The sequence below is a fragment of the Bdellovibrio bacteriovorus genome (genome assembly GCF_001592755.1).
GTDB classification, from domain to species: Bacteria; Bdellovibrionota; Bdellovibrionia; order Bdellovibrionales; family Bdellovibrionaceae; genus Bdellovibrio; species Bdellovibrio bacteriovorus_E.
On sequence record NZ_LUKF01000017.1, the window covers coordinates 114789 to 169564 of the forward strand.

Below are 54776 nucleotides of genomic sequence, written 5' to 3' on the forward strand. Positions count from 1 at the left end.
GAACTTCTTAAAGATGTGCCTCGTAGTTACGAAGATTCCGGATCTATCTGTGAAGAAGTCGCGCGCATTGAAGTACAACGTGAATACCAGAAGCCTCAATATGATGTCATTGTCGGCATCGCTTACGGAAATGAATCCCGTGTGATCGGTGAGTTGGATATCGTTGTCTTTGATAACAACCTCAATAAGGTTATCAAAATTGGCGAAGTGAAGTGCTGGAAGGACATGCGTGGTGGTTTGGAAAAAGCCAAAGAACAGCGTGCTCGTTTCTTGAAAACAGTTCGTTCTACAGCGAATAATTTAAGATTCTTTTCCACTTCGACGAAAGAAGCTTATTCTCCCGAGCAATTTAAATTCGTGAACGAGTTTTTCTCGATGGGACAAAAGGGCACGGTGAGTGCGGGTTATGACAAAGAACTCGAATACACTTTAAAAGAGATGCACAACTACCGCTACGAGATGATTCGTTGTCAAAATCGCAAAGAGTGCGCTCGTCCTTAATCTGATCTAGAGCAGGGCCTTTGGATGTGGGGGCCCTTTGCAGTCCCTGCGAAAGGGCCCCTCTCGTCGTTCAATAGGTTTCCCTAAACCGAACGCAAAATAAAATTAAATGAACGCATCATCGAGCTGAACGCCTGACGCTTATTAATGAATCCCATGTACGTGAAGTTGCGCACCAAGGGGAGCTCTAGCTCCTCTTCGCTATGGCCCGTATAAATGACGACAGGGATGGGTTTGCGAAGCTTGTGAACCTTTCTTTCTGTTAAAAGACGGTCCATTAATAGAAGCGTGTCACGGCCTCCCATTTGTGGCATTTGCCAGTCTAAAACAACCAAATCAAAATGTCGGTTCACAAGAAGAGGAATAGCATCTTGACCGTCGAATGCCATCGTCACGTCGCATTTGTAGTGATCTAGGATGTGTGACATGAGCTTTACAGAATCTAAGCTATCATCAATGACCAACACGCGTTGTGCGTGCTGCTTTTCTAAAGATGTCTCGATCACCATGAGTTCTCCTTCGTTACCACCTTATTTGAACCTAAAGTGGGTCGGAGAATCTTCTAAAACAGCAAAGATGATGGGGTTTTAATAAAAGGTCTGTTGTTATGCAGAAAGAACTCGCATTTTAAGCGAGTTCTTTCCTTGTTTGTTCTGTAACAACAGTTTCACGAACTACAACCACCTTGATTTGCCCAGGGTAGTTGCATTCTTCTTCGATGCGCGAAGCTATTTTTTTCGAAAGATCTAAAGCTTGAGAGTCGTCAACTTTCTTCCCGTTAACAAGGACACGGCATTCGCGTCCGCCGCTAAGAACGAAACAGTCCGTAACTCCAGGGAAGGAGCGGGCGATGTCTTGAAGTTCAGAAACTTTCTGGTTGTAAGATTCAATCGTTGAGCGGCGAGCGCCCGGGCGGGCTCCCGAAACAGCATCGGCAGCGATGACTAAGAAAGCGTGATCTGTCGAAGGTTGCTCATCAAAGTGATGGGCCTTGACCGCATGAACAACATCCGGAGCTTCTCCGCGAGCCGCGATAAAGTCAGCACCAATTACGGCATGGCCGCCTTCCATCACGTGATCCATGGATTTACCGATATCGTGAAGCATACCTGCACGGCGTGCTTTTTTAATATCTAAACCCAATTCGGCCGCCATCAAGCCCGCAAGCCATCCAACTTCACCGCAGTGGAAGTATTGATTTTGAGTGAAAGAATAACGATAGCGCAAAGAACCCATCATCTGACGGACTTCGACGTTCAAGCCTTCCAGTTTCAACTCTTTAGCTAAAGCATCGCCATCGTGTTTGATGTTTTTGAAAAGCTCTTTCTTCTGATTTTCAGCGATTTTTTTGATGAAATCAGGATTGATGTTTTTCTTTTCCTTGAAGATGCGCTCTAAAGTTCTGCGTGTCAGTTCGCGGCGAACCGGATCAAAACCCGCAACACCGACCATGTCCATGCCTTCCTCGACGATGATGTCGCAACCGCAAGCATCTTGAACAGCTTTGATGTTGTTTCCATTAGGGTCGCAGAAAAGTTTGCGGATATGGTTATCAGGGAAGTTCACAGCACCAATACCGCGTTCCGCGCAGTAAGGGCGGGCGAAACGATCGATCACCAGGCTAAGAATTTTCTTCGCACGTTGTTCGGCATGTTCTTTCAAGTCTTCTTCAGACTCTTGAATATAGCGAGCCGCACGACGACGAGACTCTTCTTCCATTTGTGCTTTGAGCTGATTTTTGAATTCTTCAGCAGAAGTGCCCAGTCTTTCAGTCAATTTTAGGACTAAGTCTTTATTGAGGTTTTTCTGAGCGTCTTTAAGTTTATTCAGTTCCGACTCTTGCGCGCGCAAAGCTTGTTCCTGAGTTTTCACTTCAGATTCACGCTCTTGCAGCTTCTTTTTTTCTTCTTGAACTATTGAATCGGCTTTCGCTTTCTTTTCATTCGCTAGCTCTTGCAGTTCTTCAATGCGACCTTCCACCTTCAACATTTCAGGTTCCACTTTGGTCCACATTTCCATTTCAATTTCTTGAACGCGTTCTTTTTCTTCCAGTGCTTTCAGTTCAGCCACTTCTTTAGCTTCACCGACGATATCAGAGGCTTCTTCACGAGCATGACGCAAAGTGCGCGCGTTTAAGATCTTGTGCAAGGCCCAGCCTGCGCCACCACCGGCGATCAGAGCGAATAGAGCTGTAGCAATCATTGCAATCATAAGGGTACTCCTAACCCTCTTAGTCTACCGTCCCTTGTGTTCCAACGCAAATGATCCGGCCATAGGGGCAGCGCTTTACTTCTGGCGTTATGAATTGTAGCCTTCTTAAAAACGTCCTCGGAGGAACTGATGGGTCATATGGAGTGTCAAACTAAATGGGTGGGTAAATTGGGCTTTGAAGCTCACGTACGCCATCACAAATTTCTTATCGACGGAAAACCCGAAGACGGAGGTATGGATCAGGCAGCGACGCCTAAAGAAATCATGCTGACGGCGATTTGCACTTGCTCAGGAATGGATGTGGTTTCGATCCTGCAAAAAATGCGATTAAATCTTCAGTCTTGCGATGTTCTGGCTCAGACCGATACGACGGACACTCATCCCAAAATTTTTAAAGAAGTGAAATTGCAGTACAAGATTGTGGGTCCTGACGTTAAGCCCGAGCAGGCTTTGAAAGCCGTTCGTTTGTCTATGACAAAATACTGTGGCGTGAGCGCCATGGTTGTGAAGGCGTCTCCGATTCACTATGAAGTTTTTGTGAATGACGTGAAAGTCGGTGAGGCCTACGCGGATTTCGCCCAGGAATCTGTCACCACATGATTTCTATTCAGATTCCCTTTCATGAAATGGACTTTACTTACGCGCGGTCACGAGGTCCTGGAGGACAGAATGTGAACCGCACAAATTCAGCAGCCATTTTGCGATGGAATTTGTGGGCCTCGACCTCTTTGACAGACGAGTTGAAAGAGCGCTTGGGGCAAAAATTAAAGGGAAAATTGACAGAAGAAGGGGATCTTATCATTCGCAGCGACGTGCACCGGGATCAAGATCAAAACCGGTCCGAATGCATTCGTCGCTTGCATGAGACGTTGAAGAGAGCTCTTTTTGTTCCGAAAAAACGCATTGCTACCAAACCGACAAAAAGCTCTCAACGCAAAAGACTTGAAAGCAAGAAGCAGCATTCAGAGGTCAAGTCTTTGCGTCAGAAAGTAAAAGTTTAGATAACAGGTTCTGCTAAGTGAGCATCGGCAGATTTCGTCGGCGATGTTTCCACCGCTTGAATTTTCTTTGAAAGATAAATCGCTACGAAAGTAAACGCCACGGCCACATAACCAACGATGTTGTAGTTTTCCAAGCGTCCTGCCGCATTTGTCGTCACAATCCAACCGGCGATGTAACTAGAAACTGCTGATGACAGCTGCTGCACGCAGCTCACAATACTCATAAAGCTTCCTCGAGTCTGTGGCAGGGCCGTTCCAGATACCAATGCGGTCGCCGGAATCATACGTCCTCCCGACGAAACAAAGAAGAAGGCGCAAATAGCTAGAATAATCCAAAGAGGTGTCGGACCTAAATGCGTGATCACCCAGTAGGGAAGCAAAGTGATTAAAGCGCCCCACAAAAATACTTTGTGCTTACCATAACGATCCGCCAAACGACCGATCCAAGGCGATGTGAAGATCGTAAAGATTCCGCCGGTCATATACATGAACGGAAGTTGCGCCTCGGTCATTCCGGCGTTGGCGACCAACGAAGGTGAAAGAAAAGGGATGATCGCAAAGTGACCAAACATCACTGAGGACATGAACAATAAAGCGCGGCGCTGATTCTTATTGTGAAGAATGCGAGTCAGAACCCGATGAGGTGGTTCTTTGGCGCGGGCTTCCATCAGATGCAAACGCATCGGAGGCACATGGAACCAAATGACTAAGCAGAGTGCTAAAGAGATAACGCCCAAAAATACAAAGGGAGCATGCCAAGAATATTGATTTGCTAAGAACAAACTGAACGGCACGCCTAAAACGGAAGCCATGGAAAAAGAGGTCATGATAACACCCATGGCGCTTCCACGGCGTTCGTAAGAAATCGCATCACTGACGATAGAAAGAACAAGGGAGCTTAAAACTCCACCAAAGATTCCCGTCAATCCACGAGCCAAAAGCAAGGTTTCGTAAGAGGGAGAGACCCCGCAGGCCACCGTGCCTAAAGAGAATCCGATAAAGAAAAATAACAGACTGAGTTTGCGATCAAACTTATCCATAAAGAAGGAAGCCATGAATCCGCTAATGCCGGCACAGAATGTATACGATGACACGAGGAGTCCGAACTGATGGGGATTGATTGCAAACATGCGCATCAATTGCGGCCCCAGCGGCATCATGATCATGAAGTCGACGATAGAGCTGAACTGAATTGCTGCGAGAATGCCTAAGAGAATCTTTTCTTGCTTTGAAAACACGGCGGGGGTCCTTTTTGTTGACGCCACTTAAAGTAACCGATAATTCATTTCTATGGCAACAATTTGGAAGTTTACAAAATTCGTATTGGGACTTGTTCTCGTCATCGCGCTTGTGTGGGTTGTTATGGCGAATTACAGTGTTATTTTTTCTAAAACCATTATCGGAGAAATCACAGCTGTTGAGCGCGTAGAGCTTCCAGTTGCTTTGGTAACCAGAGCAGAAGGTGATATTACCTCGAAAGTCTTTTCATTTGCGATCGGTATCAAAGATAGTAAGACCGGCGAAATCTACACCGCCTCTTCAGAAGATCGTCAATGGGCGGTGGCGCAAAAGGGGCAATGTGCAGAAGCGGTGTTCCTGCCATACCCACCTTGGCAGTTTACAAAAAAAGATACTTTCTTCGGGGCTCGCTTAGTTCGTCTTTACGAATGCGCGAAGTAGGCCTTAGAAAATGTTAGAGCTCTTGCTATTCGCCACGGCCATCGGTGCTGGATTTTTAGGGGCCCTTTTAGGGCTCGGCGGTGGTTTGATTATCGTTCCTGTTTTGACTCTCGTGTATCACGTCAATATTCGATATGCGATTGCAGCAAGTTTGATTTCGATTGTGGCGACAAGTTCTGGAGCGGCGGCCAGTTACCTGAAAGACTCTCTGACTAATTTACGACTTGCGGTGTTTCTTGAAATCGGCACCGTGACTGGCGCCATCGTCGGATTTTTTATTGCTTCCTATATTCAGGCTCAATTTTTATTTCTTCTTTTCGGACTCCTTTTATTGTTTTCCGCTTTGATGATGTTTAGAAAAAGATCCGAGCATCTGACAGCCGAAAATCACCCGTGGGCGGAATCTTTGAAGCTTGACGGCTCCTATCCAGAAGCTGATGGCAAATGGATGTCTTACAAAGTTCAGAATGTTCCTTTCGGTCTTTTTGCCATGTTTGGTGCGGGGATTCTTTCGGCTCTGTTGGGTATTGGCAGCGGCATCTTTAAAGTTTTGGCGATGGACGGCGCGATGAAGCTGCCGATTAAAGTCTCTTCCGCGACGTCAAATTTCATGATCGGGGTCACAGCTTCGGCAAGTGCCGGGGCTTACCTTTTACGCGGAGATATTCATCCGCAGATCGCAGCTCCGGTTGCTGTGGGGATTATCGTCGGCTCATTTATCGGAGCCAAGGCCATGACGAAAATGCCTGCCAAAAGAATTCGCCAGATCTTTGTGGTCGTTCTTGTAGTTGTTTCCGTGCAAATGATTATTAAGGGGCTTTCATGACGGTGCAATCGGTGAACTCGGAAGAGAAAACATTGAACCGCTTGGAATATCGTATCAGCCAGCTTTTGCGCAGTGGTGTCTTGTTTGCGGGAATCTTTCTTTTGGTAGGTTGGTTGTGGATGTGGTGGAAAGGGGAGCAAAGTCTTTCCTCTTTAACTGAATATCAACCAACATCCTTGTTTGAGAATCTGCAATGGGCTCTGCTCATGCAAGATCGCGCGATGCTTATTTCCTATACGGGACTGATTATTCTGGTGTCGCTGCCGGTTGTGCGTGTGTTCTTGACGGGAATTCTTTTTATTAAGCAAAAAGAAAACAAGCTGGCCCTCATGGCGTTTGCAGTGTTCGTTGTTTTGATTGGCAGTTTCTTTTTAGGTATCGATCTCTGAAAATTAGAACAATTTATTAGCCAGGTATAACGGCAACAGAATATACAACGTCACATCGCGAATCAGATAGTAGGCAAAAAAGACCGCGAAGAACTTCCACCCATATCGTTTTATCACGCCCTTCAGACCGCTTTCACGAAAGACCTGCTTGGCCTCACGAACAACTTTTGGCGTCAGGCGGTCGAGCAATTTGGGTTTTGCGGAGTTTGCCATAAAAAAAGGCCCCTTAACTGAAGTCTTCTTTCCTTTATAAGAGCTTAGTTTAAGGGGTCAAGTAAAAGGGCAGGACCGCAAAGAGGGGTTTTCGCGGGAGCCTGCTTCTATATCCTTATTTCATTCTTGATGGTGCATTTTGTCAATGCTGGTAGGTCTTCAGGCGTGGGCCTAGAATTTCAAATATGAACATGAAAAATTTCAAACTGACAGCCTTTGTGAATCTTTACGGTCTTTTAAAAATTCCGTTGGTCTTATTCGTCAATCCACGCGTGATTGAATCAACAGCGCAACGTTTCGTTTTAAAAATTCCTTTAAACTATCGTACTAAGAATCATCTTAATTCCATGTACTTCGGGGCTTTAGGAATAGGTGCTGAACTTTCAATTGCGGCAGCAGCTGTGGTGGCGATTTCAGAAAGTAAGCAGAAAATTGATTTTATTTTTAAAGATTTCTCAGGTCAGTACATCAAACGCGCCGATGGCGATGTGCATTTTATCTGTGATGAGATCGAAGCTGTTCGGGGTTTGATTGAAGAATCAAAAACCAACCCGGCTCGTCTTGAAAGAAAGATGAAAGGGTATGCGGTTGTACCTAAATCAAATCCGACCGAGCCCGTAATGACTTACGAGCTCACTCTGTCGGTGCGTAACAGATCAATCAAGTCCTAAGCTTGAAAGATTTTTTACGCTTTGATCATACTCTGTGATGAGTTTTTCATAGATCTCTTTCACGCTTAAAATCTCTTCCACTAAGCCCACCGACTGGCCCGCGGTCCAAACAGTCTTCCAGGTGGGTTTGCTGGCTGCTTCCTCTAAAGACTTCATTCCCATAAGATGAATCAGTGGCACCATGTATTTCTTCGTCATCTTGTGGTCTTTTAAAACCTTCATGGCCCACGGAAGGTCTGTTCCGATTTTTTGCACGTAGGGCGTGTTAATAACTGCCGCAGGTGTTCCCGACACTCGCGTGGTCATCACGATATCTTCCGGAGACGATTTAATAATCGCTTCTTTATAAGCTTCGTCGACTTGCGCTTCACGACTGGCAATGAATCTTGTTCCTACGCTAACACCAGAGGCACCTAGAGCTAAAACCGCTGACATCATCGAACCATGAGAAATTCCTCCCGCGGCCACGATAGGAATTTGCAAGCGAGTTTTAAGCCAAGGAATTAATACCAAAGGAGAAATGGGACCCGCATGTCCACCAGCGCCGCTAGACACTGCAATCACACCATCGGCGCCCATGTCTTGAACCTTCAAAGCGTGTTCTAGATTTGTGACATCGCAAAGAACTTTCGCGCCGTTTTTGTGGGCTTCTTTGATCACTTCCTTGGGGCTTCCTAAAGAGGTGATAAAAAGTTCCACACCGTTGTCTAGAGCGTGCTTCAGATCTTCTGACTGGCGAGCGTTGCTTTTGTTGACGATGATGTTAACGCCAATGGGTTTTTTCGTGCGGCTTTTGATTTCTTTTAAAGCTTCTACGTATTTTTCAATAGGTCGGTAATTTAAAGCCGGGAAGGTTCCAATGCCGCCGCTCTCACTGGCTTGTACGACGATGTCAGTATTGCTGACCAAAAACATCGGCGCGGCGATGATGGGATAATCAATCTTCATCATCTCGGTGAATGGCGTTTTGATTTTCTTTAACATAAAAAAACCCTCCTAGAGTCCCATTTAAGGATACGAGGAGGGGTTTAAGAGGCAAGGGAATTCTTGGATTTAATCCTAAGGATTCAAATAGCGACGGATCAGCAAGAAGACTTCTTTCTTTATAGCGTCTTCACGCTCTTGCGACTGAGGTCCTAGCAACGCCAGATGCAAAATATTGTTAAAGCAACTGACGATGAAAAGCGCCATCATATCACGATCGCGACCTGGAATGGGTGGCATGTGGGCTAAGACCGCTTTTTGATAGTGTTCAAAGAACACACGGCGAGTATCCCAGTAATCCAGCATTCCTTGAACGCCTTGCAATGCCGTTCTTAGGGGACGGTTGTCGTGAAAGCGTGTGAACCCGATATCAATGAAAGCATGAACTTTAGAGTCCAAATCTGTCGCTTGAAGTTTTGCTAAGTTTTCCTCGATGTAGGCGAGGTCTTTTTGCAAAAGATCATCAATAACTGCGGCAACAATGGCTTCTTTGTTTGCGAAGAATTGATAAAGAGAACCGATACTCACTCCGGCCATCTCTGCAATTTTATCTGTTGTAATTGCGTGATACGGCTCTTGAACGAGAAGTCGGGCACAAGATTCCACTATGCTCGCAACGGTCTCTTTGGAACGTTTTTGAACCGGAATTTTGAGCATATATTTCTTTTCAGGATTTGTGTGGCTGATAGGAGCAGCACCCATAACTTCCTCCTTTCGAGGCTTATAAACTTTGCTCGTATTCATATTCGGTCTTTGAGGGGCAATATTCAATACTAGGAACCAAAGTATCGATTAGCAGTACTGGAGTGCCGGCGGAGAGTACGTCTTGACTGAAACTTAACATAAATCACGAACGTTAGTCTCATTTTAGTCCAGAGATCTTTAAGTCGAGCAATATTACTTAAATGCAATCAAAGATCGATTGAAATACGAAATTTCTAATATCTTTTTCCCCGCCGAAAGCAAAAACCATCTCTCAGATTTCAAGTTTCTAATGAAGATCCGTGTGTCTTTCATCATTTTTTTGCCGTAGATACCCGGGAGAACGCCTAAAAACAGAGGTTTTCGGTGTCACCACCGCCATTCATGAAACCTCGTCTGGCGCGCTGCGCGTGCCATTTTTTTCTGTCGTCCTCACATTTTCATCTCGTACAATTGTGAGGGGAAAATAAATTCCAATCATGATCTGCATCATCGACATACGAGGTTGTATTCACGAAACTGAAAGGCAGGAGGCTTCACGTGAATCTAAATGAAATGCTGAATGCTGAAATGAGTTTAGGTAAAAAAATGGGTGTTTGTGTGAAGGATTTGGAGCAGCGAGTGCTTTTTCAAAACGACAACTCCATTCATACCTGCGGCCCGATGGTGGGGCAGATTTGCAATAAGACATGCAATGCTCTTTGCAAAAAGATCGACGAGTGTAAAGCTGTGTCTCCCGGTATGCATCTTTTTAAAGATCACGAAATTGATGGTCAAAAAGTGGATATCACGATTGTGAACGATGGCGAGCGTATCATGACGTTCATGTATCTTCTGGAAAACCAAGAGCAAGCCAAGCTTAAACAAGAAGCTTTCTTCCGCGAAAAAGGTCTGACGAAGAGCGAATTGCGAATCATGAGCTTGGTGTTAGAAGGTCATACGAATGCCGCTATCGCCGAAAAGCTTTTTATCTCTAAGGCGACTTTGAAAACGCATTTGAATAATATCTATAAGAAACTTCCAGACTCTATGCGTCCCTCACAGGGGCGGGGCGCTTAAGGTGCAGGCGTATCAATAAAGCGGTCTTCCTGTTTGTCGTAGAAGTGACGAGTCAGAACATACACGGGGCAGGTCGCTTTACGAACCACATTGCGTGTGTAACTTCCTAAGAGGGCCGCACTCATAGGGCCGCTCTGTGCTTCCATCACGATTAAGTCAGACTGATGAGTGTCTACGGCATCGATAATCAATTCATCAATCGGTTTAAAAGTATTATCAATATGGAAATGCGCGATCACGCCTTCCTTCGCGGCCCAATCCACCCATTGCTGGGCGCGATGAGATTGCGCCTCGATCTGACTTTCAACGATTTGTTCTAGCGTCATCATCTTCCCGTCGTAGTTGTAAACGCGAGGACGTGTATCCAGATCAAAAAGACTTTCAATAGGACGGGCGATAGCGTGCAGAAGCAAAACTTCGGCATTGAATTTACGGGCCAGATCTAAAACATGGCGGAAGTTGTCTTTTGAATGCTCTCCAAACTCCGTCGGGAACAAAATGCTACGACTGCTGCGTGTTTTTAAAGCGTGACTGCCAACCACACACACGGGCACTTCCGATTGCAGCAGTAAACTTTCCGCAAAGCTTCCTAAGATAAATCTTTGAAAGCCCTGGCGTCCGTGGCTTCCCACGATGATCAGATCCGCGTGGCTTTTTAAAGCGTAATTCGAAAGTGTCTCGGCGGCACCTGCGTGTGATTGCGAGGCGTGCGGAATGACTTTGGGTTCTTTTAAAAATGGAAGATTGTAGTCAGAAAGAACTTCGCGAAATAAAGATTCTGCTGTTTTTGAATGGTCCGTCACCCAGGCCGGTACTTCGTAGGTGGGAAGAACGATTTCATTTTCCCTGAGCAGATAAAGTGGTTCAATCTCTGCCTGAGTGGTTTCATGAAGATGGGTGATGTAGTCCGCCATCTTCTGGTTTAGCTCTTTGTTATCCTCAAACGCGTCCATAGCCCAGATGATTCTCATAAGAACCTCCCACACATTCATTTTGCGCTGAAGGCTCTTAGTTATAAAAGGACGGCGAGGCTTGTCTGTCAGGAATCAAGAATTCACGACAGACTCTTGTTATTTGAAAAGAAGCTCTTGGGATTCCTTAAGATAGCTCAGACCTCTTGTATACATCTGTTCGCCATCAGCAGGGCAGGGAAGCGGATAATGAAAAAGCATGTCGTTTTGCCAGCGATAGCACTTATAGTTGCCGTAATCGCGGATATTAAAGACCACAGCCCATTCTCCTTCAAACCAAACTGAAGTTCCTAAGTGGAAAAGACTCGCGCCCGTTGAAAAGTCCTGAGGACGCAGCAAAGATCTGCCTAAGAATTCAGGGGCGGAATTTCCGGTAAGGTCCGCGATCGTTGCGCCGACGTCATTTTGTGAAAATGCACCGTGAATCAACTTAGGTTCGAAAGGAGCTTTTTTATTCCCGTCGACAGAATGATACTTCATAAGGAAAGGAATCGAGTAATGTTCAAAAATTCCATTCGCGGCAAAGCTCGTATGATCCGACACCAAAACAAAGAGCCAATCCTTTTTCCACGATCTTTTCTTTAAGGCCTCGTAAAATCCACGCAGTTCTTTATCCGCATGATGTGTGACACTTAAATGCAAAGATTGATTATTTTCTTCGCCAAAGGCCGGACGAACCCCTTTAGGTAAAGCAAGGTCGTGCGTTGTATTGGTGTTTATCCCAATCAGCATCGGCTCCGTCATGGTGTCCATTTTCTGAGCCGCGAATTTATAAAGATCTTGATCGAACACGCCCCAGGCGTTTTGTTCAATCATCGTCCAATCAGGAATCTCGCGCTTGCCATAAGAGTTTTGAAAACCTGTTTTTAAAACTAGAAGACCAACACCGCTCGTGTACTGATCAGAACCTTGAAAGAAGGCCGAGCTGTAGCCTTTTTTCTCTAGGAATTGCGGGAAACACTTGAAATCTTTGTTTTCGATTTCAGTGAACATAATACTTTTTCCGGGAGGATTTGGAAGGCTGCAAAGAGTGGCAAATAAACCTTCCGTCGTACGGTGGCCACCGGCCAGCATCAAGTCCACACGCAAAGACTCGGCACGAAGAGAGTTAAAGAAAGGAAGCACTTCTTCTTCGCCGACTTTTTTGTCGACGTAAACTCCGGGCCAGCCTTCCATAAAGACGATAACGATATTGCCATCAAAGTGGCCGACCGCTTTTTCAATTCCGCGACGAACGCGCCATTCATTGAAAATATCAAGACTCTTTACATGAAGAGGAACTTCGATATTTTCTTTGCTGGATTTTTTGCCGGCGAAGGCGGCCCATACGATGCCATAAGCGCCATTTAAGGCTAGAGTCGCACCTTTGCTGCCGCCTCCGGCACGATAAGCCCAAGAGGGATCTTGAGGAATGCCTTCAAAACCGCGAGCAAATACCACGCTGATCACTAAAACAAAAAGCAGAGCCAAAGATCTTTTCAGGACACCGTGCACCGGCTTATAGCGGGGAGTGAAAAAACGACCGACGAAGGACGCACCCAAAAAAGCGAAAAGCAGCTGCAACCAGTAAAGCTTTAAAAGATTTCCCAAAGAGCCTTGAATCGTAAAGAGGTTGTAGACCTCATAGGAAATATGACGGCCCGATTCTTTCGCGTAGATCGCATCCGTAGTAATCAGAATCGTATAACAAAGAAGCAAAAGACTGTTGATGCGCGAAAACGTTTTTTCTGAAAACGAAAACAGCAAAGAGCTTCCATAAAGCAAAAGATAAAGAAAGCTGGCAATCGCTAGATCGAAGTGCCATCCGTATAGAAAAGGGCCAAGGGTGTTGTCGAAAGTTGCTGGAGCTGAAAAATCCCAAAGGTTCAGGTAAAGAGCTACGACAGCACGCAGAACCATCCCGAAGATCACAAGACGAAGAATGTAACGACCGGAAGAAATTAAAAACGACATGGGCCCACATTAATCGAGAAAAATAAAAAAGCCCACTCGGAAGTGGGCTTTTTTTAAGATTTCGTCAAGGTGCCAAGCTTAGTTGGGGACGCCTGCGGGATCTGTGGAGGCACGCGCTTGCTGTTGTTGCAGCTTTTCTTCTTTTTTCTCTACTTCCAAGATGTACTTTTTAGTAGCTGCGGGAAGTTCATTCCACATTCTAAGAGCTAAGAAAAGACCCATCACTGCAAACGGGATCAAGAATAAAGGCCAGTAGATCCAGTTCTTGTGTGAAAGATAACCAATCGCCAAAGATTGAATACCACTTCCTAAATAAACGCAGCCGTCGACGATACCAGAGGCTGTCGCTGTCATTTTTTTACCACCGAAGTCCGCCGCCGCGGTACCCGACATCAACGAGTGAACGCCGATAACTGTCAACGTGATCATAACCGCTGCAAGACCTAGCATTGTTGGATGATTCATCAAAGAGAACACCATGATGATCAAAAGAATAATCATGATACCGTTGTTGATCGCCGCTGGAGGTCCACGACGGGATTGGAATAAACGGTCTGAAACAATACCTGCTGCAAATCCACCGAAGATACCCGTTAAGCAAAGAAGCAGACCCCAGTTTTTAATGAAGAATTGGGAACCTTCAAAGAAGACCGGATTTGTATCTTTTGTTTCGTGGGCATAAACCAAGTACCACTGCATGATACCGTTACGAAGAACGCCGGAAGTAAAGTCTACTAAGGCGATTGTGATCATCACCGGATTAGTGAAGATCTTTTTAAGCATGAAACCGATAGAGATTTTCAAGTTAGAGTCATCTTCACCTGGAGATGAAGACGCATCCGCCGTATCGAAGTCATCAAAGTTGGCTTCTTTTGGAGAGTCTTTAAGAAGAACGAAGTCGATCAAAGCCCAAACAATCAAAAGGAATGCGGGGATTGTGAACACCAACCAAGTGGCATTTGTCGTTCCTGTGTCGATAGCGAAGATGTGTTGGATAAAACCTTGGAACGCCGTTTTTTGACCTTCAATATGAAGCTTAGAGGCTTCAACGATGGCTTGACCCCAGTCGAAGGCAAAGTAAACACCGAAAGAAATCAAAGTCCCGAAGATCGCGCCGAAGACACCGCGTTCACGTACGTGGAACCAATAAGCTTTTACTTTGATAATCGAAACCGCACCGTAAGATTGGAAGAACATATTCAATGCGAATAAGACAGAGAATGCGACAACCATGTTCGTTTTCAAACGACCCATCAAATAAAGATAAGTCACACCACCCATTAGGATGTTCATCAATGCGGAACCTAAAGCGGCAATGATGATTCCTTTTTTACCACCGATTCTATCGACAATAGGGCCATTCAGGAGGAAAGAAAGACCGTAAGTGATTGTACCGGCAGCGAAGATCAGACCGAACTGCTCTTTCGTCATCATATCGCCCAAAGCGTTCTTAGAAACGTTCAGGTTGTAGCGGCCCATATAAAGGAAGGCGTAAGTCATGCCTAGAGGAAACCAGTTTACAAAGCGTCGGATCATGAATTTGCGCGAGTGTCCCAACGGATTGTTTTTAAAGTAGAGCGTGATCACCGCTGCAAGACATAAGCTTACGAGCAAAAGAGCCATGGTTCCTCCAGTAAAAATTTCCGAGAAGCTAATTGATAAATGATGAATTGGCAATCTAAAGAGCCTCTAAATCCACCTCGCAAATTTTAGGATTTTGTTAAGACGGCGCAGAGCCGCACTCAGAGTGAATTTCCCTCTGAATCATTCGCTGATACGATGCAAAAACTTCATTCATTGGAGCCCAAAACGTGTTTATTCGCGGGCGCAAGTATCCATAAGCAAAACTTATGGAAAGTCTAAAAATTATGAGTTTGTGCTTATAGGTCCAGGGCGATAAGTTTGTTTCAGAAGGAGACATAAGAAATCTTCTTCGACCCTCGGTAAGGTCCTTGACCACCTCTCACATACGCAAAGAGAGGACCCGGTCCCCAAAATTTTGCCGTACTCACGGCTCCTTAAATCCCACCATCAAAGCCCACCTAAAAGCCGCACCGAGGCTTGCGCGCGCTTAAGACGCAATGCTACATTCAATGGCATGTCATTTAAATATTTCCCTCTCTACGAAAAACAAAAAGATACAACTCAATATAAAAAAATCTCTTCGGATCACGTGCGAGTCGAAAAGCTAGGAGATAAAGAAGTCCTGGTCGTAGCACCGGAAGGCTTAGAGCTTATCGCGCAAGAAGCCCTAAGTGATGTTTCTCATCTTTTGCGTGCCAGCCACTTAGAAAAACTCGAAAGAATTTTGCAAGATCCTGAAGCTTCTCCAAACGATCGCTTCGTGGCTGTGGATTTGTTGAAAAACGCGATTATTGCGGCACAAATGGAATTTCCATCTTGTCAGGATACGGGAACGGCGATTGTTGTCGGTAAAAAAGGTGAGCGTGTTTTTACGGGCACCGACGATAAGGAGCATCTTTCAAAAGGCATTTTTAATACCTATCAAAAAAGAAACCTGCGCTTTTCTCAGATGGCGCCGATTTCTTTCTTTGAAGAAAAAAATACGGGTTCAAATCTTCCGGCCCAAATTGATATCTACTCTGAGCAAGGGGATGAGTATCATTTCTTATTCATGGCTAAAGGTGGGGGGAGTGCCAACAAATCTTACCTTTATCAAAAAACTAAAGCCGTTTTAAATCCGGATGGTTTTGAAAAATTTGTTCGCGAGACTTTGAATTCTTTAGGAACAGCGGCGTGTCCTCCCTATCACCTGGCTTTTTGCGTAGGTGGCACTTCTGCGGAAGAGACTTTAAAAATTGTGAAGTATGCTTCTGCGGGTTATTTGGATGGACTTCCTACTTCAGGCAGTGAAGGCGGCCGAGCTTATCGCGACTTGGAAATGGAAAAGCAAGTGGAGCAATGGGCGCGTGATACAGGTATCGGTGCTCAATTTGGTGGAAAGTATTTCGTGCATGATGTGCGCGTGATTCGTCTGCCTCGTCACGGAGCCAGCTGTCCGATCGGTGTTGGCGTGAGCTGCTCGGCTGACCGCAATATCAAGGGCAAGATCACCCGCGACGGTATTTTCTTAGAACAGTTAGAGCTTCACCCTGAACAGTATCTTCCGAATCATTTGAAGGATGCGAGTGCAGAGGCTATTCAAATTGATTTGAATAAACCGATTCAAGAAACTCTTAAAATTTTATCAGCGCAAAAAGTGGCCACACGATTGATGCTCAATGGCCCGATGATCGTAGCTCGCGATATCGCGCACGCAAAACTTAAAGAAAAAGTAGATCGTGGCGAAGGCGTCCCAGAGTATTTTAAAAACTATGCGGTTTATTACGCGGGCCCTGCGAAAACTCCGAAGGGTTATGCATCGGGTTCTTTTGGTCCAACAACGAGCGAGCGTATGGATCCTTATGTCGGCACCTTCCAAAATTTAGGTGGCTCGATGATTATGTTGGGTAAGGGAAACCGCAGCCCTCAGGTCACAGAGGCGTGTAAGACTTATGGGGGCTTTTATTTGGGATCTATCGGGGGACCTGCCGCGCGTTTAGGAAAAGAATGCATCACGAAAGTGGAAGTTCTAGATTTCCCTGAACTGGGTATGGAGTCTGTGTGGAAGATCGAAGTGAAAGACTTCCCGGCCTTTATCATTGTGGATGATAAAGGAAATGATTTCTTCAAGTCAGTGATTCGCAAATTATAGTTTAGAAAATAAAAAAGGCGTCTTAAAGACGCCTTTTTTTATATCATCTCAGGTTCTTCGCGCTTAAGAAGCAGCGGACTTAATCCCGCAAAAAGATTCATAATCACAGGGCCAATCAAGAGTCCCGGTAGGCCAATCATAATGATGGCACCGACGACACAGGTAAATCCAATCACGGCCGAGATCTTATTTTCTTTACCCACCATGAAAGGCTTTAAAATATTGTCGATACTTCCGGCAATAGTCGCAACAACAACTAAACCGATCCCGTTCCCAGTTCTTCCTCCGATAAAGGCCAGTATCGCCAAGAGATAACCGACCGGAGCAGCCCCGATAACCGGGATAAAAGAGACGAAGAAGGTGAGTGTCAGTACCAAGAAGAAATCACCTTCGCCGAAAATCAAGCTGCCAATCCCGATAACTCCGGCTTGGATAAGTCCGATCACTAAAGTTGAAAACAATGTCACTGAACAACTTTTCTTTGAAACATCAATCAAGCGGTCTGTCAGATCGGGCTTCAAAAGACTGTATTTAAATACAAACTCTTTGATGGCCTGAGCCTTTGATAGAAGAAGCGCCAAGGTAATAACAAAAACAAAACTTGCTAAGAAAATAGCGGGCAGCTGTCCTAGGATATCCGTGGAATACTGAAAAACAATTTCTCCGGACTTGCGAAGAATGCTGTTGGCCATATCGGCCGCGGGAGTCGCAATATCAGTTCCAGTCCATCCCGAAATCTTTTTTAGATATCCCAAAATTAGGTCTTTAAGTTCGTGAATCTGCCCGACCAGTTTATCGGTTTTAATAACTTCGGGCTGACTGATATAAGAAATCAGTCGGTAAATCGCGAGCGAAATCGGAATCCAGAAAATCGCAAAGCCTCCCAGAAGTGTCAGAGCAATAGCGGGTTTTCTTTTTACCTTTAGTTTTTTACCCAGACGCTCGACAAAATCATGAAGGCCCAAGGCAAAGACACCGGCGATCATAAAGGGCATTAAGAACGGCAAATTAATAAATAGAAACGCGACGAGCAGAATTAGGAAAACGCCCCAGCGAACCGCCACGTCTTTGTTTTTTAGAAAATCAATCATTGGACTTCACAATCCATGCGACAGTCTGAACGACAGTTCACCCAAGTGCCATCGTGGCGAGGTGGAAGATAGTTGGGATTGCAATAAGTACTACAAAAAGCCGTGTAAGAAAGAGCACGACCGCGGTGACTCATTTCGCAAGTCCATCGTGCATCACGTTCGGCATCTTGTTCTGCTCGGTTTTTAGCATTGGACAAACAGAAAGAACCGCTGTTGGCATTGCAAAAAGAATTTTCGCTTCCACGTCCGGTCACGGTGATTCGGCGAGTGGCTTCAGCGGTGAAGGCGAAAAGTTGAAGCAGTAATACCCCAATGAAGAGTGATGTTTTCATAATGTCTCCCACTCTTTCAATGAACGCACAGTTTAGAGTGGGAGGCAATATGTAGCTTTGTCAAAGCAGGGCGTCGAGCGATTAAGCTTGTGTCAGAAATTGCACGCCCAATTCCTGGCTCTGGCTTTTTTCATCCCACTTAGCCCAACGGACTTGGCCCTCGACATTGACGTACTCGCCCTCTTTGGTTTGATAGGAAAGAGTGATGAAGTCCTTTTTCTGATAAAAAGGAGCTTTGATTTTCACACAAGACCCATTGAGCGAGATGTTTTCAAAAGCGCCACCTAAAATGGGTTGGAAGCTTCTGTTCCCGGTGCCGAGGGGGAGCATCGAGGGGCTGAGCATGGCGCGCCTCTCATGCACCTCTCGCTTGTCCTGGCGTAATTCCAAATTCTTGCCATTAAGATAAGCTTGAATATCTTTGGCGAGGTGAGCCTCTTCGGTTTTCCACAGGACAATAAAGTCTTTGAATGTCTTCAACTTCATTTTCATCGGTGAGGAAAGCTCGCTGACGACGAAGAAGGTTTTCACGTTTTCAATCGTCTTTTGTAAAAACGCGTAAATGTCAAAATGACGGACCTCTAAGAATGGCAAAAAGACGACGACAATTTTTTCCCCCTTTGTCGTTTGTAGTGCGGATCTTAATGTGTATGGATTTTCAATGATGTGGCAATCAAAGGTGTTTTCTTTTTTTAACACATTTGGAACTGTCGGTGTTCCTGTGATGAAGATCTGTGTATTCATGGATTTCCTCCCGTGATTCCTCCTAAAGCAAATGCAAAGCCAACTAGAAATTGGGTGTGTGTCGTTTAAGGAAGAAATTCCTGAACAGCTGTCTAACTTTCACTAACACTGTTAGATGAAATAAGTCTCAGCTTGAGAATTGGGCAGGTGACGGCTCTCTTGCGCTGAGCCGCCACCTGGAGGGAAGGGATCTATTTTAATGGAGACCGCATAAACGCTGTCTCCGATATGAATGGCTGTGCCATCACAGAACTTTTCTTTCACGAATTGCAGCCTCTCTTTAGAGAAGTGTTGGTGGTCAAAGTAGTGAAAGCGCAAGGTCATTTCTGTCATGTAATAGAGACATTGCAACTGACAAGCCGGGCTTCAGATCAAACATATTGCTTATAAGCAATAAAATGGCTAATTCCGGGGTGAAATGCCTCAAACCCTGGGCGATTTTCCTTCTTGCGGTGGGGATGTTCTTCACCTAAAAATACGGTCATATGACAGAGCGACGTCAACAACAGTAAGGATGCTTTGTGAAACGACTTAAAAGAGTTTTTGTCTTATCTCATGAGTGGAATGTGTTCCTCGTTCTGCTCATTATTATTTCTGTCAGCTTGCTCAGCTGGTGGACCGTCAAAGTGCATCTGGAAAAAGAATGGAATGCACGTCTTGAATCTGAAATCGGTAAAGTGAGTTCGACCATTCATCGCGAATTTTCCGCTTATGGTCAGGCTTTATTGGATACCCGCGCCTTTATTCAGCTAAGTGGGATTCCGACGGCGAAACAATATCAAGACTATATAGAGTCGACGGAACTTTTAAAGCGATCACCGGGTCTTCAGGGAATTGGTTTTGCACAAAAACTAGAAAGATCTGAAATCCCTGAGCTTGAACGTAGAATGCGTGAACAGGGTTTTAAAGATTTTAAATTTTGGCCGGATTCGGAGCGCTCTCTTTACACCTCTGCCGTGATGATTGAACCTGATGACTGGAGAAATAAAAAAGCTCTGGGCTTTGACCCGTATTCTGATCTCACACGTCGGTCCGCGATGGATAAGGCTTTATTATCTAACACACTGGCGATGTCGGATCCTGTTGTTTTGGTGTCAGATGAAAGTGAAGGGCAAAAGATTCTTCAAGGTGTTTTGATCTATCTTCCCGTATCGAAGGTTTTGGACGCCACCGGGGAGGCCGAACCTAAAAATTCTTTACTGGGCTTTGCTTACTCGGTGATTCGAATCAATCGCTTTTTTAATGGGGCGTTCGGCACACCTCAGTTTTATGAAGAAAAAGTAAACTATAAAATTGAGATTTATGATCGCAAGCTCGGACGAACGCTGCCGCTTTATGAGCGCTTCCCGGCGAAAGAAGAAGATCGCGTAGTTTCAGATATTTCTGTGGACCGCGAAATTCAGGTGCTTGATAAAGTGTGGAAATTGCATTTCGAGCCGTTGCCTCATTTCTTCAACTGGTATGAGCGCTATGTGCCGATTCTTTTTGCTTTTGTGACTTTGATCATGCTGTCGGTGATCTTTTTGGCGTTGTGGTCCACACAACAGTTTTTGAAGTTCAGTGAAAAGCATCAAGACTCTTTAGCGCTCGTGTCTAAGAGCAAGTCCGAAGAGTTGGCCTTATTCCGTCGTTTGAATGCGATTATTGCCGATCTTTCTTCTTCCATCGAAGGAAGTGATCTCTTCGAAAAATTCTGTCACCACTTGGAAGATGTTTTTCAAATTGAAGACTGCGTGGTCTTTGTGCGTGAGAATCGCGGACCTTATGAAAAACGCTTTCAAAAAGTGATCGATAGCTTTCCGGAGTTTCTGGATTTATCCAGTGAATTTGATGGCTTTCTTAAAGACGGCGTCTTTGCTCTGGCGTCGAATACAGAATCTTCGCGCAAAGTGATTTCATTTTTTAGTTCCGAGATGCAGGAGCGTCTGCGTGAAGGTCCTTATTTCATGATGCGCTCGGTTTTGCACGAATCGGGTAAAAGTAATTCTATTTTAATTATTGTGAAAGGACCTAAAACTTTAGTGGATTCAAAAGTTTTAGAATACGCCTTGGCAAGCATCGTGGGTCAGTTCGCAATGTCTTACGATAAAGCGATTCTTTTAAGAAAGGCCGAAGACGCGAACTTTATGAAGAGTTCCTTCTTGGCAAATATGAGTCACGAGATCCGCACGCCGCTAGGAGTGATCGTGGGTTATTCGGAAATCCTGGCCGATGATGAACTCGATGGAGAAGAAAAGAAGCAAATTGTCAAAAGTGTGAAGCGCAATGGTAAGGAGCTGGCTCGACTTATCGACGATATCTTAGATATTTCCAAAGTCGAAGCGGGTAAGCTGCAGTTTGAAATGGCACAGGTGAATCTTGAAAGTCTGATTCATGAAGTGAAATCCGTCATGGAAGTTCGCGCCTCCGACAAAAAGATTCAGTTCAACGTGGCTAAGCTTTCAAACGTGCCTACATATTTATTCACGGATGACATTCGTTTGAAGCAGATTCTAGTAAATGTCGTCGGTAACGCTATCAAATTCACCGAAAATGGCAGTGTGAAACTTCTTTATAAGACCTATGTGAATGATATGCAGGAAGAATTCCTGGAGTTCCAGATTCAGGACAGTGGTATCGGTATCAGTGAACGAAATCGCGAAAATCTGTTTAAACCTTTCTCTCAAGGAGATGTGTCAACCACGCGCAAGTATGGCGGCACGGGTTTAGGGTTGGCACTGTCGCGTCGTTTAGCGGAGCTTTTAGGTGGGGAGTTATTCCTATTAGCGTCGTCGGTGGGTAAAGGCTCCACGTTCTGTTTGCGTGTTCCGCTGCGTGGAGCAAATAAAGAATTTCTGAATCTGCGACAAGCCCCAGTTAAAAAAGAGACCAAAGAACTTGAGCAAGGCCCCGTGCGTGATATTGATTGGAATGGTCTTGATTTAAGAAACCTTTTGAAAGATGTGCGCATTCTATTGGTTGAAGATTCTGAAGACAATCAAGAGATCTTCCAGCACTTTTTAAAAGCGGCGGGCGCCGAAGTGGTCGTGGCCGATGACGGTGAAAAGGCCGTCGAGAGTGCCTTTAAAGTAGAACCTGACATTGTTCTTATGGATATCCAAATTCCTAAAATGGACGGAAAAGAAGCGACCAAGCGGATTCGTCAACGCGGATTTACGAAGCCGGTGATTGCATTAACGGCGCATGCTTTGAACGAAGAAGTGCAAAGCTGTCTGGCGGCTGGATGCAACGGTCAAATAACGAAACCCGTTTCTGGAGAACTCTTGGTTCAAGAAGTGTATTTCTATTTGAATCACCGGGCGGAAGCATGAGTGAAAGTGGAATGGTTGTTCCCTTAGAGTCCAAACAGAAATATCTGTCGCGAAGGCTGGGGGAGTTAGCGAAAATTCAAGAGATGATTCACACGCCGGACTGGGAGTTTGTCGCAAAAGTAGGGCATCAAATAAAGGGCAATGCGAAAACGTTTGAGTTTCCGTCTTTAAGTGATTTGGGAAGTCGTTTGGAAGAAGCAGGTAAAACCAAAGACTCGCGTTTACTGAAAGATGTGTGCGCAGAACTGCAGGCGAGTCTTGAATCTTTAAATCAAAATCTTACGTCGTCCGTCTAACTAAGACACGATACAGAAAAAGAATGAACATCGCACCGACAATCGCGGCAGCAAAACCTAGAGGCTCGTAGTCGCGATAGTAACCCGCTGAAGTGCCCAATAGATGCGCGACCGCGCCACCGGCGATACCTAATAAACAGGTGATGACCCAACCACCAGGCGCTTTTCCAGGTAAGAGTATCTTTGCTGCGATTCCCACAGCAAACCCTAGAAGGATTGATGAAAGCATAGAGTTTCCTTTCTCCACAAATTAGGAAGGCCCCCCTCACATGGCATGGCAGGGGGGCCGCTTATCCGTTGCCACTCGTGGATTATCAGCAACGAACTAAATATGGCTAAAAATGCCCGGGACAATGTCCCCGACGCATATTTGTTATGCAAACGGGGTTCCTTACAGAAAATCAATCAAAGCCGTTATATTGAATATAAAAGTGTATAAACGTCTTAATGTGGCAAAATGCCATAAAAATATTGCGGATATATGCCCCAGTGAGATAAGAATAACCTATTCAGGAGGCAATCATGGACAAGCAGAAAACAATTCTTCTGATCGAAGACGACCTTGATTTAGCAGAATTGGCGACGGCCTATTTTCGCCAGAAAAACATCACGGTGATCCACGAAGAAAATCCTCTTTCCGCTCTTCAGCAGGTTGTGACCCAGAAGATCAGCCCTGATGCTATTATCACTGATTTAAATTTACCGACGATCAATGGGATGGAATTTATCAAGCGGTTGCGCGCTGAAGGCGTCCAAACTCCCATCATCCTTATTACCGTCTCGAACGATGTCGATGTCGCGGTGGAGGCGATCGAAGCGGGCGCATACGACTTCGTCGTTAAGCCTTTGCACTTCCCGCAGCTTCTGATTTCGGCTCAACGTGCGTTTAAGTTTAATATCTTAAGCGCAGAAAATAAAACTTTGAAAGAGACACTGGATATCAGTAAAGGGTTACACCCCGAAGGTATTATCGGTAAAAGCGAAAGCATTCATCGAATCATGGATCTGGCGCGCCGGGTTTCGAAAAGTTCTTCGACAGTTTCCATCACCGGCGAAAGTGGTACTGGTAAGGAAGTTTTTGCGAAAGCCATTCACCGCTGGAGCCCGCGAAATAAAAAACCTTTCGTCGCGATCAACTGTTCGGCGATCCCCGAAAATCTTTTAGAGTCAGAACTTTTTGGTCACGCCAAAGGTGCATTTACCGGTGCCGTTGATAAAAAAACCGGTCTCTTTGAAGAAGCCGACGGAGGAACCTTGTTTCTCGATGAAATCGGGGATTTGAATCTGACCTTGCAGGCAAAACTACTGCGTGTGCTTCAGGAAAAAGAAATTAAAAGAGTCGGAGAAAATCAGGCGCGTGCCGTCGACGTGCGGGTTATTGCCGCCACCCATAAGGATTTGCGTTTGGAAGTGCAGGAAAAACGTTTTCGTGAAGACTTGTTCTTCCGTTTGAATGTGATTCCGATAAAAATTCCACCTCTGCGCGAAAGAAGAGAAGACATTATTCCTTTAGCTGAACATTTCCTAAAAAAGTTCAACACTTTGAACGGCACGCAAATTCAGGGCTTTAAAAAGAACGCCAAAGAATTTTTGCTGACTCATCCTTGGCGAGGCAATGTGCGCGAGCTAGAAAACACCATTGAGCGCGCCGTCGTTTTGGCGACCGGGCCCGAGATTGATGTGAGTGCTTTGACTTTGTTTGACGAAGGCACGGCAAGCTCTGCGATCGCGGACGATGATAAGAAGAATGCCTTTATCTTCCGCTTCGGCGAAGAAGTGTCGTCCTTGCATGAACTTGAAAAGAAATATGTTCAGTTTGTCTATGAAAGACACAATCGCGCAAAAGAAATGACGGCAAAGGCCTTAGGCATTGATCGAAAAACTTTGTATCGTAAGCTGCAAGAAATCGAAACAACGTAATCGTGGAATCAGAATTCCCCTATCAAAGGGGAATTCTGCCTCGCACATCCTCTCAGATGGCTTCTATTCATTCTTAAAGTGGTGCACACATTGCAAACTCTTCCTACGTGCTAACAAGGAGAGTAAAGCATGATGTCAATTGTTCGCTTCCTTTTACCCATTTTGCTGCCTATCACTCTTGTCGCTTTATTTGTAGAAGCGCAACAGCCTGACACGGAAATGGCCACGGCCAAAATGGTCGGTGCATCTAATGTTGCACCGGTGTTCTTCGATCCTGGATCTAAAGTTTTAACCGCGGCAGAAAAAGCCGAGATGCAGGCGTTTGTCACCACAGTGCGAGAGTCTCATGAAATCAAGTCCATTAAGGTTCTTGCTTGGGGTGATCGTGAGTATCCCGATAAAAAAGAAAAGAAGGCCTCACCAAAACAGATAGAATTGGCGAAAGCGCGTGCGGAGGCTATTAAGAAGTATCTTCAAGAAGATCTCAAGGTTCCGTCCGTTGATATTCATAATATGGCAGAGCGTCCCTCTAAACTGAGCGAGTTTTTTAAAACAGACGATTACGAAGTGAAGTCCTCTGCCGAAGCGACAGGAGCCGCGCCCACACAGAATAAACGCGGCTTCTTTGAAGAAATGGGCCGTTCGACGACGGCCCTGATGTTAGTTGTTGTAGATTAATAAATTTAGCGGGACTCACCCTGCCGGTAGCAGGGGAGTTCCCGAAGGTTTAATAGGAAATTTATTCCAGCGAGGAAGATCCACTCCCAAAGCGACTTTCAAAACATCGTTCACATCATCGACAAAGTGGAATTGAATACTGCGACGAATCTCTTCAGGTATTTCGCGAAGATCTTTTTCGTTTTTAGTACACATGATGATCTCTCGCACACCCGCACGGTGAGCTGCGATCACTTTTTCTTTAATTCCACCCACGGGCATGACGCTTCCACGTAAAGAAATCTCTCCGGTCATGGCAAGCTTCGGATCCACGGGTTTATTTAAGAGCAACGACGCAATCGACGTCAACATTGTCACGCCTGCGGAAGGTCCATCCTTCGGGATAGCACCGGCAGGTACGTGGACGTGCACGTCCTTCTTACTGAAATCCATCAATGGATCCATAAGAACTAATCGCGACTTCAATAAACTCAGAGCGATCTTTGCAGACTCTTGCATCACTTCGCCCAGTTGACCTGTCAAGAGGAGCTGACCGGTGCCAGGCATTGAAGCAGACTCGACAAAAAGAATGTCGCCACCCACTGGTGTCCACGCAAGACCAGTGACCACGCCAGGAGGCAAAAGACTTTCAATCATGTCTGATGAGAATCTTTCTGCGCCTAGAATTTCTTCTAAGTCCTTGACGTTGACGGTCAGCGTTTTATCCGGCGACTTCACAAGTTTCAAACTCATGAACTTACAGATCGTTGCAATTTTTCTTTGCAGATCCCGCACGCCCGCTTCGCGTGTGTAGTGAGTTAATAATTTCACCATCGCGTCGTCGGTGATCTTAAGGGATTCTTCACTTAAGCCGTGTTCGCGAAGTTGTTTCGGCCACAGGTACTTCAGCGCAATTTGTTTTTTCTCGTCCAAAGTGTAACCCGTTAAATCAACGACTTCCATCCGATCTAATAGAGGCAGGGGAATGCCCTCTAAAGAGTTGGCCGTCGCGATAAAGAACACTTTAGATAGGTCAAAAGGCGTATCTAAATAGTGATCTTGGAACGTGTTGTTTTGTTCGGGATCCAAAACCTCTAGCATGGCCGCCGCAGGATCGCCACCAAAGCCGCGAGTCAATTTATCGATCTCGTCCAGAATGAAAACAGGATCGTTTTCGCCCGCTTTTTTAATCCCTGCGATAATTCTTCCGGGCAGAGCGCCAATATAAGTACGACGATGGCCGCGAATTTCGGCATCATCACGCACACCACCTAAGCTGACGCGAACATATTTTTTACCTAAAGCGCGCGCAATACTTTTGCCTAAAGAAGTTTTACCGACACCCGGAGGGCCGATGAAAAGCAAGATCGAGCCTTGATGAGTTTTGCGTAACTTCATCACCGCTAAATGTTGCAAGATACGGTTTTTAATTTTCTCTAAACCGTAGTGGTCTTCATTAAGAATCTTTTCCGCTTCTTCAAGATCAATCTCTTTTTTAGGTGAAGATTTGCTCCAAGGTAAATCCAGCATCAATTCCAAATGCGTGCGAATCATCTGATGTTCAGGTGATGCCGAGTTGATGGTTTCAAGACGCTTCAACTGGCTGCGCGCCAGATCTAACGCTTCAGGCGTCATGCCGGCTTTTTCAATACGCTCTTTAAATTTAGCGTACATGTCTTCGCCTTCACCTTCGCCAAGCTCTTCACGGATCACGCGCATTTGTTCACGCAAGATGGTTTCTTTCTGGGTTTGTTGAAAGTTTTCATTTAATTTATCGCGAATGCCGCGCTGGATTTTTAGACGCTCTTTCAGCTCTTGCAAGCGATCTAAAAGTTTTAAAGTGCGATCACGAAGAACATTGATTTGCAAAATCTCTTGCTTTTCGGTGATGGCGATATCCGCATAAGCCGCACACATATTGGTGAGCGTTGCCAGATCTTCAATTTCAGTCAGCATTTCTTTGACTTGACGAGTGTTTCCAGGAAGCAGATCCAGCAATTCATCGCTTAGAATGCGCAGACTGGATAACAAAGCCTCTTCCGTTTTTTTATCCATGCTGCCAACGTCTTCCAGACTTTCGCTCTGCACTTCAAAAAAACCTTCCTGATCACGGCTTTGCACCACGCGAACGCGCTGATGCGCCTTCACGAATATATTGTAGCTTCCATCTTCATCCATACGGAAGGATTCGACTTTAGCAAGCGTTCCCACTTGATAAAGATCTTCCATTTTCTCCACATTATCGTGGGGACTTTTTTGTGTTAGAAGGACTACCCAGTGATTTTCACGAAGAGCTTTTTGCAGGGCAGATATGCTTTTTTCTCTACCTACTCGAAGCGGCATGCTGATGTCGGGAAACAACACTGAATTCTTCAATGGGATCACGGGGATAAAACCTGAGACGTAAGACATCGAGGACCTCTTTTCCAACCCCAAAAGGGTTAATTGTAACAAACATGAGCACGATATAAATTTCGTCAAGTCGGACGTCCCAATTTCTTACAGAAACTGAGAAGTCCGCGGTTTAGCCCAGGAATGTTCTCGACACTCTTAGTTTAACATTGTGCGGTTGGAAAGAAGGGCGGTTTCGCTAGCCCTGCAATAAAACAAAAGCTGTTACGCTTTAAATCCGTCTATCAGTGCGATATCTCGAGTGAGCCCTGCGAAAGGACCACAATAGACGATTTCTTCGAGCCAAGCGGTTTCTGCCGCGACCTCATCTTTAAAAATTATTTTGGACCAGAAACGATTTGTGCTGTCCCAGCTATAGCCTCGACCTTTGAGGTGATCCTTGGATTCAAAGGGAGCTGAACTCGCAATGACATGGGCCATGGGACGACGAGCATTTCCTAAAAGTTCGGCCAAATAAGGCTTGTGACTTTTTGAATCTGAAAGGCTCAAAAGATATAAAAGTGCATCAACATCGTTGATCGCACGATGTGAATCCGTAAAGAACCCGTGATAGATATTTAAAAGTTCCAGCTTCGAACTTGTGAAACCCTTTGTGCTCCAGTCGATTTGTTTTAGCGAACATGCCCACACTCTTTCTGCAGAAACTTTGGATTTGCGATCAATGAAAGGGCGATCAAAGCGGGCGTTGTGAGCAATAATAACAGAAGACTCTTCAAGCAGGGCATTGACTTCGGTCCAATCAATATTCTGTCCCGCAACCATTTCGTCGGTGATTCCTGTGAGCTCGGTGATTTCTGGAGTGATGGGTTTTCCCGGATCTTGAAAACTAGAATAAGATTTTCCTAACGTCAGAATTTCTCCGGAATTTCTGTTAAAGAGAAACTGACGTAAGCCAATTTCAATAATGCTATCTTCGGATTGATTTAAGCCTGTTGTTTCCACATCCAGAACAACACCCACTCGCACAACGTCGCTGTTGTTCTTGGCCCACTCAGGCGTGGCATAAGGGGGCGTTTGTGCTGGACAACCTTCAAGACGTTTCAGTGTGACAGTGTTTCCATCCTCTGACTTACCAATCCAACGAAATGCCACGGAATTCTCCTCGAAATAGGGTCTTCCGAGTCTGGCACATTTTCTTTCGCTTCTCAATAATCATTGCCCCGGGTGAAAACAAAGTTTTATTCTCTTTCGGTATGCCTAAAAAGAATCTTTCGAAACCTGTCCCTTTAGAAGAGCTTGGAAACCAGCTTGCACAGCGCGGTGATATACGTGTGGAGCGTTTGGAAGAGCGCTTGGAGCCACGCGTTCCATTTCCTCATCGGCATGACTACTTCCAACTGCTTGTTGTGTACGCAGGTCGAGGATGGCATGAGATTGATTTCCAGCGCCATCCAGTGCGTGCTCCGCAAGTTTTTATGATGAAGCCAGGGCAAGTGCATTCTTGGAAGCTTGCCGCCAATTCCAAAGGCATCATTGTCGAATTTACCGAAGAATCTTTGCCGAAAAACTCGTTTTTATTAGACCTTGTTCCGAAAGCTTTTGCCTTGCCCGATGTTTGGAAACTTGGAAAGTCTGAGTTTGCGGTGTGGAAAAATAAATTAGAGGTCATGCGGAACGAATACGAAAGTCGCCCTTCATATTACGAGGCCTGCCTGCAAAACCATGTGGGACTTTTGTTGATTCAGGCTCTTCGTACCCAAGGCGAGAGTGTTTCTTTTCATGGCGGGATCGCCGATCAATTTAAAGATTTGGTAGAGCAGCACTTTCGAAAAGAACATGGCCTTTCATTTTACGCCAAAGAATTAAAGATCACGCCGAAGCAGCTTTCAGCGGTTCTTCAACAGAAACTTCATCGTTCTGCTAAAGAAATTATTGCCGAAAGATGTTTGCTGGAAGCAAAACGAATGTTGGCTTATTCGGCGACACCGGTCGCGGATATCGGTTATGCATTGGGCTTTGATGATCCCAATTATTTCAGTCGATTTCTAAGACAGAATTTGCGGATGAACGCTTCCTTGTTTCGGGAGGAAGCGCAAAAGAAGAAGGGGAATTAGAATTTATCCATAGGGTGCACTTTAGCTTTTGCGCCCTCATTGTGGCTTTGTTCTGCATCTAAAGCCACTTTGCCTGTGATTCCAACCCACTCAGGGAAAAACACGGCCAAGACAGCGTATGCCAGAACGCTGATAACCACGATAGCAATACTTCCCATTATAAAAATACCTGTACTCATAAAAACCTCAGCTCCTATCATATAGTGATCCGCTATTTTTGGCTATGGATAAATCTCTGATTCACTAGCACTTTTTTCCTAAAACCCTGGTTTTTCCTCCTATCTTTTACCTCTAATTCTTGTTTCAATAGGGTCGAGGACGCATATGGCTAAAGATTTATTGGATTTGCATGGTTTTAAGTCAGACGAAGTTGAAGATGCAATTGACGCATTTTTGATGAGACTCTCGAACTCAAATTTAAAACGTGCTCGGATTATGACGGGAAAAGGGTCCGGGGTTGTGAAATCTGTCGCGATCAAATACCTAAAGATGGCGGGCTATCCGTGGCAGTACGAGCGTCTTCCTAATGGCAAACAAAATGAAGGCTGTCTGATCATTTTTCTTGAGTAGTTATATGAAAAAAACAAATAAAAAAGGGCGCGGTCCCCAAAAAGAAGTTCAAGCTTTCCTCAGTGACATCACTCTTCTTTCCTCTATCCCCATTAATAAGAAATTTTCTAAACAAGCTGTTCCTGAATATCCTTTCGATGAACAGCTTTTGTCATTGAGTTCGATCTATCGTACCAGCCGAAAGCTATTTCTAAAACAAGGTGGAAGCTTTGTTCCCCGTGTTTGTTCGACGATGCGCTCTTTAAGTTCTCCGGATTTATTTCAGAGTGAGTTGCAATTCAGTCCACTCGCTTCAGAAATGACTTGGTTTAAAGATCACTGGCAAGAGGTGTATGATCCAGAAGTTCTGGTGAGTGCGATGACGGCGTTCAATCAGATTTCTCTGTATCACGAACAGAATCATCGCATCCTTTGGAATCTTTTGCCGCGGGCTCCTGAAGAGCAGCGTGATTTCTGTCGGTATTTGAATTTTGCAGAAAGCCTGGTGATTACTTTGGATTTGATTCTCGGGGATCAAATCGGAAAGAAATATTCTGACATCTTTGAACGTTTGAAAAGTATTTACCGTCCTGCGGGAGCAGACGCTTGGTCACTGAAATCTTCCGAGCAGTACCGTCAGTATCTTCTGGCTGTGATGTACGTAAGCTACCTTGCTTTAGAGCTTGTTCATCACGAAGACATTCCCAAAGCATTGGATTATGTTCTGCCGGGCCAAAAGAAAATCAATAAGGACGCTGTCGAGCGCGGTTTAGAGCTGAGCGAGCTCTTTACTTTAAATACGAATCTGCAATGGCAAAAAAGATATTGGAAGCAGGCCCAGGAACAGCTTTTCTTGTATCATAAAAATTCCAAGGAAGACGTTCATTATCTACCCGAAGATCCCTTGGACTTCGAAGAGGAATTCGTCATCGCCCAAAGGGTCTTAAACTATTTTTTGGATGAAAAATCATGAGAATAAGACAAGTAGGATTTTCTTCTCGATTAAAAGCGCATCGAAAAATTCTGACGTTGGAAACTTTGAAGTTTATTGTCGAGTATTTTAAAGATCGCGATGCACGTCTTGCGGCTTTACGCTCCGGCGTTCCTGAAAACTACGCTTCTCGACAAGGAGCATGGTTGAAAAAACATGCCATTGTCCTTGCCGCAATGGAAACAGAAATTGATGACAGAGATCAACTTCGTTTGGAAAAAGCCTTGGCTGAGATTGAAAAGCAAATGGACGTCTGCAAAGAAATTTTGAATCTTCAAGACTTCTAATTTTGCGCCGGTTCCTGATGCGCTTTTTCAATATCCCGAGTAAAAAGTCTTAAGACCCAAGCATCGTTTAAGCGCACTTGTGAGTTGGAGATGTTCATTTTTACTTGTGAGCGGTAGTTCGGATCATACCCTAACTGCTTGGCATCGATCCCGGAGGCTGCAAAGAACTTTTGCATTTCCTGAGCCGCTTCATCCGCATTGTAGGTGTCGCTGTGATTAATATTTTTTTCCATCTGCTCGCAGAAGCTCAGTGTGTTCGGGTCCCGAGCCAGCTCTGGTTTTTGTGCGACCGCACGGGCTAAGTAGTGCAAGTTGTAAGTTTTTTGAAGAATCTCATCCATCGCCCGTGTGTTTTCTTTTAAAAAACCTCCAGCACGGTAGATCTCGTAATAGAACTCCGCCTTTTTCAAAAGAGAAGGATCTTTCTGTTCTTCTGATTTCAGAATCATATCAACTGCATTCGACATTCCCGGAGCTCGGAAGACGTAGCGAAGGATGGGAGCTGCGGATTCAACTAAGGGATCTTTTTCGCCTTTTGCTAGACTGTGAAAAAAAGTTTTTGCACTGGCGTTTGTGGGATCGCGAAGAAGATGACTTTCAGAAGCCTTCCCTAAGTTGTGGCAAGTTTCAATAAGCGGCTTCCGAGAATCTGTAAAATCCTCTAAAAGCACCTTCGCTGTGTGTTCAGCTAAAGCGTCTTGATTTGAGTTTTGTTGACGAGTTAGGTCTTTCTCTGTGGCATCCGACGTCGTCGTTAGCTGGGAGTTTTCAACAGCAGATGTGTGATTTACCATGCTTGTTTTTGCAGCAGTTGTTTTTAAGGCGGGCGGAGTGAGCCCTTGTCGGATCTCAAAAGCCGAAGGCAGTTTCGAAAGCCCCCATAGAGCTAGACCGACGAATATCACAGCCAGAATCGCAATACTGGCTCCTAATGTCTTTAGAACACTCTTGAGTTTCATAAGATTCTCCTCTGAAAGTGAGTTCAACCATGCTTTTCGTAAGCGAGCAATGGAGGCCAAATGATACAGGCTGTTATATTCATTCTTTTAATAATGAGGGGTTGACGCTGCGACGCTTTCAACCTATACCTTAACTTCCTTGTCGCGGGGTGGAGCAGTCTGGTAGCTCGTCGGGCTCATAACCCGAAGGCCGTAGGTTCAAATCCTGCCCCCGCAACCAATAAAGGCTCGAAGGTAAACCTTCGGGCCTTTTCCATTTTTAAATCTAGACATTCTATTTTCAACCTTCCGAACGCATTGTTGTTCCTCACATTGCTTTTTAATTCCGTTGCGGCATTCTTTTTTGGCTCCTTCGTGCTTTGCCCTAAGCTAAAGCATAGCTCGAGGTGCAACCTTATGACTCCCACGAAAAATGAAGATAATGGAACTCGCGAAGTCGCAGTTGCTGAAAGAGTGCAAGGAACAAATCTTATCTACATGGGAAACGCGTTGTCGCAAAAAAGTTCCGGCGGCGAATAATCTTGCGACAAGTGCTTTGCGAAACTCTCTTCCCAAATTTTTGGATGAGCTGATTCATTCCTTAGAATATCCGCAACCACAAAAACATTTTCTTGATGATGAAAGAAGAATGGCTACCGAACATGGTCAGGAAAGAAGTGAGCATCCGGGGTACAATCTTTCTCAGGTTATCGATGAATACTATATTCTTCGCCAGGTTTTATTTGAAGTCCTAGAGAGCAAATTAAAGCTGAGCTCTGAAGCGCGAGACATTATTTTAGATGCGATCAGTGTGGGTGTAAGAAATGCCGCGATCGAGTTCGCTTCGCGAAAACACCAGGAATATCAATCCACCAACGAAAGTCTGCGCACCAGTGAAGAACAATTCCGTCTTGTCGTTGAAGGCGTGAAGGACCATGCGATCATTTGCACGAACCCAAAAGGAGACGTCATTTATTGGAGTCCCGGAGCGGAAAATCTTTTGGGGTGGAAAAGTGAAGAGATGCTGGGGCGAAGTGGGTCTCGAATTTTTATCCCCGAGGATCGCGAAAAAGGTGTCGACATTGAAGAAATGAGAACCGCTATTGCTCAAGGGATGGCTGAAGACAATCGGTGGCATATTAGAAAAGACAATTCCCGGTTTTTTGCGACCGGCGTGATGAATCCACTTAGAAATTCGCGCGGACAGCTAGTCGGTTTTGTTAAAGTCTTACGCGACTTTACCGAGAAAATGATCACACAAGAGAATCTAAAAAAAGAAACTTCGGAATCCCAGGCCGCACTAAAAACCTTAAATGAGTTGGTGATGCAAGCCCCTGTGGCAATGGTACTGGTTATGGAACCTGAATACAGATTTGTGATTGCCAATCCTGCCTATGAAAAAATTGTGGGCCGTAAAGTTACCGGTAAAACTGTGTTTGAGTCTTTTACTGCAGAGGAAGTCGGGCATTTTGTTCCGATTGTAAATAACGTCATTAAAACCGGAACACCTTTTGTGGGTAAAGAGATTCGGGTGTCTCTTCCTGACGAAAAAGGAATTCCTCAGAATTTTTATGTGAATCTTTCTTATCATCCTTTTGTCGAAAGCGACGGTGTTATCCGAGGCGTTTTCACTGTTGTTCAAGACGTGACGGAACAGGTTGAATCCCGAAAAGAACTAGAGTTGGCCAATCAGAAGTTGCAGGCCATACTAGATCGTGCACCGATGGGCATTTCGTTCATCGAGGCTCCGGCAGGCAAAATGATTTTGATGAACAATCAGGCACGCACCATCCTTGGACATGAGTCCCACGTGAAAGAGGGCTATCATCAATATGGAAAAATGGGCGCGATTCACAAAGATGGTTCTCCTTATTCTGCAGAAGAGTATCCAACCGTCAGGGCTTTCAAGAATGGCGAAACTATCATCGATGAAGATATGACCTATGTGCGACCTGACGGAAAGAAAATTGATCTTTCCGTCAGTGCCGGACCCATTATCAACCATGATGGGGAAATCAGTGGTGCGGTCGGAACTTTTTTTGATGTCACAGAACGAAATCGTCTGCGCGCAGAATTGGAAGAGCGGGAAGAGAATTTCAGAGCTATTTTCACCCAAGCCGCCTCGGGGATCGCACGTATGTCCACCTCCAGTCGTTGGGAACTGGTGAATGAGAGACTTCTTGATATTCTTCAGTACTCGTTACCCGAACTCACCCAGAAAACGTGTATTGAGATGACCCATCCCGACGACGCAGGAATCGAGCTTCATCATCTTGAAGAGTTGAAGGCCGGCAAATATGACAGCTTTTCGATGGAATTACGTTATTTGCGAAAAGATGGAAACTACGTCTGGGTGCATCTGACAAAATCCATTGTTCGTGATTCGCAAGGGGCCGCCAAATACTATATTTCTGTTATCGAAGATATCACTCAACGCAAAAAGCTTGAAGAAGAGCTGCACAGAGCAAAGCTGGCTGCCGATCGAGCCAGCGCCTCTAAGTCGGCCTTTCTTGCGAACATGAGTCACGAGATTCGCACGCCAATGACGGCGGTTCTGGGGTTTACCGAAATTTTAAAAGACTCGACACTCACGCAGTCAGAAAGAATGGATGCGATTGCTCGCATCGATAATAGCGGGCGGGCTTTGCTTCGTCTTATTGACGATATTTTGGATATTTCAAAAATTGAAGCGGGCAGACTGGATATTCAAAAGTCGCGCTTTTCTCCCGTCGCTATCGTTTCTGAAATCGTTTCGTTTATGCGGGTGAATGCAGAAAGAAAAGGCGTTTCCCTGAAATTAAAGTTAGATGCCAGTGTGCCCAGTGAGGCCACCTCCGATCCTGGGCGTCTTCGTCAAATCCTGGTAAATCTTATCGGGAATGCCATCAAGTTCACCTCTGAAGGCGAAGTGGTCGTGAGTGTCAAAGCCGAGGCCTCGCGATATTTGATTTTCAGTGTGTGCGACACGGGCATTGGAATTTCTGAACAAGATCTAAAAAATCTTTTTAAACCTTTTGCACAGGCGGACGGTTCTATTACGCGAAAATTTGGAGGGACCGGCCTGGGGTTGGTTCTGTCGCGAAGACTGGCAGAGACTTTGGGCGGAAGTCTTGAGGTTTCTGAAAGTGTTGTCGGGAAAGGAACCACCTTCGTCGTGCGAATTGATGCGAAACCTTTTAGTTACACGGATCAACCCACGATCTATGTTGCCAACGAAGCCAAAGATGCCGGTTCGAATCAGCTTGAACTGGTAAATGTGCGTGTGTTGCTGGCCGAAGATGTGGTTGATAATCAGGTTCTGCTGAGTAAGTATTTAGAAAAAGCGGGAGCGCAAATAGCTTTCGCGAATAATGGTGCAGAAGCCCTGGAACAAGCTCTTCAAGGAGATTTCGATATTGTTTTGATGGATATTCAGATGCCTGTCTTGGATGGCATTAGAGCGACTAAGGAGCTGCGTTCCAGAGGCTACACGCGGCCTATTGTTGCGCTGACAGCACATGCCATGCCCGAAGAAGTAAAAAAATCGATTGAAGCGGGATGTAATGCTCACTTAACTAAGCCGATCGACAAAAAAGGCCTGATAGAAGCGATACAGAAATTTATTAAGTGACCGACAAAAAGGGTGCATCGCTCGTGGATTTTAGCTAAATTAAAACCTTTAGAGGTTAAAATGCAGCCAGGATCTTCAAAACCCGAAAACAAGTTCTCTCCACCTACAGATGTGAAGTCGGCTCTTGCCCAGTTCAAAAAACCAAAAAAAGTTGTTGTGACCGCGGGTATGCCGTATGCCAACGGTCCCTTGCATCTGGGTCACTTAGCCGGTGCGCACGTACCCGCGGATATTTACGCTCGATGGATGCGTATGTTGATTGGTGCAGAAAATGTTTTATTCGTGAACGGGAATGATGATCACGGTTCGACCAGTGAAGTTGCGGCGATCAAAGCCGGTAAAACAATTCGTGAGTTCATTGATACTATTCACGAGCAGCAAAAAGAGACTCTAAAAAAATATTCCGTACAGACAGATATTTTCACGGGAACTTCTCGCCCGGAAACTTATCCTTTGCATGAAGAGTACTCACAAGATTTTTTGCGCCGTCTTTTTAAAAACGGCTTGCTTGAAAAGCGCATAACAAAACAATGGTATGATCCAAAAATGAATCGTTTCCTTCAAGATCGGTTCGTTCGTGGGACGTGTCCAAATTGCGGTAACACCGAAGCCTACTCGGATGAGTGTGACGTGTGTGCCAGCTCCTTTGATCCCAGTCAGTTGAAAGATCCGCGCAGTCAGCTAAGTGATGCCAAGCCTGAATTGAAGGACACAGCTCACTGGTGGCTGGATATGTGGAAAGTGGCGGATCCATTAAAAGCTTGGATCGAGACGAAACAAAAATCATGGCGTTCCGCTGTCGTGCAAGAGGTTATCAACACCGTCTTAATCGGCTGTCGCTTTGAAAACGTGCATGAAGCCAAATACAAAGAAATCAAAGACACTTTGCCTAAGCATAAATCTCGTTACGTGCCGGGTAAAAAAGTGGAATGTCTTTTCGACACCAAGGCTGATCTAGCAAAAGCCCAAGAAGTTCTTGAGGCGGCTGGCATTCCTTCTTTTGTGACGGACAAGTGGGGCTATCGCCCGATCACTCGCGACGTGTCGTGGGGAATTCCTGTTCCGGCAGAGCTTGATCCGGATATGAAGGGAAAAACTCTTTACGTGTGGCCAGATTCTTTGATCGCGCCTATCGTCTTCACGAAAGTCGCTTTGGAAAAAGCGGGAAGAGATAAAGAACTTTACAAAGAATTCTGGTGTGATCCAGAGGCGACCGTTGTTCAGTTCCTTGGGCAGGACAACGTTTTCTTCTACGTGATCATGCAAGGCTCTATGTGGTTAGGTCACAAAGACCAACCGCAAGAGCTGCCGAAAAAAGGTGACTTGCAAATGACAGAGATCTTAAGCGTTTTCCATTTGATGGTGAATGGCGAAAAGATGAGTAAGTCGAGAGGAAATTTCTATACCGGCGATCAGTTGTTAGAGATGGGTTATTCACCAGATCAAATTCGCTATTTCTTGGCGATGTTAAGTTTGCCAGTGAAAGCGTCCAACTTTGATTTCGAACATTTTGCTGAAAGAAATAAATTCTTAGCCGGTCCTATGAACGCGGCTTTTGAAAAACCGATTTCGGCGTGCAACTCGAAGTTTGATGGTAAAGTGCCTGAAGGTAAGTTGATCGGTAAGGCCGAAGCGGAGACGTTGAAGCTAGTACAGCTTTATCTGCGCTCGATGCAAAAGGGAGACTACTCCACTTTGTTAGGTCAGATTGAAAACTACGCGCGTCTGATCAACTCTTTGTTTTCTCAGTACAAGCCTCACGACGATCGTGCGGAAGAGACGGGAAGAAAAGACGCTCTTTTCACATGTTTTTATGTTTTAAAGAACTTGATGATCATGCTGGCCCCTTTTGTTCCTGAAACGGTGAACGAACTGCGCAAGTCCTTAAACTTGCCGGAGTCTGTTTTGCGTGCAGATGAATTGGGAACAGGTATTCCAGCGGGCCATATAATCGGACAGAAAGGGATCTATTTCCCTGGCACAGCAGATGACATTAATACTCTCAGGGAGCATTAAACTTACTTAGGGAATGGCCTATATAATCGCCTATTTTGAGGGTATAACTTAAGTCTTGTATGGGTTATGCCCAACTCAAAGTAGCTGAAGTTTTATCTATACTCTTGGATTGCTTGTCGATAAACTATGTTTATTTAATTCGAATTGAGAGGTTCTTCCGTATATGCGTTATGAACCAGCGGTAATGATTCTTTTGGAAGATATACTTTCTGATGCTTTTGAATACCATAACCAGTTGGACACTTTTGTTCTGGGGTGTGGACTGAACAGCCGTTCTTTGGCTGCTGCGAGGGTTAAAGCTGAGAATAAGGCGAAACAGTCAAAACGCGCATACTCTAGAGCACCTAAGCGGTTTGTCGTACAAGAAATACTGTCAACCTTTGCAGTAGTTAACGGAGCTAACCACGAATTTATTGGAAATATGATTCAACAAATTTTGAATCCTTCTTTTAAGGGAGTGGTGAGTAACTCTGGCGTTCTAGCCGATGTTCAACGATTGGATGAACATATTAAACACAACAAAAAAATTAAGGAAGATGAAGAGACTCAAAAGGCAGAATTTCGTCGAAAATCTAAAGAAGCAGCTCAGTTCGAACAAGAAAAAAAAATGGTAGATTATCAGAAACAAAAGGATCTATTGCGGGAGCAATTTCTCGGACTTCAAGGTATCTCGAATAGTCAGCAAAGAGGATTTGCTTTCGAGAAATTTTTGTCAAATTTTTTTGAGGTCGAAAGTTTGCAGCCTCGCGGTTCATTTAAAATAGTTGGCGAACAGATTGATGGTAGCTTCATTTTTCAACACAATACTCACTTGCTTGAGGCGAAGTGGACGAAGGATCCATGTGCTGGTGCTGAATTCGGACCATTTGTTTTTAAATTGCAAGGTAAGAGCTTAGATACGAGAGGATTGTTTGTTTCGATTAATGGCTTTACATTGGAATCCTTAGAAGCCCTAAAGGGGAAAGGAACCAAAAGTTTTATATGTATTGACGGAAGTCATTTGATGATGAGTCTCGAACCCGGACAAAGCTTAACTCAGTTGTTAGAAGCCCTATGGAGAAAGTGTTCGGAGACTGGCAATGCATATTTTCCAGTTGGACAGCTATAAAAGGATCATACTCTAAGTGTTCAGTATCTTATTCTGCCTCTAGCATTTTCTTTACAACAATCGCAATCGTTGAAGCATCGACCTGCGCTTTCTTCATAAGGCGTACAGCTTCTTGGGTGTCATCAGAGTCAATAGCCTCAAAGAATTCATCCAGCTTATTAATAGAAGCCATTTGCTCTAAAACCAACGTGCCTTCAAAGTCATTTTCATCCATATCAACCTCTTGTATCCATTAAACTTGATCATCCTGGTAAATTCAACTGAACCGGGGATCAGGACCGCTTCCAGCCAGTGTCAGAGTCTAAAGCAGTCTATCTTTTGTTAAAAAAGGAGATGGAATGAAATCACTCAACGGTAAAATCGCATTGGTCACTGGTGGCAGCCGCGGTATTGGCAAAGCTATTTCTTTGCGGCTTGCTTCCGAGGGAGCTTTTGTCATTGTTCATTATGGAAGTAATAAAGTCGAGGCGGAACAAACTTTAAAAGAAATCCGGCAAATGGGTGGTGAGGGGGTTTTAGTTTCTGCTGACTTTAAAAAATCGAACGCTGTGGAAAATCTGTTTTCCCAGATAGACGAGGTTGTTGTACGCGATGGTGAAGTCCATCTCGATATTTTAGTGAATAATGCGGGAATCGGAATGATCCAAGATTTCGAAACGACTACGGAAGCGCAACTTGATGCTTTGCACGCGATCAATATCAAATCTCCGTTTCTTGTAGCGCAAAAAGCCTGTCAAAGGATGAAGCGTGGAGGACGCATTATCAATATCACTTCCATTGTCACTCGTATGGCCAGTTCCTCAGTGGGCGCTTACTCAATGACGAAGGGGGCCGTGGATGTACTGACATTATTTCTAGCAAAAAAATTAGGACCTCAGCAAATCACGGTGAACTCCGTGGCTCCCGGAGTGATAAATACGGAAATGAACGCCGAGGCCTTGGGGCACCCGGAAAGCCGTAAGTTCATGGAGTCGTTATCAGCGTTAGGCCGCGTGGGGGAGCCTCAAGATATCGCTGACGTCGTGGCTTTCGTCGCTTCAGAAGAAGCTCGATGGATATCTGGACAGCGAATTGAAGCTTCGGGAGGATCATTTTTAGGAATCTCGTAATAATGAAAGTTCAATTAAATCCATAACTTATGGTTTTAATAAAAACCGTCTTGCTATTTCGATATATCGGATTTAATATTTGAATACGATATATCGAAAGATATTACGTAATCCAGACGTAAATTCAAGGAGGTCCTTATGCGCGGACATGGTAAAGGCGGTTTTCGCTTCGGTCGTCATTCACATTCCCACCATCAACACCATCCACATCACCATCATGGTATGGAAGAAAAGATGGGAAGGCTCTTGGGCCATGGCGATCTTCGCTATGTGATCTTGTCTCTTTTAGAAGAAAAACCAAGACATGGTTATGAAATTATCAAAGCTTTAGAAGAGCTTTCGTCGGGTGCTTATTCTCCCAGTCCAGGTTCCATCTATCCGACACTGACTTTTCTGGAAGAAGGTGGATTTGCCACTGCAACGACAGAGCAAAATAAAAAACTTTATACGATTTCCGCAGAAGGAAAAATTCTTCTAGAGGAAAATCGTGATTTCTTAAACATGATTCTTCAACGATTTGAAATGGTCGGGGAAAGAATGTCGCGTCTGAAGCATTGGATGGGACGAGATGAGGTCGAAGAGATTGCAAAAGCAAAATCAGAACGCTCCTCGATTCGTGGTTCTATGCACCGTTTGAAGGCCGAACTATTCTCATTTACTGAAGCAACAAAAGAACAAAAACAAAAAGTGGCTGACGTTATTGATCGCGCTGTGGAAGAGATTAGAAAAATCAAAGGATAGCGTATGTCATCAAATGAAAGAGAATTGAAAACAGTCATGCATCCCGTGAAGATGCGCACTCTGAAGGTTAAAAATATTCAGCAGATTGCACCGCATTTGAAGCGAATCACTTTTTCAGGCGAAGAGCTTTCAGACTTTACATCTTTATCCCCCGACGATCACGTGAAGGTGTTCTTTCCCTATCCCGGTGAAGAAACTCCGGTGTTGCCCGTGATGACCTCAGAAGGTCCCAAGGTTCCTGAAGGCAGTCGACCTGCGATCATGCGTGATTATACACCTCGACGTTACGACAACTCTGCAAAAGAACTGGATATCGAATTCTTCCTTCACGGAAGTGGCCCCGGATCACAGTGGGCAGCGCAGGCCCAAGTGGGGCAGAAGCTAACCATTGGTGGACCAAGAGGTTCGAAAATCGTTCCTTATAATTTTGATTGGTACCTGATGATAGGTGATGAGTCGGCGATTCCTTCGTTTGCCCGTCGCCTGCAAGAACTTCCAAAGAGTTCTAAATCTTTGGTCGTCATCGAAGTGGAAAATGAATCAGATAAAATGGAATTCGCTCACGAAGGTCTTGCTGAAGTGTTCTGGGTTTTTAGAAATGGTTCAGCGCCCGGAAAAAGCGATCGCATAAAAACTCACCTGGAAAGGATGAGATTCCCAGTCGGAGACTATTTTGCGTGGATCGCTTTAGAAAAGACTTGCGCCTTTGAGATGAAAGAATTTCTTCTTCACACAAAAGGCGCCCAAGAAGAGTGGATCAAGGCCACAGGTTATTGGAAGGCCTAAGTTAAAAAGTAGGGACCGGCTCTGGAGTTGGATCTGTATTTTTCCAGTAGGCAATGAGTCCATCAATCGTGTTGCGCGGCTGAACACCGATGCCATTTATTAGGTACGCGCTCACCCCTAAGAATGTGTTGTCCTGCCTCAACACTAAATCACCTCTTAAGTATTCACCCTCGGGACTTAAAAGGTTCAGTGTTACACGTCGATCCACATTGAGTAAAAGCTCAGCGACAACAGTTCCCGTTTTTAAAGAAGTGATCTGTACCGCAACTTGAGTTGGTGACTCATCTAGCTTTACGGAAGAAATCAGAAAAGTCCCGACACCATAAGCTTGAGCGGAGGAAGTCGCTGTCTGTGCGTGAGCTGAAGAAATTGCGAACAAAGAAAATAAAGTCACTAAAATCGATTTCATCAGAAACCACCTTTCGATGTCGCTCAAGATAACAAGAAAAAAATTAAAAAAATAGACCACTGCCGGAAACCCGGCAGCGGGCTAGTTTTTGGCTGTTACCGTCTCAGATTCGCCCTTGGCATTTACGGTCACAACCTTCGTTTTTGAAACACGAATAGTAGGGATCTCGTCAGCACCCTCGGCCTTTAATTTTTCAATTTCAAAAGGTACGATTTGTTTTGGACCTTTTTTGCCAGGGTGAAGTTTGTATTGGTGAGCACAGTTTTTAGAGCAGGTGTCTTTTTTAAATTCCACCTCCGCACAATCAACACAGATAAGTTCTTCGGAATCACAGCGTTTGCATTCAATCTTGATTTCAGAAGGCTGACCGCAGTGAGGGCAAAGACCGTACTTCGTCGATGGTTGAAGGTTTTGATCTAAAGCCACGCGATGATCGAAAACGAAACATTCACCTTCAAACTGATCGTTCGGATATTCCTTTATGTAGTTGATGATGCCGCCTTCCAATTGGAAAACATTGTCATAACCTTGCTTTTGAAGTTCCAAAATCCCTTTTTCACAGCGGATTCCGCCGGTGCAGAAGATCAGCATTTTTTTATCTTTAGGAATGCCTTGCTCTTCAATGTACTGAGGAAAGTCGGTGAACTTTTCGATATCAGGATTTAAAGCTCCTTTGAAAGTGCCAATCTTATACTCGTACCAATTGCGAGTATCGATCATCACAAAATCTTTTTCTTCCTTCATAACTTGATTCCACTCTGCGGGAGTCAAATGATGATTCTTGCCCTCTGGAGGCATCACTTCCGGAATGCCCGTTGTCACGATCTCTTCGCGGATTTTTACTTTGAATCGGCGGAAAGGAGCTTTGTGTGACTCGGAATCTTTAAAGAACAATTGCGGCGCATTGAAGTATTCACGAATAAACTGCTTCCACGCTTCAAAAGACTCAACGGTGCTTGCAGAGATTGTCGAATTAAAACCTTCAGCACCTAAAATCACTAAGCCCTTAACGTTCAGCTCATCAGCTTTGTTTTCAAGATCTTTTTGTACAGTGGGAACATCAGAAAGTTTTAAAAACTTATAGAAAGTCGTAACATAATGCTTCGACGTGGCAGTCATATTTTCACCTCAATTGTCCTAAAGGGCTCCAAACCCATCGGAGTTGTAGTTCACCGAGGTTATAAGGGAAAAGTGTGGAAATGCGCAAGAGGTGGTGGCTTAAAACCCTTAAAATCCACCCAGATTTGAATGAAATTCCTAAAATTTGCTTTTTTCCCCGAAAATCCTCGAAATGCTTCATGGTGGCGCTGCGCCAAATGCTTGTAACCTAAAGCTTTTCCTCGTAAAAATGAGTCTTTCAGACAGGATGCTTTTCTATGCTAGCCACACCTCAGGTTCAAAAAGAAATTCAACGCCGCCGCACGTTTGCGATCATCTCGCACCCTGATGCGGGTAAGACGACGTTGACCGAAAAACTTCTCTACCACGGTGGAGTCATCCACGAAACGGGAGAGGTGAAAGGCAAGCAGGGCACGAAGGCCGTGACATCGGACTGGATGGCCATGGAAAGAGAAAAAGGGATCTCGATCACATCTTCAGTGATGACTTTTGATTACAACTCTTTGCGTGTGAACCTTCTAGATACTCCGGGCCACAAAGACTTCTCTGAAGACACTTATCGCGTTTTGATGGCGGTGGATTCCGCATGCATGCTGATCGACGTTGCCAAAGGTGTGGAAGAGCGTACCAAAAAACTTTACGAGGTTTGTCGTCTTCGCAAAATTCCTATTTTCACTTTCGTGAACAAGTTGGACCGTGAAGGTAAAGACCCTCTGACGTTGATCGATGAAGTTGAAAAAACTTTGAACATGCAATGTTATCCGGTTACTTGGCCTCTGGGGATCGGTCAACGCTTCCGCGGTATCTACAATCGCCTGACGAAGGAAATCTGGGTTTACGATCAACGTCGTGAAGAAGTGGAAGACTACAAAATCATTCCTTTTGAAAAAGGCAAAGACGATCAAATTCTTTACGACTACCTTGATAAAGAATCTGCGGACCAAGTGATTGATGAGTTGGAACTTATCGAAGGCGCCCTTCCGCCGTTTGACGTGAATGAATTCTTAAATGGTACTATTTCACCGGTGACCTTCGGCTCTGCAAAACAGAACTTCGGGGTGGACACGTTCCTGCAATTCTTCACCAAGTATGCTCCGGGCCCTCAACCTCGTCACACAAAAGATGATAAAGAGATGGATCCCTGTGATGCGAACTTCACCGGTTTCGTATTTAAGATTCAAGCCAATATGGATAAACGTCACCGTGACCGTATTGCCTTTATTCGTATTTGCTCGGGTAAGTTTGAACGTGGCATGAAAGTAAAACACTCTCGTCATGACAAAGAACTGCGCCTTTCTTATGCCAGCCAATTTATCGCGGCGGACAAAGAAACTGTGGATGATGCTTACGCAGGCGATATCGTCGGCGTTGGTGACACCGGAAACTTCGCGATCGGTGATTGCGTCTATGCTTCGGGAAAAGTTCATTTTGAAGACATTCCAAAATTTGCTCCTGAATTATTCGGTCGTCTTTCTGTGCGCGATGCTTTGAAACGTCAAAAGATGCAAGAGGCCTTGAATCATTTGTCAGAAGAAGGCGCGATCCAATTGTTCATTGATCCTTTGGTCGGACCGCAAGATCCCATCATCGGCGCCGTCGGTGAACTTCAATTCGAAGTTCTGCTTCGTCGGCTTCAAGATGAATATAATCTGGAAGTAAAACTGAATCGTCTTCCTTACGGAGTCGCTCGCTGGCCACGAACAGAAGATGGGAAGCCGGTTGCCGAACTCAAAGGTGGCGCTAATATGTTCCGAGATCTGCAAGAAAACCCTGTTGTTCTTGTGAATCAAGAGTGGGATCTGAACTGGTTAAAGCGCGAAAACCCGAACGTTGAATTCCACACCAGCATCACACGCGCGCGCTAGGGGCGTCAGCCCACAGTGTGGAGGGCGGAAGCCCGGAACTGGAGTTGGCGGCAGTAGCCGCACAGAGTGCAGCGCTTAAGCGCGGAACTGGAGTAGCATGAATCTTCCTTTAGAAATCCAAGACCTTCGTAAACAATACGAAGGTGCCAAAAGCGAAGCCGTCAAAGGAATCTCTTTCTCTGTGAAAGGTGGGGAGATCTTCGGTCTTTTGGGACCTAATGGAGCTGGTAAAACAACCATCATTTCAACTATTACGACTTTAGAGCAACCCTCATCGGGCTCAGTGAAAGTCTTTGGTGTTGAAGTAGCTAAAGATCCGATGTTCACCAAAAAACAGATTGGTGTCGTTCATCAAGAGGTTATCAATTCAGGATTTTTTGATGTTCAAGAAATCTTAGAATTTCACTCTGGCTACTATGGTCTTCGTAAGAATAAAGATCGCATTGATTTTGTTTTAAGCAAGCTGGCTCTTTATGAACATCGCCATAAAAAAGTGAAACAACTCTCTGGCGGGATGAAGCGCCGTCTAATGATTGCAAAAGCCTTGGTCCATAATCCCAAGCTTTTGCTTTTAGACGAACCTACAGCCGGCGTTGATATCCGACTGCGCGAGGATCTTTGGAAGTTCGTACAAGAATTGCGCAGCGAGGGCATGTCGATTCTTTTAACGACTCATTATCTTGAAGAAGCCGAAGAACTTTGTGATCGCGTGGGTATCATTAACTTAGGCAGCCTCGTGGAATTGGGAAATACGAAAGATATCATCCGGCAGTACACGCATAAGAAGATCCGTCTGATCTTAACAGAGCATCATGAAGTGCGCTCTCCGTATTTGATGGAAGTGATCGGCAAAGAATTTCTTTTCGTTGTGCCTCAGAATAAAACTTTGGGTGATTTCTTAAATGAAGTCAGTATTCCCGTAAATATCATTCGTGATGTTCAGATTGAAGAAGGTGATCTTGAAGAAGCCTTCCTAAAACTTGTGAGTAAAAAAGAAGTGGCTATGCAATGACCGGTTTTTTAACTATCTTTCAACGTGAGATCGCGCGCTTTTTTAAAGTGCTTGTGCAAACGGTGGTAACACCCTTCATCTCCTCATTTTTATACCTTTTGATTTTCGGTGTTTCCCTGGGGGAACAAATGGCTGCGCACCAGGGTGTCAGCTACATCGCCTTTTTGATTCCGGGTTTGATGATGATGGGTTTGATCAACAACTCTTTCCAAAATTCTTCATCTTCTATCGTATCCTCGAAGTTTTCAGGAGACCTTGAAGACTTGCGAGTAGCCCCTGTTACGGACCGAGAGATTATCTGGGCCATGAGTCTGGGTGCTTTGGTGCGCGGAAGCATTGTTGCCTTGATCACTTACACGGTGGGATCTGTCTTCATGTATTATCAGCGTGGAGAATGGCTCGCGATTGCGCATCCGTTTGTGACTTTGTTCTTCATTATTATTGCGGGACTGATCTTTGGAATGATTGGCATCAGCGTGGCCTTCTGGGCAAGAACCTTTGACCAGCTTTCTGCATTTTCAGCGTTCATTCTGTTGCCTTTGACCTATTTGGGAGGCGTGTTTCTTTCTATTGAACACTTGCATCCCTTCTGGCAGGCCGTTTCAAAAGCGAACCCTCTGTTGTATCTGATCAATGGTCTTCGTTACGGTATTTTAGGTGTGAGCGATGTGAACGTGTGGACGGCGGCAGTGATTTCGATCTTAGGATTTGTCTTTTTCTATGCCGGAGCTCACTTCAGCTTGAAAAGAGGATCGTTTCAACGCTGGTAAAAAAGCGGGGCCTCTCGATCGAGGCCCGTGTCGAAAAATTAGTAAGTTACTGTTTGTACAGCTTGTGTATTGTTTTGTTGAACTTGGGTAGGAGCATAAACTGGAACAGTCGCTGCCGGAGCTTGAACTGGAGCTTGGTTGTAAGAAGCAGTTCCATCATTCACTACACTGAAGTTCAAAGACTCAAATTGTTGGCGACGATTTCTTTCGTCTTCCAAACGAGCTGCTTCTAGTTTCTCTAAGATTGAATTTTCAGTTTTTACTTCAAGTTGTTTGCGCGCGTCTTTAAGTCCCTCAAGTGCTGCCGCGTTGGAAGTCACAAGTTGGGCTTGAGCTGCAGTACTTACTAATAATGATACAAGAATGATTTTTTTCATTGTAGGGCCCCTTTTTGCGTCTCTCATAACCATAAACCCGTCCGAATGAATCATCTAATGCTCTGCGCCTTACAATTCTACAGGGTGTTTATGTATGCAGCGCGTCGCGTGGTTCTTTGTCATTCGGTCCTTGATAGGTTAAACCTCTTTCTTTCGGGAGTTTCACATGTTCGAGAATTTATCTGACAAGATTATGGCAAGCCTTAAAAAGGTCCGTGGCCAAAGCAAGATCACGGAAGCGAATATTGAGGATGTCATTAAAGAAATCCGCCTCAGTCTTTTAGAAGCGGACGTGAACTTCAAAGTCGTTAAGATATTTATTGATAAAGTAAAAGCCAAAGCCCTGGGGGCGGAGGTTCTTCAGAACGTCAATCCAGGACAAATGTTCGTTAAGATCGTTCATGATGAACTTGTGAACGTTTTGGGTGGCGGCGCTGTTGATATCAATGTTCGTGAAAACCCCAGCGTGATCTTTATGGTGGGTTTGCAAGGAGCGGGTAAAACGACGTCTTCTGCAAAGCTCGCTCTTTATATTCGTCAAAAACTGGGTAAAAAACCCGGCATGGTGCCAGCGGATATCTATCGTCCCGCGGCCATCGATCAATTGCAGACTTTAGGTCGTCAAAACAACATTCCGACATTCCCAACTCAAGTCGGAATGAAGCCTGAAGAAATCTTAGAAAAATCCAAGCAGTGGGCGAAGGACAACATGGTGGATGTTGTGATCGTCGATACGGCGGGACGCTTGCAAGTTGATGATGAACTGATGAATGAGTTGGGTCGCCTTCGCGAAATTTGGACTCCTCAAGAAATCCTTCTTGTGGCCGATGCCATGCTCGGTCAGCAGTCCGTGAATGTCGCCGAAGGTTTCCATAAAAAATTAAATCTGACTGGTCTTGTGCTTACGAAAGTGGACGGGGACGCGCGCGGTGGTGCGGCCTTGTCTATTCGTGAAGTGACAGGCATTCCAATTAAGTTCCTGGGTGTGGGTGAAAAAGTCTCTGCTCTGGAAGTCTTCCATCCGGATCGTCTTGCTGGGCGTATCTTGGATATGGGGGACGTTCTTTCTTTGGTCGAAAAAGCGCAGGAAGTGATCGATGAAAAGTCGGCTCGCGATTCGGCGAAGAAGATCATGAAGAATGAGTTTACTTTGGAGGACTTCCTAGCTCAGATCCAGCAGCTTAAAAAAATGGGCGGCTTTGAAAGCATCTTGAAATTTTTACCTGGCATGGGTGAACTCAGCAAACAGCTGAAAAATATGACCCCACCTGATGCTGAGATGAAAAAGATCGAGGCCATCATTCGCTCCATGACCTATCAAGAAAGACACAACCATAAGCTTCTAAACGCTTCGCGTCGCCAACGTATCGCGAAGGGGAGTGGGACTCAAGTTCAAGATGTGAACAAGCTGGTAAAGCAATTTGAGGACGCTAAGAAGATGATGGGTGGAATGATGAAAATGGGCATGGGTCGAGGTGGAATGAAGTTCCCATTTTAACGCTTGATATTTAATCGTTAACACAGTACACACTTGGTCTTACTGTTTTTGAAACAAGAGGTTTAAGAAATGGCAGTTGTAATTCGTTTGGCTCGTATGGGCGCAAAGCACGACCCTAAATACCGCATCACTGTAGCTGATTCTCGTCGCTATGTTACTGGTAAATTCCTTGATATTCTTGGAACTTACATCCCAACTCCTAAAGGTAACGACAAAAAAGTTGAGCTTGATCTAGCTAAAGTTGAAGAGTGGATCAAAAAAGGTGCTCAGCCTACAGACCGTGTAAAACACGTTATTAAGTTGGCTCAAGCTAAATAGTATTTGGCATTTGTTCCGATTTCGTTAGAATATCGGACAGATACTATCTGTTGTGGGGGTAATTATGGATAGCTTGAAAGACCTCGTGGAGTTCATGGCGAAATCTCTAGTAGATAAGCCTGAAAAAGTCGAAGTTGATGAAATCCCTGGTCAGCAAACCACTCTTCTTGCGTTGAAGGTTGATAAAGAAGACCTGGGCAAAGTGATTGGTAAGCAAGGTAAAACAGCAGCCGCTATGAGAACTATCATCCGCGCAGCTGGTACAAAACTTAACAAGCGTTATCACTTAGATATCGTAGAATAGTTAAGCCGCAAGTCCTCAACAGGGGCAAAAATAAAATTCTCTAAGGAAGGGGTTGTCACAAGCAACCCCTTCATTTTTTTTCTGAGGTTTGAAATGAAATTGGTAGGTAAGGTTCGCGAGGCTCATGGACTTAAAGGTGATCTTTATGTTCTTATCTTTTCTGGCGATATCTCTTGGGCAAAAAGAATGAAGAGCTTCGGTCTAAAACCGAAAGACTCAGACGAAATTCGCACATTCTCTGTGGAAAGAACAAAGCCTTTTAAAAAAGGTTTGATCGTGAAGGCGGCAGAAATCGCGGATCGCACAGCGGCTGAAGGCGTTGAGCACTTGGAGTTCTTCGTCGATGACGACTTGTTCGTATCTAAACCGGGCGAAACCATCTTCCTTTCTGAAATCAAAAACTTCAAATTGAAAGATCCAGAGCAAAAGCTTCTTGGAGAGATCGTGGATTTCTCTTCGAACGGCGTTCAAGATTTATTGGTCGTGGAAGCTGCTGGCAAAAAAGTGGAAGTTCCCTTCGTGGATGCCTTCATCAAAAAAATCGATTTCAAACACCAGACAGTGGTGATGGATTTGCCTGAAGGGCTTTTTGATATCGAGAACGCATAGATGCTAACGATTGATGTGATCACTCTTTTTCCTGAGATGATTGACGCCGCGGTTTCTCACGGTGTCCTTGGTCAGGCTTTAAAAAGTGACCGTCTTTCCGTAAAGGCACACACTCCGCGCGAATTTGCTCAAGACCGTCATCGCACCGTGGACGACCGACCTTTTGGTGGTGGTGACGGCATGATCATGTTGCCTGAAACTCTGGAAAAAACTCTCGAAAAAGTGCAACATAAGAATTCCAAAGTGATCTATCTTTCCCCCCAAGGAAAAACTCTGACAGATGAAATGGCTCGTTCTTTTTCTAAGGAAGAGCATCTGGTTTTTATCTGCGGGCGCTATGGGGGGATTGATCAACGTATTATTAATTCCTACGTCGATCAGGAAGTGTCGATCGGGGATTACGTGTTGTCTGGTGGGGAGTTAGGGGCGCTTGTTGTTATCGACGCCTTAGCGCGTTTTATCCCCGGCGTTTTAGGTCACGACGATTCGGCGGATAAAGACAGTTTTTCTGAAGGGCTGTTAGAGCATCCGAATTTCACCAGACCGCGCGCGTATTTAGAGCAAGAAGTTCCAGAGGTTCTTCTAAGCGGAAATCACAAAGTGATTGAAGACTGGAAGAAGAAAGTGTCAGCGCTCGTCACACTTAAAAAACGTCCCGATTTATTTAAAGAATTTCTTAAAGTAGAAAACGAAAAGTATCAGGCGCAGAAGAAAAAAAAGACGGCCGCTCCTTTAAAGGAACTGATTGAGTTTTATAAAACTCTCAGTGAAAATGATTTAAAGGTGCTCGGCTTGGAAGACCTGCGCGAGGAAGATTTCAATGTCTGAGACCGCTGAAGTTCCCTATGTTCCAAGACTGGCGATCGGTCTAGTTCACTATCCCGTGCGTGATCGTTTGCAAAAAACGGTGTCGACGAATATCACGAATTTCGATATCCATGACATCGCCAGAGCGGCGACCGTCTTTGGAGTGGAAAAATATTACATCATCCATCCCATGCAAGAGCAGCTCATGTTCGTTGAACGGGTTTTAGATCATTGGAGAACCGGGCAGGGCTCAAAGTTCAATCCTATGAGAAAAACCGCTTTAAACCCCGTTAAAACCGCAGTCAGCGTGGAAGCCGCCTTGGCCGACTGGAATGTTCCAGACTGTCTGACTATCGCCACCACGGCCCGTGTGGAGTGGGCGAAAAGAAAGTACTCTTTTGCCGAGCTGCGACATGAAATGCATGTAGAAAAAAAGCCCGTATTTATGTTATTCGGTACCGGTTTCGGTATGACAGAACAGCTCATTGGGTCTTGCTCTGGAGTCTTGGAGAGTATCCGAGGAGCTCCCCCCAAGGACTACCGCCATCTTTCTGTAAGATCGGCAGTAAGTATCTGTCTTGACCGCGTAATGGGTCCATGGTAGACCCTTGTTTTACTTTTTGTGAAAATTGACTGCTACAAGGATTAAGCAATGGCTAAAGAAACAAACCTCGTTCGTCGCGTAAGTGTAAAAGCTGCTAACAAAAATATTCAAGCGTTCAGCTCTGGTGATACTGTTAACGTATTCGTTAAAGTAAAAGAGGGTGAAAAAGAACGTGTTCAGCTTTACAAAGGTATCGTAACTAAGATCCAAGGATCTGGCGCTGCGAAAACTTTCACAGTTCGCAAAATTTCTGCGGGTGTTGGCGTTGAAAGAACTTTCCCATTTGCAAGCCCTGCACTTGATAAAGTTGAACTAGTAAACGTAGGTAAAGTACGTCGTTCTAAACTTTACTATCTACGCGCTCTAGAAGGTAAAGCTGCTAAGATCGAATCTGAGCTAGTATCTACTAAAGCAGAAGCTTAGTTTCTTCTCGATAGATCACTTCTATTAAATTCAAAAAAGACCTAGGACTCACGTTCTAGGTCTTTTCTTTTTTCTCGCTCCTCAAAAATCCCTCCAACGGCGCAAAGAGCTTTGGTCATTTCGCCAAAAAACCCAGGGGTCTTTTGGTTTTCGACGCGATTGTTTTCCGGTGACCGCGACTGGCTCTATGTCTAATATGCGCAAGACTTGTGGGGATGGCGCTAAGACATGGTAGTATCGAAAAAAACGCTCGCTAAAAAATCTGCAGCTAAGAAAATCACACTTAAAAAAGCGAAGCCTAAGAAAACGCTCAAAAAGGAAGAGTATCCTAAGGTGAACTGGCGCGAGTTCTTTCCCGAGCCTGTGATTGGTGTGGATGAAGTAGGACGCGGATGTCTTGCGGGGCCCGTCTATGCGGCGGCAGTGATTTTTAAATCCGATGCGCTTGCTGAAGATGTCACTGATTCAAAATTATTATCCGAAGAACGTCGCGAAGAATTAGCGGCGCTCATTCAAAAAGAACATCATGTAGGAATCGGTTTTGCGACAGTGGAAGAAATCGACGAGATGAATATCTTGCGTGCTTCTTTGCTGGCGATGAAACGTGCGGTTGAAGCTTTGGGTGTGAAGGGTGGTCATGTGCTGATTGACGGCAACATGAAAATCCCGGGCCTTGAAGGCTTTGAGCAAACAACCATGGTTAAAGGGGACTTGCGAGTGGCTCCGATTTCAGCAGCGTCGATTGTTGCGAAAGTGACAAGAGATCGTCTGATGAAACAGTTGGGAGAAAAATATCCTCTTTATGGATTCGAAGTTCACAAAGGCTACTCAACACCGGTCCACAAAGACAGCATCGTCGCGCACGGACCGTGCAGCGTGCACCGCAAATCCTTCGCGGGGGTTAAAGAATACCTCGCCGAACTTGTCGTCGACGAAGAATAAACCCGTCTACTGGGCTCACCAGCGGGGCCTTGATTCTGAAAAACTCGTTCAAAAATTTTACGAAAAGAAAGGTTACACCCTTTTAGCGCAAAGGGTGATCACTCCTTTTGCAGAAGTGGATTTGATTTTTCAAACGCCGGAAGGTCATGCCTTGATGGTGGAAGTAAAGACCACCAATATTGCGGATTTTCAACCGCATCGAATTTCCTGGAAGCAAAAAGCCCGCTTGGTGCGGGCACTCCAGTATTTAACAAGCAAACTTGAAAACCTCGTCGAAGTTCACTGGGCCTTTGTCACAAAAGAAGGAAAAGTCACCATCATTGAAGACATCAGTGGTTGACTAAAACCCCTGATCGCAAGCGACAATGAGGTATGCGTAAAATTATTTTCATCATCGCTCTTCTTTGTCAGTTTCAAACCGCCCAAGCCGAAGGCCTTCGTGACTTTTTAAAAAGCTGTGCGTGGGGAACTTTAGGTGGAGCGGCTGTGGGAGTGATGAGTCTTGCGGTTGAAGATAAGCCTAGTGAAAGCTGGAATAATGTCGCTAAAGGTGCTTCGCTGGGATTGTATGCGGGGATCGCTTACGGTCTGGTAAAAATGAATCAAGAGCCGAAAATGCAGCAAGCTCCTGATTTTGCCATCGTTCCTCGATTCCAAGAGGGAAAAGTTGATGGCGTGATGCTTTCTAAAACTATTCTGGATTTCTAAATTGAATATCTGAATTCTAAATAAAAAAGGCTGAGAACCCTCAGCCTTTTTTTTATTCTTTAAACTAAGAACTAGAATCCGTAAGTGTCTAGTGTTTCCGGTGGAAGCGGTGGTTTCGGCACACCGTCGAACGTGAACTCAAAATTCAACTTGAAGTTCGTATCACCACCGGTGACTTGGTCATGAATGAATGTAACTAAAAGACAGTCTCCCGGTGGTTTCAATTGGGCGATGTAAGCCCAAGACTTGATTTGATCGCCCGAGCTGCGGTCGGCCCAGTTGGCGTCGTAAACGAATTTACCCATCAGGTTCACATACTTTGAAACAAAGCCGGCAGAGAATGTGTAGTCCTCTTGACGAGCGCTCGTGTCGACAGCTTGCCCCGGAGTGATCTTATACTGACGAGTCAATTGCACTTGAAAGAATTGACCAAGATCATTCATCAAGCGCACACGAGACGATGCGTTCGTCACGTTCTGATAAGGGAAGTAGTTAAAGATAGAATATGTTTGAAAGCGATCTAAACGCACATCCAGTGTGGCCGTTAAGTCAGACCAAGGCTCATAGATGCTGCCACCTCGGTTTTGTTGAGAGGCATCGTAAGACTGCGCTAGCTTTAGATAACCAATTTGACGGTATTCAGGACGATCACCCACCCAACGTTTTTCCGTGACCTTGTTTGTAAGAGCCATCGTTACAAGATTGCGGTCATAGACGCGGTCATTATAGTCAAATTGCACGCTGTAGTCGCTAGCGATATCTAAGTCAGTGATACTATCACGCGCAGAATAAGGTGCATCCGTGACAGAGCCTTTACCAAAGAAAGGACTGTCATCTTGAGTAAACCAAGGAAGATTGCTGTAAGTAACTTCAGGAATAATTTCATGTTTATAGCGCGTGGCTTTAGAGCTGACTGTGTCGCCATAAACGCGGCTTAGACTTAATCTTGCGGCAATCTCGGCGCGAAGATAACGACGAACAATGTGCGAGTTGTCTTCAATATTGAAGTTATAATGAGTCTCACGATAGGCCGCGGCGGGAACTAAATCCAAACCGTCAGCAAGCTTAATCGGGTAATAGACCGTCGGTTCAAAGTCGATACGTTGCCCGGTGCGGATCAAGTCCACACTAGGGTCAAAGGAGCCATCGTACACGCGCTTACACGCGGGGTTGTCTTCCCACT

Annotated in this window: 60 protein-coding genes and 1 tRNA gene (2 of these 61 cut by a window edge); 38 read left to right on the top strand and 23 right to left on the bottom strand. The window is 45.0% G+C overall.

Annotated elements, in window-relative coordinates; translation table 11 throughout:
- Positions 1 to 501: the 3' portion of a hypothetical protein gene (locus AZI85_RS12955; RefSeq protein WP_063244474.1), read on the top strand. 72 nt of this gene lie to the left of the window's left edge; only the last 501 of its 573 coding nucleotides appear in the window; its start codon lies beyond the left edge, outside the window; its stop codon occupies positions 499 to 501.
- 83 nt (positions 502 to 584) lie between these two features.
- Here the strand turns inward: AZI85_RS12955 and AZI85_RS12960 are convergent, their stop codons facing one another.
- Positions 585 to 1010: a response regulator gene (locus AZI85_RS12960; RefSeq protein WP_041870079.1), complete on the bottom strand. Its 426-nt coding sequence runs from the start codon at positions 1008 to 1010 to the stop codon at positions 585 to 587.
- Positions 1011 to 1128: 118 nt separating this feature from the next.
- Positions 1129 to 2712 (bottom strand): Rnase Y domain-containing protein, encoded by a 1584-nt coding sequence (locus AZI85_RS12965; protein WP_063244475.1) that lies wholly within the window; start codon positions 2710 to 2712, stop codon positions 1129 to 1131.
- A 138-nt stretch (positions 2713 to 2850) separates the two neighbouring features.
- Between AZI85_RS12965 and AZI85_RS12970 the strand changes: the two genes are divergently transcribed.
- Together AZI85_RS12970 and arfB are read left to right on the top strand one after the other, a co-directional pair.
- On the top strand, positions 2851 to 3312 hold the full coding sequence (locus AZI85_RS12970) for an OsmC family protein (protein ID WP_253720983.1): 462 nt from the start codon (positions 2851 to 2853) through the stop codon (positions 3310 to 3312).
- Entirely contained in the window at positions 3309 to 3713 is a 405-nt protein-coding gene (gene arfB, locus AZI85_RS12975; RefSeq protein WP_063244476.1) for an alternative ribosome rescue aminoacyl-tRNA hydrolase ArfB, read from the top strand. Before AZI85_RS12970 ends, arfB begins: the two co-directional genes overlap by 4 nt.
- On the opposite strand, the gene AZI85_RS12980 is transcribed toward arfB, so the two are convergent.
- Positions 3710 to 4951, bottom strand: coding sequence for an MFS transporter (locus tag AZI85_RS12980; RefSeq protein ID WP_063244477.1), 1242 nt, complete (start codon positions 4949 to 4951; stop codon positions 3710 to 3712). The two genes, arfB and AZI85_RS12980, sit on opposite strands and share 4 nt — an antisense overlap.
- Positions 4952 to 5003: 52 nt before the next feature.
- Between AZI85_RS12980 and AZI85_RS12985 the strand changes: the two genes are divergently transcribed.
- From AZI85_RS12985 to AZI85_RS12995, 3 genes are read left to right on the top strand one after another with little or no spacing between them, the layout of a single operon-like run.
- Positions 5004 to 5393, top strand: coding sequence for a hypothetical protein (locus AZI85_RS12985; RefSeq protein WP_253696733.1), 390 nt, complete (start codon positions 5004 to 5006; stop codon positions 5391 to 5393).
- A 10-nt stretch (positions 5394 to 5403) separates the two neighbouring features.
- The gene (locus tag AZI85_RS12990; RefSeq protein WP_063244478.1) at positions 5404 to 6219 is read left to right on the top strand and encodes a sulfite exporter TauE/SafE family protein; all 816 of its coding nucleotides are present in this window, start codon (positions 5404 to 5406) and stop codon (positions 6217 to 6219) included.
- A complete protein-coding gene (locus tag AZI85_RS12995) occupies positions 6216 to 6608 on the top strand; it encodes a DUF1634 domain-containing protein (RefSeq protein ID WP_063244479.1) in 393 nt (130 codons plus the stop codon). The genes AZI85_RS12990 and AZI85_RS12995 overlap by 4 nt, the downstream gene beginning before the upstream one ends.
- 3 nt (positions 6609 to 6611) lie before the next feature.
- Here the strand turns inward: AZI85_RS12995 and AZI85_RS13000 are convergent, their stop codons facing one another.
- On the bottom strand, positions 6612 to 6821 hold the full coding sequence (locus AZI85_RS13000; RefSeq protein ID WP_063244480.1) for a hypothetical protein: 210 nt from the start codon (positions 6819 to 6821) through the stop codon (positions 6612 to 6614).
- A gap of 185 nt (positions 6822 to 7006) precedes the next feature.
- On the opposite strand from AZI85_RS13000, the gene AZI85_RS13005 reads away from it, so the two are divergent.
- The gene (locus AZI85_RS13005; RefSeq protein ID WP_063244481.1) at positions 7007 to 7492 is read left to right on the top strand and encodes a DUF4442 domain-containing protein; all 486 of its coding nucleotides are present in this window, start codon (positions 7007 to 7009) and stop codon (positions 7490 to 7492) included.
- Here AZI85_RS13005 and AZI85_RS13010 read toward each other — a convergent pair.
- Together AZI85_RS13010 and AZI85_RS13015 are read right to left on the bottom strand one after the other, a co-directional pair.
- The gene (locus tag AZI85_RS13010; protein WP_063244482.1) at positions 7478 to 8476 is read right to left on the bottom strand and encodes an NAD(P)H-dependent flavin oxidoreductase; all 999 of its coding nucleotides are present in this window, start codon (positions 8474 to 8476) and stop codon (positions 7478 to 7480) included. The two genes, AZI85_RS13005 and AZI85_RS13010, sit on opposite strands and share 15 nt — an antisense overlap.
- Before the next feature lie 75 nt (positions 8477 to 8551).
- Positions 8552 to 9178, bottom strand: coding sequence for a TetR/AcrR family transcriptional regulator (locus tag AZI85_RS13015; protein WP_063244483.1), 627 nt, complete (start codon positions 9176 to 9178; stop codon positions 8552 to 8554).
- Between the two features lie 540 nt (positions 9179 to 9718).
- On the opposite strand from AZI85_RS13015, the gene AZI85_RS13020 reads away from it, so the two are divergent.
- Entirely contained in the window at positions 9719 to 10237 is a 519-nt protein-coding gene (locus AZI85_RS13020; protein WP_253720984.1) for a helix-turn-helix domain-containing protein, read from the top strand.
- On the opposite strand, the gene AZI85_RS13025 is transcribed toward AZI85_RS13020, so the two are convergent.
- The 3 genes from AZI85_RS13025 to AZI85_RS13035 all read right to left on the bottom strand — a co-directional run bounded on the left by AZI85_RS13025 (position 10234) and on the right by AZI85_RS13035 (position 14784).
- Positions 10234 to 11208 carry a universal stress protein gene (locus tag AZI85_RS13025; protein ID WP_063244484.1) on the bottom strand — a complete coding sequence of 325 codons (975 nt, stop codon included), beginning with the start codon at positions 11206 to 11208 and terminating at the stop codon, positions 10234 to 10236. The genes AZI85_RS13020 and AZI85_RS13025 overlap by 4 nt on opposite strands.
- A gap of 99 nt (positions 11209 to 11307) precedes the next feature.
- The gene (locus tag AZI85_RS13030; RefSeq protein WP_063244485.1) at positions 11308 to 13161 is read right to left on the bottom strand and encodes an LTA synthase family protein; all 1854 of its coding nucleotides are present in this window, start codon (positions 13159 to 13161) and stop codon (positions 11308 to 11310) included.
- Between the two features lie 78 nt (positions 13162 to 13239).
- Entirely contained in the window at positions 13240 to 14784 is a 1545-nt protein-coding gene (locus tag AZI85_RS13035; RefSeq protein WP_063244486.1) for an MFS transporter, read from the bottom strand.
- A 475-nt stretch (positions 14785 to 15259) separates the two neighbouring features.
- Between AZI85_RS13035 and AZI85_RS13040 the strand changes: the two genes are divergently transcribed.
- Positions 15260 to 16876, top strand: coding sequence for a fumarate hydratase (locus AZI85_RS13040; RefSeq protein WP_063244487.1), 1617 nt, complete (start codon positions 15260 to 15262; stop codon positions 16874 to 16876).
- A 38-nt stretch (positions 16877 to 16914) separates the two neighbouring features.
- Here AZI85_RS13040 and AZI85_RS13045 read toward each other — a convergent pair whose 3' ends face one another.
- The 4 genes from AZI85_RS13045 to AZI85_RS13060 all read right to left on the bottom strand — a co-directional run bounded on the left by AZI85_RS13045 (position 16915) and on the right by AZI85_RS13060 (position 19376).
- Positions 16915 to 17967, bottom strand: coding sequence for an AI-2E family transporter (locus tag AZI85_RS13045; RefSeq protein WP_063244488.1), 1053 nt, complete (start codon positions 17965 to 17967; stop codon positions 16915 to 16917).
- Entirely contained in the window at positions 17964 to 18299 is a 336-nt protein-coding gene (locus AZI85_RS13050; RefSeq protein ID WP_063244489.1) for a hypothetical protein, read from the bottom strand. The genes AZI85_RS13045 and AZI85_RS13050 overlap by 4 nt, the downstream gene beginning before the upstream one ends.
- Before the next feature lie 81 nt (positions 18300 to 18380).
- Positions 18381 to 19043, bottom strand: a complete 663-nt coding sequence (locus tag AZI85_RS13055; protein ID WP_063244490.1) for a PilZ domain-containing protein — start codon at positions 19041 to 19043, stop codon at positions 18381 to 18383.
- Positions 19044 to 19154: 111 nt separating this feature from the next.
- Complete coding sequence (locus tag AZI85_RS13060) at positions 19155 to 19376, bottom strand: hypothetical protein (RefSeq protein ID WP_063244491.1); 222 nt, start codon at positions 19374 to 19376, stop codon at positions 19155 to 19157.
- A gap of 188 nt (positions 19377 to 19564) precedes the next feature.
- On the opposite strand from AZI85_RS13060, the gene AZI85_RS13065 reads away from it, so the two are divergent.
- A complete protein-coding gene (locus tag AZI85_RS13065; RefSeq protein ID WP_063244492.1) occupies positions 19565 to 22354 on the top strand; it encodes a CHASE domain-containing protein in 2790 nt (929 codons plus the stop codon).
- Positions 22351 to 22650, top strand: a complete 300-nt coding sequence (locus AZI85_RS13070; RefSeq protein ID WP_063244493.1) for an Hpt domain-containing protein — start codon at positions 22351 to 22353, stop codon at positions 22648 to 22650. Before AZI85_RS13065 ends, AZI85_RS13070 begins: the two co-directional genes overlap by 4 nt.
- On the opposite strand, the gene AZI85_RS13075 is transcribed toward AZI85_RS13070, so the two are convergent.
- A complete protein-coding gene (locus tag AZI85_RS13075; RefSeq protein WP_063244494.1) occupies positions 22634 to 22879 on the bottom strand; it encodes a GlsB/YeaQ/YmgE family stress response membrane protein in 246 nt (81 codons plus the stop codon). The two genes, AZI85_RS13070 and AZI85_RS13075, sit on opposite strands and share 17 nt — an antisense overlap.
- 293 nt (positions 22880 to 23172) lie before the next feature.
- On the opposite strand from AZI85_RS13075, the gene AZI85_RS13080 reads away from it, so the two are divergent.
- Together AZI85_RS13080 and AZI85_RS13085 are read left to right on the top strand one after the other, a co-directional pair.
- Positions 23173 to 24570 carry a sigma-54-dependent transcriptional regulator gene (locus tag AZI85_RS13080; protein ID WP_063244495.1) on the top strand — a complete coding sequence of 466 codons (1398 nt, stop codon included), beginning with the start codon at positions 23173 to 23175 and terminating at the stop codon, positions 24568 to 24570.
- A 129-nt stretch (positions 24571 to 24699) separates the two neighbouring features.
- On the top strand, positions 24700 to 25248 hold the full coding sequence (locus tag AZI85_RS13085) for an OmpA family protein (RefSeq protein ID WP_063244496.1): 549 nt from the start codon (positions 24700 to 24702) through the stop codon (positions 25246 to 25248).
- 15 nt (positions 25249 to 25263) lie between these two features.
- Here AZI85_RS13085 and lon read toward each other — a convergent pair whose 3' ends face one another.
- Both lon and AZI85_RS13095 read right to left on the bottom strand, forming a co-directional pair.
- Complete coding sequence (lon, locus tag AZI85_RS13090; protein WP_063244497.1) at positions 25264 to 27639, bottom strand: endopeptidase La; 2376 nt, start codon at positions 27637 to 27639, stop codon at positions 25264 to 25266.
- Positions 27640 to 27843: 204 nt separating this feature from the next.
- Positions 27844 to 28731, bottom strand: a complete 888-nt coding sequence (locus AZI85_RS13095; protein WP_063244498.1) for a 3'-5' exonuclease — start codon at positions 28729 to 28731, stop codon at positions 27844 to 27846.
- Positions 28732 to 28832: 101 nt separating this feature from the next.
- Here AZI85_RS13095 and AZI85_RS13100 point away from each other — a divergent pair, with 101 nt between their 5' ends.
- Complete coding sequence (locus AZI85_RS13100) at positions 28833 to 29693, top strand: helix-turn-helix domain-containing protein (RefSeq protein WP_063244499.1); 861 nt, start codon at positions 28833 to 28835, stop codon at positions 29691 to 29693.
- On the opposite strand, the gene AZI85_RS17675 is transcribed toward AZI85_RS13100, so the two are convergent.
- Positions 29690 to 29872 (bottom strand): hypothetical protein, encoded by a 183-nt coding sequence (locus AZI85_RS17675; RefSeq protein ID WP_155724037.1) that lies wholly within the window; start codon positions 29870 to 29872, stop codon positions 29690 to 29692. The two genes, AZI85_RS13100 and AZI85_RS17675, sit on opposite strands and share 4 nt — an antisense overlap.
- A 145-nt stretch (positions 29873 to 30017) precedes the next feature.
- On the opposite strand from AZI85_RS17675, the gene AZI85_RS13105 reads away from it, so the two are divergent.
- From AZI85_RS13105 to AZI85_RS13115, 3 genes are read left to right on the top strand one after another with little or no spacing between them, the layout of a single operon-like run.
- Positions 30018 to 30263, top strand: a complete 246-nt coding sequence (locus AZI85_RS13105) for a Smr/MutS family protein (RefSeq protein WP_063244500.1) — start codon at positions 30018 to 30020, stop codon at positions 30261 to 30263.
- Positions 30264 to 30267: 4 nt separating this feature from the next.
- Entirely contained in the window at positions 30268 to 31215 is a 948-nt protein-coding gene (locus AZI85_RS13110) for a hypothetical protein (RefSeq protein ID WP_063244501.1), read from the top strand.
- Positions 31212 to 31520: a hypothetical protein gene (locus tag AZI85_RS13115; RefSeq protein WP_063244502.1), complete on the top strand. Its 309-nt coding sequence runs from the start codon at positions 31212 to 31214 to the stop codon at positions 31518 to 31520. Before AZI85_RS13110 ends, AZI85_RS13115 begins: the two co-directional genes overlap by 4 nt.
- Here AZI85_RS13115 and AZI85_RS13120 read toward each other — a convergent pair.
- Complete coding sequence (locus tag AZI85_RS13120) at positions 31517 to 32479, bottom strand: hypothetical protein (protein WP_063244503.1); 963 nt, start codon at positions 32477 to 32479, stop codon at positions 31517 to 31519. The two genes, AZI85_RS13115 and AZI85_RS13120, sit on opposite strands and share 4 nt — an antisense overlap.
- Positions 32480 to 32622: 143 nt before the next feature.
- Here AZI85_RS13120 and AZI85_RS13125 point away from each other — a divergent pair.
- The 5 genes from AZI85_RS13125 (at position 32623) to AZI85_RS13140 (ending at position 39192) form a co-directional block, all read left to right on the top strand.
- A tRNA-Met gene (locus AZI85_RS13125) sits at positions 32623 to 32699 on the top strand.
- Between the two features lie 176 nt (positions 32700 to 32875).
- The gene (locus tag AZI85_RS17960; RefSeq protein ID WP_301335690.1) at positions 32876 to 32998 is read left to right on the top strand and encodes a hypothetical protein; all 123 of its coding nucleotides are present in this window, start codon (positions 32876 to 32878) and stop codon (positions 32996 to 32998) included.
- On the top strand, positions 32946 to 36068 hold the full coding sequence (locus AZI85_RS13130) for a PAS domain S-box protein (RefSeq protein WP_253721004.1): 3123 nt from the start codon (positions 32946 to 32948) through the stop codon (positions 36066 to 36068). The genes AZI85_RS17960 and AZI85_RS13130 overlap by 53 nt, the downstream gene beginning before the upstream one ends.
- 60 nt (positions 36069 to 36128) lie before the next feature.
- A complete protein-coding gene (locus AZI85_RS13135) occupies positions 36129 to 38084 on the top strand; it encodes a methionine--tRNA ligase (protein ID WP_063244505.1) in 1956 nt (651 codons plus the stop codon).
- 163 nt (positions 38085 to 38247) lie between these two features.
- A complete protein-coding gene (locus tag AZI85_RS13140) occupies positions 38248 to 39192 on the top strand; it encodes a hypothetical protein (RefSeq protein ID WP_063244506.1) in 945 nt (314 codons plus the stop codon).
- Positions 39193 to 39220: 28 nt separating this feature from the next.
- Here AZI85_RS13140 and AZI85_RS13145 read toward each other — a convergent pair whose 3' ends face one another.
- The gene (locus AZI85_RS13145) at positions 39221 to 39406 is read right to left on the bottom strand and encodes a hypothetical protein (protein WP_253720985.1); all 186 of its coding nucleotides are present in this window, start codon (positions 39404 to 39406) and stop codon (positions 39221 to 39223) included.
- 124 nt (positions 39407 to 39530) lie between these two features.
- Between AZI85_RS13145 and AZI85_RS13150 the strand changes: the two genes are divergently transcribed.
- The 3 genes from AZI85_RS13150 (at position 39531) to AZI85_RS13160 (ending at position 41828) form a co-directional block, all read left to right on the top strand.
- Entirely contained in the window at positions 39531 to 40301 is a 771-nt protein-coding gene (locus tag AZI85_RS13150) for an SDR family NAD(P)-dependent oxidoreductase (RefSeq protein ID WP_063244508.1), read from the top strand.
- 138 nt (positions 40302 to 40439) lie between these two features.
- Complete coding sequence (locus tag AZI85_RS13155; RefSeq protein WP_063244509.1) at positions 40440 to 41042, top strand: PadR family transcriptional regulator; 603 nt, start codon at positions 40440 to 40442, stop codon at positions 41040 to 41042.
- A 3-nt stretch (positions 41043 to 41045) separates the two neighbouring features.
- Complete coding sequence (locus AZI85_RS13160; protein WP_063244510.1) at positions 41046 to 41828, top strand: siderophore-interacting protein; 783 nt, start codon at positions 41046 to 41048, stop codon at positions 41826 to 41828.
- 1 nt (position 41829) lies between these two features.
- Here AZI85_RS13160 and AZI85_RS13165 read toward each other — a convergent pair whose 3' ends face one another.
- Positions 41830 to 42237 (bottom strand): hypothetical protein, encoded by a 408-nt coding sequence (locus tag AZI85_RS13165; protein WP_063244511.1) that lies wholly within the window; start codon positions 42235 to 42237, stop codon positions 41830 to 41832.
- An 81-nt stretch (positions 42238 to 42318) separates the two neighbouring features.
- Entirely contained in the window at positions 42319 to 43356 is a 1038-nt protein-coding gene (trhO, locus tag AZI85_RS13170; RefSeq protein ID WP_063244512.1) for an oxygen-dependent tRNA uridine(34) hydroxylase TrhO, read from the bottom strand.
- 257 nt (positions 43357 to 43613) lie between these two features.
- Between trhO and AZI85_RS13175 the strand changes: the two genes are divergently transcribed.
- The 3 genes from AZI85_RS13175 (at position 43614) to AZI85_RS13185 (ending at position 47003) form a co-directional block, all read left to right on the top strand.
- Entirely contained in the window at positions 43614 to 45221 is a 1608-nt protein-coding gene (locus AZI85_RS13175) for a peptide chain release factor 3 (protein WP_063244513.1), read from the top strand.
- A 97-nt stretch (positions 45222 to 45318) separates the two neighbouring features.
- The gene (locus AZI85_RS13180) at positions 45319 to 46233 is read left to right on the top strand and encodes an ABC transporter ATP-binding protein (RefSeq protein ID WP_063244514.1); all 915 of its coding nucleotides are present in this window, start codon (positions 45319 to 45321) and stop codon (positions 46231 to 46233) included.
- Positions 46230 to 47003 (top strand): ABC transporter permease, encoded by a 774-nt coding sequence (locus tag AZI85_RS13185; RefSeq protein WP_063244515.1) that lies wholly within the window; start codon positions 46230 to 46232, stop codon positions 47001 to 47003. Before AZI85_RS13180 ends, AZI85_RS13185 begins: the two co-directional genes overlap by 4 nt.
- 38 nt (positions 47004 to 47041) lie before the next feature.
- Here AZI85_RS13185 and AZI85_RS13190 read toward each other — a convergent pair whose 3' ends face one another.
- Positions 47042 to 47380: a hypothetical protein gene (locus AZI85_RS13190; protein ID WP_063244516.1), complete on the bottom strand. Its 339-nt coding sequence runs from the start codon at positions 47378 to 47380 to the stop codon at positions 47042 to 47044.
- A 166-nt stretch (positions 47381 to 47546) separates the two neighbouring features.
- Between AZI85_RS13190 and ffh the strand changes: the two genes are divergently transcribed.
- From ffh to AZI85_RS13240, 10 genes are all read left to right on the top strand, one after another.
- The gene (gene ffh, locus AZI85_RS13195) at positions 47547 to 48878 is read left to right on the top strand and encodes a signal recognition particle protein (RefSeq protein WP_063207012.1); all 1332 of its coding nucleotides are present in this window, start codon (positions 47547 to 47549) and stop codon (positions 48876 to 48878) included.
- Positions 48879 to 48947: 69 nt separating this feature from the next.
- Complete coding sequence (rpsP, locus tag AZI85_RS13200; protein ID WP_041875524.1) at positions 48948 to 49196, top strand: 30S ribosomal protein S16; 249 nt, start codon at positions 48948 to 48950, stop codon at positions 49194 to 49196.
- 64 nt (positions 49197 to 49260) lie between these two features.
- Positions 49261 to 49500: a KH domain-containing protein gene (locus tag AZI85_RS13205; protein WP_041875527.1), complete on the top strand. Its 240-nt coding sequence runs from the start codon at positions 49261 to 49263 to the stop codon at positions 49498 to 49500.
- Between the two features lie 93 nt (positions 49501 to 49593).
- Entirely contained in the window at positions 49594 to 50109 is a 516-nt protein-coding gene (rimM, locus tag AZI85_RS13210; RefSeq protein WP_063207015.1) for a ribosome maturation factor RimM, read from the top strand.
- Positions 50110 to 50937, top strand: coding sequence for a tRNA (guanosine(37)-N1)-methyltransferase TrmD (gene trmD, locus AZI85_RS13215; protein ID WP_063244517.1), 828 nt, complete (start codon positions 50110 to 50112; stop codon positions 50935 to 50937). It begins immediately after the preceding gene.
- Positions 50930 to 51520 carry an RNA methyltransferase gene (locus tag AZI85_RS13220; RefSeq protein WP_063244518.1) on the top strand — a complete coding sequence of 197 codons (591 nt, stop codon included), beginning with the start codon at positions 50930 to 50932 and terminating at the stop codon, positions 51518 to 51520. Before trmD ends, AZI85_RS13220 begins: the two co-directional genes overlap by 8 nt.
- A 48-nt stretch (positions 51521 to 51568) precedes the next feature.
- The gene (gene rplS / locus AZI85_RS13225) at positions 51569 to 51943 is read left to right on the top strand and encodes a 50S ribosomal protein L19 (RefSeq protein ID WP_063244519.1); all 375 of its coding nucleotides are present in this window, start codon (positions 51569 to 51571) and stop codon (positions 51941 to 51943) included.
- A gap of 228 nt (positions 51944 to 52171) precedes the next feature.
- Positions 52172 to 52885, top strand: a complete 714-nt coding sequence (locus AZI85_RS13230; protein ID WP_081111018.1) for a ribonuclease HII — start codon at positions 52172 to 52174, stop codon at positions 52883 to 52885.
- Positions 52866 to 53225 carry a YraN family protein gene (locus AZI85_RS17545; protein ID WP_172795333.1) on the top strand — a complete coding sequence of 120 codons (360 nt, stop codon included), beginning with the start codon at positions 52866 to 52868 and terminating at the stop codon, positions 53223 to 53225. Before AZI85_RS13230 ends, AZI85_RS17545 begins: the two co-directional genes overlap by 20 nt.
- 32 nt (positions 53226 to 53257) lie before the next feature.
- Positions 53258 to 53593: a hypothetical protein gene (locus tag AZI85_RS13240; RefSeq protein ID WP_063244520.1), complete on the top strand. Its 336-nt coding sequence runs from the start codon at positions 53258 to 53260 to the stop codon at positions 53591 to 53593.
- A 71-nt stretch (positions 53594 to 53664) separates the two neighbouring features.
- On the opposite strand, the gene AZI85_RS13245 is transcribed toward AZI85_RS13240, so the two are convergent.
- A protein-coding gene (locus AZI85_RS13245) for an LPS-assembly protein LptD (protein WP_253720986.1) crosses the window boundary here: on the bottom strand, positions 53665 to 54776 show its 3' end. The gene runs 1279 nt beyond the window's last position; the window shows 1112 of its 2391 coding nt (coding positions 1280-2391); the start codon falls outside the window, past its right edge; it ends in the stop codon at positions 53665 to 53667.

Excerpts from the sequence above, each read along its gene's own strand:
- AZI85_RS12960 (WP_041870079.1), bottom strand. The coding sequence starts at position 1,010 with ATGGTGATCGAGACATCTTTAGAAAAGCAGCACGCACAACGCGTGTTG.
- AZI85_RS12965 (WP_063244475.1), bottom strand. The coding sequence starts at position 2,712 with ATGATTGCAATGATTGCTACAGCTCTATTCGCTCTGATCGCCGGTGGT.
- AZI85_RS12970 (WP_253720983.1), top strand. The coding sequence starts at position 2,851 with ATGGAGTGTCAAACTAAATGGGTGGGTAAATTGGGCTTTGAAGCTCAC.
- arfB (WP_063244476.1), top strand. The coding sequence starts at position 3,309 with ATGATTTCTATTCAGATTCCCTTTCATGAAATGGACTTTACTTACGCG.
- AZI85_RS12985 (WP_253696733.1), top strand. The coding sequence starts at position 5,004 with ATGGCAACAATTTGGAAGTTTACAAAATTCGTATTGGGACTTGTTCTC.
- AZI85_RS12990 (WP_063244478.1), top strand. The coding sequence starts at position 5,404 with ATGTTAGAGCTCTTGCTATTCGCCACGGCCATCGGTGCTGGATTTTTA.
- AZI85_RS12995 (WP_063244479.1), top strand. The coding sequence starts at position 6,216 with ATGACGGTGCAATCGGTGAACTCGGAAGAGAAAACATTGAACCGCTTG.
- AZI85_RS13000 (WP_063244480.1), bottom strand. The coding sequence starts at position 6,821 with ATGGCAAACTCCGCAAAACCCAAATTGCTCGACCGCCTGACGCCAAAA.
- AZI85_RS13005 (WP_063244481.1), top strand. The coding sequence starts at position 7,007 with ATGAACATGAAAAATTTCAAACTGACAGCCTTTGTGAATCTTTACGGT.
- AZI85_RS13010 (WP_063244482.1), bottom strand. The coding sequence starts at position 8,476 with ATGTTAAAGAAAATCAAAACGCCATTCACCGAGATGATGAAGATTGAT.
- AZI85_RS13015 (WP_063244483.1), bottom strand. The coding sequence starts at position 9,178 with ATGGGTGCTGCTCCTATCAGCCACACAAATCCTGAAAAGAAATATATG.
- AZI85_RS13025 (WP_063244484.1), bottom strand. The coding sequence starts at position 11,208 with ATGAGAATCATCTGGGCTATGGACGCGTTTGAGGATAACAAAGAGCTA.
- AZI85_RS13030 (WP_063244485.1), bottom strand. The coding sequence starts at position 13,161 with ATGTCGTTTTTAATTTCTTCCGGTCGTTACATTCTTCGTCTTGTGATC.
- AZI85_RS13035 (WP_063244486.1), bottom strand. The coding sequence starts at position 14,784 with ATGGCTCTTTTGCTCGTAAGCTTATGTCTTGCAGCGGTGATCACGCTC.
- AZI85_RS13040 (WP_063244487.1), top strand. The coding sequence starts at position 15,260 with ATGTCATTTAAATATTTCCCTCTCTACGAAAAACAAAAAGATACAACT.
- AZI85_RS13045 (WP_063244488.1), bottom strand. The coding sequence starts at position 17,967 with ATGATTGATTTTCTAAAAAACAAAGACGTGGCGGTTCGCTGGGGCGTT.
- AZI85_RS13050 (WP_063244489.1), bottom strand. The coding sequence starts at position 18,299 with ATGAAAACATCACTCTTCATTGGGGTATTACTGCTTCAACTTTTCGCC.
- AZI85_RS13055 (WP_063244490.1), bottom strand. The coding sequence starts at position 19,043 with ATGAATACACAGATCTTCATCACAGGAACACCGACAGTTCCAAATGTG.
- AZI85_RS13060 (WP_063244491.1), bottom strand. The coding sequence starts at position 19,376 with ATGACAGAAATGACCTTGCGCTTTCACTACTTTGACCACCAACACTTC.
- AZI85_RS13070 (WP_063244493.1), top strand. The coding sequence starts at position 22,351 with ATGAGTGAAAGTGGAATGGTTGTTCCCTTAGAGTCCAAACAGAAATAT.
- AZI85_RS13075 (WP_063244494.1), bottom strand. The coding sequence starts at position 22,879 with ATGCTTTCATCAATCCTTCTAGGGTTTGCTGTGGGAATCGCAGCAAAG.
- AZI85_RS13080 (WP_063244495.1), top strand. The coding sequence starts at position 23,173 with ATGGACAAGCAGAAAACAATTCTTCTGATCGAAGACGACCTTGATTTA.
- AZI85_RS13085 (WP_063244496.1), top strand. The coding sequence starts at position 24,700 with ATGATGTCAATTGTTCGCTTCCTTTTACCCATTTTGCTGCCTATCACT.
- lon (WP_063244497.1), bottom strand. The coding sequence starts at position 27,639 with ATGTCTTACGTCTCAGGTTTTATCCCCGTGATCCCATTGAAGAATTCA.
- AZI85_RS13100 (WP_063244499.1), top strand. The coding sequence starts at position 28,833 with ATGCCTAAAAAGAATCTTTCGAAACCTGTCCCTTTAGAAGAGCTTGGA.
- AZI85_RS17675 (WP_155724037.1), bottom strand. The coding sequence starts at position 29,872 with ATGAGTACAGGTATTTTTATAATGGGAAGTATTGCTATCGTGGTTATC.
- AZI85_RS13105 (WP_063244500.1), top strand. The coding sequence starts at position 30,018 with ATGGCTAAAGATTTATTGGATTTGCATGGTTTTAAGTCAGACGAAGTT.
- AZI85_RS13110 (WP_063244501.1), top strand. The coding sequence starts at position 30,268 with ATGAAAAAAACAAATAAAAAAGGGCGCGGTCCCCAAAAAGAAGTTCAA.
- AZI85_RS13115 (WP_063244502.1), top strand. The coding sequence starts at position 31,212 with ATGAGAATAAGACAAGTAGGATTTTCTTCTCGATTAAAAGCGCATCGA.
- AZI85_RS13120 (WP_063244503.1), bottom strand. The coding sequence starts at position 32,479 with ATGAAACTCAAGAGTGTTCTAAAGACATTAGGAGCCAGTATTGCGATT.
- AZI85_RS17960 (WP_301335690.1), top strand. The coding sequence starts at position 32,876 with ATGACTCCCACGAAAAATGAAGATAATGGAACTCGCGAAGTCGCAGTT.
- AZI85_RS13135 (WP_063244505.1), top strand. The coding sequence starts at position 36,129 with ATGCAGCCAGGATCTTCAAAACCCGAAAACAAGTTCTCTCCACCTACA.
- AZI85_RS13140 (WP_063244506.1), top strand. The coding sequence starts at position 38,248 with ATGCGTTATGAACCAGCGGTAATGATTCTTTTGGAAGATATACTTTCT.
- AZI85_RS13145 (WP_253720985.1), bottom strand. The coding sequence starts at position 39,406 with ATGGATGAAAATGACTTTGAAGGCACGTTGGTTTTAGAGCAAATGGCT.
- AZI85_RS13150 (WP_063244508.1), top strand. The coding sequence starts at position 39,531 with ATGAAATCACTCAACGGTAAAATCGCATTGGTCACTGGTGGCAGCCGC.
- AZI85_RS13155 (WP_063244509.1), top strand. The coding sequence starts at position 40,440 with ATGCGCGGACATGGTAAAGGCGGTTTTCGCTTCGGTCGTCATTCACAT.
- AZI85_RS13160 (WP_063244510.1), top strand. The coding sequence starts at position 41,046 with ATGTCATCAAATGAAAGAGAATTGAAAACAGTCATGCATCCCGTGAAG.
- AZI85_RS13165 (WP_063244511.1), bottom strand. The coding sequence starts at position 42,237 with ATGAAATCGATTTTAGTGACTTTATTTTCTTTGTTCGCAATTTCTTCA.
- trhO (WP_063244512.1), bottom strand. The coding sequence starts at position 43,356 with ATGACTGCCACGTCGAAGCATTATGTTACGACTTTCTATAAGTTTTTA.
- AZI85_RS13175 (WP_063244513.1), top strand. The coding sequence starts at position 43,614 with ATGCTAGCCACACCTCAGGTTCAAAAAGAAATTCAACGCCGCCGCACG.
- AZI85_RS13180 (WP_063244514.1), top strand. The coding sequence starts at position 45,319 with ATGAATCTTCCTTTAGAAATCCAAGACCTTCGTAAACAATACGAAGGT.
- AZI85_RS13185 (WP_063244515.1), top strand. The coding sequence starts at position 46,230 with ATGACCGGTTTTTTAACTATCTTTCAACGTGAGATCGCGCGCTTTTTT.
- AZI85_RS13190 (WP_063244516.1), bottom strand. The coding sequence starts at position 47,380 with ATGAAAAAAATCATTCTTGTATCATTATTAGTAAGTACTGCAGCTCAA.
- ffh (WP_063207012.1), top strand. The coding sequence starts at position 47,547 with ATGTTCGAGAATTTATCTGACAAGATTATGGCAAGCCTTAAAAAGGTC.
- rpsP (WP_041875524.1), top strand. The coding sequence starts at position 48,948 with ATGGCAGTTGTAATTCGTTTGGCTCGTATGGGCGCAAAGCACGACCCT.
- AZI85_RS13205 (WP_041875527.1), top strand. The coding sequence starts at position 49,261 with ATGGATAGCTTGAAAGACCTCGTGGAGTTCATGGCGAAATCTCTAGTA.
- rimM (WP_063207015.1), top strand. The coding sequence starts at position 49,594 with ATGAAATTGGTAGGTAAGGTTCGCGAGGCTCATGGACTTAAAGGTGAT.
- trmD (WP_063244517.1), top strand. The coding sequence starts at position 50,110 with ATGCTAACGATTGATGTGATCACTCTTTTTCCTGAGATGATTGACGCC.
- AZI85_RS13220 (WP_063244518.1), top strand. The coding sequence starts at position 50,930 with ATGTCTGAGACCGCTGAAGTTCCCTATGTTCCAAGACTGGCGATCGGT.
- rplS (WP_063244519.1), top strand. The coding sequence starts at position 51,569 with ATGGCTAAAGAAACAAACCTCGTTCGTCGCGTAAGTGTAAAAGCTGCT.
- AZI85_RS13230 (WP_081111018.1), top strand. The coding sequence starts at position 52,172 with ATGGTAGTATCGAAAAAAACGCTCGCTAAAAAATCTGCAGCTAAGAAA.
- AZI85_RS13240 (WP_063244520.1), top strand. The coding sequence starts at position 53,258 with ATGCGTAAAATTATTTTCATCATCGCTCTTCTTTGTCAGTTTCAAACC.